General features: G+C 65.6%; 49 protein-coding genes (1 of these 49 only partly in view). 32 read left to right on the top strand and 17 right to left on the bottom strand.

All coding sequences use genetic code 11. The features are described from left to right. Positions 1–928: the 5' portion of a wax ester/triacylglycerol synthase family O-acyltransferase gene (locus tag JY500_RS14500; RefSeq protein WP_206253506.1), read on the bottom strand. Its footprint begins 617 nt before the window's first position; 928 of the gene's 1,545 nt are visible here — the first part of the coding sequence; it begins with the start codon at positions 926–928; the stop codon falls past the left edge of the window. A gap of 22 nt (positions 929–950) precedes the next feature. Between JY500_RS14500 and JY500_RS14495 the strand changes: the two genes are divergently transcribed. Then, positions 951–1,208, top strand: a complete 258-nt coding sequence (locus JY500_RS14495) for an acyl-CoA-binding protein (RefSeq protein ID WP_172198077.1) — start codon at positions 951–953, stop codon at positions 1,206–1,208. A 35-nt stretch (positions 1,209–1,243) separates the two neighbouring features. Here the strand turns inward: JY500_RS14495 and JY500_RS14490 are convergent, their stop codons facing one another. Further along, a complete protein-coding gene (locus tag JY500_RS14490; RefSeq protein ID WP_206253504.1) occupies positions 1,244–1,525 on the bottom strand; it encodes a polyhydroxyalkanoic acid system family protein in 282 nt (93 codons plus the stop codon). Positions 1,526–1,611: 86 nt separating this feature from the next. On the opposite strand from JY500_RS14490, the gene JY500_RS14485 reads away from it, so the two are divergent. Continuing rightward, complete coding sequence (locus tag JY500_RS14485; RefSeq protein WP_206253502.1) at positions 1,612–3,291, top strand: AMP-binding protein; 1,680 nt, start codon at positions 1,612–1,614, stop codon at positions 3,289–3,291. A gap of 141 nt (positions 3,292–3,432) precedes the next feature. Then, a complete protein-coding gene (locus tag JY500_RS14480; RefSeq protein ID WP_206253500.1) occupies positions 3,433–4,782 on the top strand; it encodes a sodium-dependent transporter in 1,350 nt (449 codons plus the stop codon). 33 nt (positions 4,783–4,815) lie between these two features. Here the strand turns inward: JY500_RS14480 and JY500_RS14475 are convergent, their stop codons facing one another. Together JY500_RS14475 and JY500_RS14470 are read right to left on the bottom strand one after the other, a co-directional pair. Beyond that, a complete protein-coding gene (locus JY500_RS14475; protein WP_172198090.1) occupies positions 4,816–5,688 on the bottom strand; it encodes an HDOD domain-containing protein in 873 nt (290 codons plus the stop codon). Beyond that, complete coding sequence (locus JY500_RS14470) at positions 5,685–6,986, bottom strand: putative bifunctional diguanylate cyclase/phosphodiesterase (RefSeq protein WP_206253499.1); 1,302 nt, start codon at positions 6,984–6,986, stop codon at positions 5,685–5,687. The genes JY500_RS14475 and JY500_RS14470 overlap by 4 nt, the downstream gene beginning before the upstream one ends. Positions 6,987–7,318: 332 nt before the next feature. Here JY500_RS14470 and JY500_RS14465 point away from each other — a divergent pair, with 332 nt between their 5' ends. Both JY500_RS14465 and JY500_RS14460 read left to right on the top strand, forming a co-directional pair. Then, the gene (locus JY500_RS14465; protein WP_206253497.1) at positions 7,319–9,709 is read left to right on the top strand and encodes a penicillin acylase family protein; all 2,391 of its coding nucleotides are present in this window, start codon (positions 7,319–7,321) and stop codon (positions 9,707–9,709) included. A 193-nt stretch (positions 9,710–9,902) separates the two neighbouring features. Then, the gene (locus tag JY500_RS14460; protein ID WP_206253491.1) at positions 9,903–11,843 is read left to right on the top strand and encodes a methyl-accepting chemotaxis protein; all 1,941 of its coding nucleotides are present in this window, start codon (positions 9,903–9,905) and stop codon (positions 11,841–11,843) included. Positions 11,844–11,858: 15 nt separating this feature from the next. On the opposite strand, the gene JY500_RS14455 is transcribed toward JY500_RS14460, so the two are convergent. From JY500_RS14455 to JY500_RS14425, 7 genes are all read right to left on the bottom strand, one after another. Further along, positions 11,859–12,980, bottom strand: a complete 1,122-nt coding sequence (locus tag JY500_RS14455) for a GNAT family N-acetyltransferase (RefSeq protein ID WP_206253489.1) — start codon at positions 12,978–12,980, stop codon at positions 11,859–11,861. 72 nt (positions 12,981–13,052) lie between these two features. Then, positions 13,053–13,448: a D-ribose pyranase gene (gene rbsD, locus JY500_RS14450; RefSeq protein WP_172198103.1), complete on the bottom strand. Its 396-nt coding sequence runs from the start codon at positions 13,446–13,448 to the stop codon at positions 13,053–13,055. Continuing rightward, positions 13,445–14,392: a ribokinase gene (gene rbsK / locus JY500_RS14445; protein WP_206253488.1), complete on the bottom strand. Its 948-nt coding sequence runs from the start codon at positions 14,390–14,392 to the stop codon at positions 13,445–13,447. The genes rbsD and rbsK overlap by 4 nt, the downstream gene beginning before the upstream one ends. A gap of 10 nt (positions 14,393–14,402) precedes the next feature. Further along, positions 14,403–15,413 carry a LacI family DNA-binding transcriptional regulator gene (locus JY500_RS14440; RefSeq protein ID WP_172198107.1) on the bottom strand — a complete coding sequence of 337 codons (1,011 nt, stop codon included), beginning with the start codon at positions 15,411–15,413 and terminating at the stop codon, positions 14,403–14,405. Positions 15,414–15,431: 18 nt separating this feature from the next. Further along, a complete protein-coding gene (locus JY500_RS14435; protein WP_246479635.1) occupies positions 15,432–16,406 on the bottom strand; it encodes an ABC transporter permease in 975 nt (324 codons plus the stop codon). 16 nt (positions 16,407–16,422) lie between these two features. Continuing rightward, on the bottom strand, positions 16,423–17,982 hold the full coding sequence (locus tag JY500_RS14430; RefSeq protein ID WP_246479634.1) for a sugar ABC transporter ATP-binding protein: 1,560 nt from the start codon (positions 17,980–17,982) through the stop codon (positions 16,423–16,425). 48 nt (positions 17,983–18,030) lie between these two features. Beyond that, positions 18,031–18,978 (bottom strand): sugar ABC transporter substrate-binding protein, encoded by a 948-nt coding sequence (locus JY500_RS14425; RefSeq protein WP_172198113.1) that lies wholly within the window; start codon positions 18,976–18,978, stop codon positions 18,031–18,033. A gap of 230 nt (positions 18,979–19,208) precedes the next feature. Between JY500_RS14425 and JY500_RS14420 the strand changes: the two genes are divergently transcribed. Then, positions 19,209–19,745 carry a DUF2062 domain-containing protein gene (locus JY500_RS14420; protein ID WP_172198115.1) on the top strand — a complete coding sequence of 179 codons (537 nt, stop codon included), beginning with the start codon at positions 19,209–19,211 and terminating at the stop codon, positions 19,743–19,745. Here JY500_RS14420 and JY500_RS14415 read toward each other — a convergent pair whose 3' ends face one another. Next, positions 19,746–20,231: an Lrp/AsnC family transcriptional regulator gene (locus tag JY500_RS14415; RefSeq protein WP_172198117.1), complete on the bottom strand. Its 486-nt coding sequence runs from the start codon at positions 20,229–20,231 to the stop codon at positions 19,746–19,748. Between the two features lie 152 nt (positions 20,232–20,383). Here JY500_RS14415 and hppD point away from each other — a divergent pair, with 152 nt between their 5' ends. The 19 genes from hppD (at position 20,384) to JY500_RS14320 (ending at position 46,403) form a co-directional block, all read left to right on the top strand. Next, positions 20,384–21,487, top strand: coding sequence for a 4-hydroxyphenylpyruvate dioxygenase (hppD, locus tag JY500_RS14410; RefSeq protein ID WP_172198120.1), 1,104 nt, complete (start codon positions 20,384–20,386; stop codon positions 21,485–21,487). Positions 21,488–21,596: 109 nt separating this feature from the next. Continuing rightward, positions 21,597–22,460 (top strand): phenylalanine 4-monooxygenase, encoded by an 864-nt coding sequence (phhA, locus tag JY500_RS14405; protein ID WP_172198123.1) that lies wholly within the window; start codon positions 21,597–21,599, stop codon positions 22,458–22,460. Then, positions 22,457–23,596: a homogentisate 1,2-dioxygenase gene (locus JY500_RS14400; protein WP_206253482.1), complete on the top strand. Its 1,140-nt coding sequence runs from the start codon at positions 22,457–22,459 to the stop codon at positions 23,594–23,596. Before phhA ends, JY500_RS14400 begins: the two co-directional genes overlap by 4 nt. 24 nt (positions 23,597–23,620) lie before the next feature. After that, on the top strand, positions 23,621–24,607 hold the full coding sequence (locus JY500_RS14395) for a fumarylacetoacetate hydrolase family protein (RefSeq protein ID WP_206253481.1): 987 nt from the start codon (positions 23,621–23,623) through the stop codon (positions 24,605–24,607). Positions 24,608–24,755: 148 nt separating this feature from the next. Beyond that, positions 24,756–26,375 (top strand): methyl-accepting chemotaxis protein, encoded by a 1,620-nt coding sequence (locus JY500_RS14390; protein ID WP_206253479.1) that lies wholly within the window; start codon positions 24,756–24,758, stop codon positions 26,373–26,375. Between the two features lie 17 nt (positions 26,376–26,392). Beyond that, entirely contained in the window at positions 26,393–27,037 is a 645-nt protein-coding gene (maiA, locus tag JY500_RS14385) for a maleylacetoacetate isomerase (RefSeq protein ID WP_206253472.1), read from the top strand. An 85-nt stretch (positions 27,038–27,122) separates the two neighbouring features. After that, positions 27,123–30,434, top strand: a complete 3,312-nt coding sequence (locus tag JY500_RS14380) for a PAS domain S-box protein (protein ID WP_206253471.1) — start codon at positions 27,123–27,125, stop codon at positions 30,432–30,434. Between the two features lie 105 nt (positions 30,435–30,539). After that, the gene (locus JY500_RS14375; RefSeq protein WP_172198138.1) at positions 30,540–31,520 is read left to right on the top strand and encodes a GlxA family transcriptional regulator; all 981 of its coding nucleotides are present in this window, start codon (positions 30,540–30,542) and stop codon (positions 31,518–31,520) included. Positions 31,521–31,645: 125 nt separating this feature from the next. After that, positions 31,646–32,857, top strand: a complete 1,212-nt coding sequence (locus JY500_RS14370) for an aspartate aminotransferase family protein (protein WP_172200682.1) — start codon at positions 31,646–31,648, stop codon at positions 32,855–32,857. A gap of 7 nt (positions 32,858–32,864) precedes the next feature. After that, complete coding sequence (locus JY500_RS14365) at positions 32,865–33,890, top strand: arginine N-succinyltransferase (protein WP_172198140.1); 1,026 nt, start codon at positions 32,865–32,867, stop codon at positions 33,888–33,890. A 14-nt stretch (positions 33,891–33,904) separates the two neighbouring features. Continuing rightward, a complete protein-coding gene (astA, locus tag JY500_RS14360; protein ID WP_172198142.1) occupies positions 33,905–34,924 on the top strand; it encodes an arginine N-succinyltransferase in 1,020 nt (339 codons plus the stop codon). Positions 34,925–34,933: 9 nt separating this feature from the next. After that, positions 34,934–36,403, top strand: coding sequence for a succinylglutamate-semialdehyde dehydrogenase (astD, locus tag JY500_RS14355; RefSeq protein WP_206253469.1), 1,470 nt, complete (start codon positions 34,934–34,936; stop codon positions 36,401–36,403). Between the two features lie 106 nt (positions 36,404–36,509). Next, on the top strand, positions 36,510–37,847 hold the full coding sequence (gene astB, locus JY500_RS14350) for an N-succinylarginine dihydrolase (protein ID WP_206253468.1): 1,338 nt from the start codon (positions 36,510–36,512) through the stop codon (positions 37,845–37,847). Position 37,848: 1 nt separating this feature from the next. Then, a complete protein-coding gene (locus tag JY500_RS14345; RefSeq protein ID WP_206253466.1) occupies positions 37,849–38,817 on the top strand; it encodes a succinylglutamate desuccinylase in 969 nt (322 codons plus the stop codon). A 70-nt stretch (positions 38,818–38,887) separates the two neighbouring features. After that, on the top strand, positions 38,888–40,429 hold the full coding sequence (locus tag JY500_RS14340; protein WP_206253465.1) for a DUF3369 domain-containing protein: 1,542 nt from the start codon (positions 38,888–38,890) through the stop codon (positions 40,427–40,429). A 113-nt stretch (positions 40,430–40,542) separates the two neighbouring features. After that, on the top strand, positions 40,543–42,267 hold the full coding sequence (locus tag JY500_RS14335; RefSeq protein ID WP_206253464.1) for an ATP-dependent nuclease: 1,725 nt from the start codon (positions 40,543–40,545) through the stop codon (positions 42,265–42,267). Positions 42,268–42,345: 78 nt separating this feature from the next. After that, a complete protein-coding gene (locus tag JY500_RS14330; protein ID WP_206253462.1) occupies positions 42,346–44,061 on the top strand; it encodes a sensor domain-containing diguanylate cyclase in 1,716 nt (571 codons plus the stop codon). After that, the gene (locus tag JY500_RS14325; RefSeq protein WP_206253461.1) at positions 44,054–44,932 is read left to right on the top strand and encodes a C40 family peptidase; all 879 of its coding nucleotides are present in this window, start codon (positions 44,054–44,056) and stop codon (positions 44,930–44,932) included. The genes JY500_RS14330 and JY500_RS14325 overlap by 8 nt, the downstream gene beginning before the upstream one ends. A 115-nt stretch (positions 44,933–45,047) precedes the next feature. Then, positions 45,048–46,403 carry an MBL fold metallo-hydrolase RNA specificity domain-containing protein gene (locus tag JY500_RS14320; RefSeq protein ID WP_206253459.1) on the top strand — a complete coding sequence of 452 codons (1,356 nt, stop codon included), beginning with the start codon at positions 45,048–45,050 and terminating at the stop codon, positions 46,401–46,403. On the opposite strand, the gene JY500_RS14315 is transcribed toward JY500_RS14320, so the two are convergent. Continuing rightward, complete coding sequence (locus tag JY500_RS14315) at positions 46,400–47,074, bottom strand: oxidoreductase (protein ID WP_206253458.1); 675 nt, start codon at positions 47,072–47,074, stop codon at positions 46,400–46,402. The genes JY500_RS14320 and JY500_RS14315 overlap by 4 nt on opposite strands. Before the next feature lie 129 nt (positions 47,075–47,203). Between JY500_RS14315 and feoB the strand changes: the two genes are divergently transcribed. Together feoB and JY500_RS14305 are read left to right on the top strand one after the other, a co-directional pair. Beyond that, entirely contained in the window at positions 47,204–49,207 is a 2,004-nt protein-coding gene (gene feoB, locus JY500_RS14310; RefSeq protein ID WP_206253456.1) for a ferrous iron transport protein B, read from the top strand. Between the two features lie 6 nt (positions 49,208–49,213). Beyond that, a complete protein-coding gene (locus JY500_RS14305) occupies positions 49,214–49,450 on the top strand; it encodes a FeoA family protein (protein ID WP_206253454.1) in 237 nt (78 codons plus the stop codon). 21 nt (positions 49,451–49,471) lie between these two features. Here the strand turns inward: JY500_RS14305 and JY500_RS14300 are convergent, their stop codons facing one another. Beyond that, complete coding sequence (locus JY500_RS14300; RefSeq protein WP_206253452.1) at positions 49,472–50,353, bottom strand: Dyp-type peroxidase; 882 nt, start codon at positions 50,351–50,353, stop codon at positions 49,472–49,474. A 214-nt stretch (positions 50,354–50,567) separates the two neighbouring features. Between JY500_RS14300 and JY500_RS14295 the strand changes: the two genes are divergently transcribed. The 4 genes from JY500_RS14295 to JY500_RS14280 all read left to right on the top strand — a co-directional run bounded on the left by JY500_RS14295 (position 50,568) and on the right by JY500_RS14280 (position 54,431). Further along, entirely contained in the window at positions 50,568–51,392 is an 825-nt protein-coding gene (locus JY500_RS14295; protein WP_206253451.1) for an intradiol ring-cleavage dioxygenase, read from the top strand. An 85-nt stretch (positions 51,393–51,477) separates the two neighbouring features. Continuing rightward, complete coding sequence (locus JY500_RS14290; RefSeq protein ID WP_206253449.1) at positions 51,478–52,983, top strand: AlkA N-terminal domain-containing protein; 1,506 nt, start codon at positions 51,478–51,480, stop codon at positions 52,981–52,983. Then, positions 52,980–53,483, top strand: a complete 504-nt coding sequence (locus JY500_RS14285) for a methylated-DNA--[protein]-cysteine S-methyltransferase (protein WP_206253447.1) — start codon at positions 52,980–52,982, stop codon at positions 53,481–53,483. Before JY500_RS14290 ends, JY500_RS14285 begins: the two co-directional genes overlap by 4 nt. A gap of 72 nt (positions 53,484–53,555) precedes the next feature. Next, a complete protein-coding gene (locus JY500_RS14280) occupies positions 53,556–54,431 on the top strand; it encodes a DMT family transporter (RefSeq protein WP_206253446.1) in 876 nt (291 codons plus the stop codon). A 9-nt stretch (positions 54,432–54,440) separates the two neighbouring features. Here the strand turns inward: JY500_RS14280 and JY500_RS14275 are convergent, their stop codons facing one another. The 3 genes from JY500_RS14275 to JY500_RS14265 all read right to left on the bottom strand — a co-directional run bounded on the left by JY500_RS14275 (position 54,441) and on the right by JY500_RS14265 (position 56,519). Continuing rightward, the gene (locus JY500_RS14275; RefSeq protein WP_206253444.1) at positions 54,441–55,022 is read right to left on the bottom strand and encodes a TMEM175 family protein; all 582 of its coding nucleotides are present in this window, start codon (positions 55,020–55,022) and stop codon (positions 54,441–54,443) included. A gap of 70 nt (positions 55,023–55,092) precedes the next feature. Then, positions 55,093–55,728, bottom strand: coding sequence for an NADPH-dependent F420 reductase (locus JY500_RS14270; protein WP_206253443.1), 636 nt, complete (start codon positions 55,726–55,728; stop codon positions 55,093–55,095). Positions 55,729–55,748: 20 nt separating this feature from the next. Further along, entirely contained in the window at positions 55,749–56,519 is a 771-nt protein-coding gene (locus JY500_RS14265; protein ID WP_206253442.1) for a type 1 glutamine amidotransferase domain-containing protein, read from the bottom strand. A 111-nt stretch (positions 56,520–56,630) separates the two neighbouring features. Here JY500_RS14265 and JY500_RS14260 point away from each other — a divergent pair, with 111 nt between their 5' ends. Further along, complete coding sequence (locus JY500_RS14260) at positions 56,631–57,527, top strand: LysR family transcriptional regulator (RefSeq protein ID WP_206253440.1); 897 nt, start codon at positions 56,631–56,633, stop codon at positions 57,525–57,527. Positions 57,528–57,671: the final 144 nt, after the last annotated feature.

Genomic DNA, 57,671 nt, shown 5'->3' with positions numbered 1-57,671 from the left:
GCGCGCCGGCCACCGATGCCAGCAGCAGGTCGTTGATCGAACAGCCGAGGACTTTGCCGACCGCCTTGATCGTGGGTAGCGGCAGCGGGTCTGACCATGCAACCGCTTTGGCGATGCCGGCCTTGCCCTTGAAGCGGGTGTGCGAGTCGTCCGGCATCATCGCGAGCTTGGCCAGCTCGCTGGCAAATGCGGCGCCCATGCGCGCGTGGCTGACCGCCTTGCCCGGGTTCATCAGCAGGTCGAGGTAGCCAAACCAGAGCTTGCTGCCGACCGCGAGTGAATTGAGCCACGCCTCGGTGGCCGGGCTGAAGACCTTCCACCAGAACTGGTCTTCATCCTCGGGCTCGATGTGCGCCTTCGGCTTCGGCGGATGTGGCAAGCCGATCGGTGCATCCGGGTGTTCGTCGGTCAGCGACAGGATCACGCCGATCAGCGCGATGCCGTCGGCGATGCAGTGGTGGATGCGCACCGCCATCGCATTGACGCCGCTGGGCGTCGAGATGACCTGCATTTCCCACAGCGGGCGATTCGGGTTGAGTGGCTCGCTCGCCAGATCGGCGACGTGCGCCTTGAGCGCTTCAAGGTCACCGATGCCCGGCAAGGCAACCGGGCGCACGTGGTTGCGGATGTCGAACTCCGCGTCGTCTTCCCAGTAGGTGGAGGTGAGGGACGACGTGACGCGTTGGCGGAAGCGGGGGTAGCGATCGACCATGCGGATCTGCAGGGTCTTGCGCAGGCGCTCCAGATCGAGAGGCTTGTCGAAAACCATCACGCCCAGGATCTGCATCAGGTTGCTCGGCCGGTCCATCCGCAGCCACGCCGTGTCGATACTCGACATCTTCTCGCGCGCCATCGATTCCTCCTTGGTGTATTTGGGCGCAATAATACGGCTGCGGCGCGCTGGCGTCGCCCGGTATTGATCACGCATCCGACAATTCAAGGAGACCGCAATGAGCGACCTGAAGGCGCTATTCGAAGCAGCCGTGGCCGATTCCAAGACGCTCACGGAGCGCCCGGACAACGCGACGCTGCTCAAGCTCTATTCGCTCTTCAAGCAGGCGAGCGAAGGGGACTGCGAGGGGAAGCGCCCTGGTTTTACCGATCCGGTGGGGCGTGCAAAGTTCGATGCGTGGGCGGCGCTCAAGGGCACCGCCAGCGACGAGGCGATGAATCAGTACATCGCGCTGGTGAAGGCGCTGAAGGGCTGACAGTGGAACGGCGGCGGGGGCCGCCGTTTTCACGTTCAGGCGGAGCCGAACTCTTCGTCGAAGAACTTGTGGATCTCGGCCTCGAATGCGCCGCGGAACATCGCGAGCAAGAAGCCGAGCTTCATGCGGATCTCGACCGCATCGCCGTCGAGTTCGAGCTGGCCGGATACGCCGGAGCGCTCGAATACCAGGGTATCGCCCTGCCATTCGAAATCGAGTTGATGTTTATCCCTCAGGTCGGCCGCGACGCGTTCGGCCGCCGCCCGGGCTTGTTCGGGCGTGAGGGTATGGGTGCGCCGGATATGGATGTCGCTCATGGTGGGGCGGGAGTGTGCGCTAAACGGGGGCGCGCTGCCAAGCGGGCTCCCGAACAAAAAAGCAGACGCAAAAAGGAGGAGGGGATATGGAGCCGATCTGGCTGAAGAGCTATCCGGCGGGGGTGCCGGCACAGGTTGATCTCGATGCCTACGCATCGGTCGTCGAGGTCTTCGAACAGAGCGCCGTGCGCTTCGCCGACAAGATCGCCTACATCAACATGGGCGTGCGGATGAGCTACCGCGAACTCGATCTGCTAACGCGATCGTTCGCGGGCTACCTGCAAGGCGAACTGGGCCTGATGCCGGGGGACCGCGTTGCGGTGATGATGCCCAACTGCCTGCAGTATCCGGTGGCGGTATTCGGCACGCTGCGCGCGGGGGGCGTGGTCGTCAATTGCAACCCGCTCTACACCGTGCGGGAGCTGCACCACCAGTTGAAGGATTCCGGCGCACGCACGATCGTCGTGCTGGAGAATTTCGCGCACACGGTGCAGGAGGCGATTGCCGGTACCGCGGTCGAGAAGGTGATCGTGACAGGCTTGGGCGATCTCTTCCCGGGGCTCAAGGGTGGCATCGTCAACCTGGCGCTCAAGTATGTGAAGAAGATGGTGCCGCACTGGTTCATCCCCGGTGCGGTGCGGATCAAGCCGGCGCTGCGCCGCGGCATGGAGACGGGCTTCCAGCCGGTCTCCCGCACGCGCGACGACATCGCCTTCCTGCAATACACCGGCGGCACCACCGGGGTGTCGAAGGGGGCCATCCTCACGCACGGCAACATCGTGGCGAACCTGCAGCAGGCCTACACCTGGCTGGCGCCCTGGGTGAAGGAGGGCGAAGAACTGATCGTCACCGCGCTGCCGCTCTATCACATCTTCTCGCTGACGGCGAACTGCCTCACCTTCATGCGGATCGGCGCGGCCAACCTGCTGATCACCAATCCGCGGGACATTCCGGGCTTCGTGCAAGAACTGTCGCGCTATCGCTTCACCGCGATCACCGGGGTGAACACGCTCTTCAACGCGCTGCTGAATAACGACGACTTCCGCGATCTGGACTTCTCTTCGCTCAAGCTCACGCTGGGCGGCGGCATGGCGGTGCAGCGGGCGGTTGCCGAGCGCTGGCAGAAGCTGACGGGCAAGCCCTTGCTGGAGGCGTACGGGCTCACCGAGACGTCGCCCGCCGTCACGATCAACCCGCTTGATCTGCCGGCATACAACGGCACGATCGGCCTGCCGGTACCCTCGACCGAAGTCTCGATACGCGACGACGCGGGCCAGGAAGTGCCGCTCGGTCAGCCGGGCGAACTCTGTGTGCGCGGCCCGCAGGTGATGGCCGGCTACTGGCAGCGGCCGGAAGAAACCAGGAAGGTGATGACCTCCGATGGCTTCTTCTGTACCGGCGACGTGGCGGTCGCCGACGAGAAGGGCTTCTTCCGCATCGTCGACCGCAAGAAGGACATGATTCTGGTGTCCGGCTTCAACGTGTATCCGAACGAGATCGAGGATGTGGTTGCGGCCCACCCCGATGTGCTGGAGGTGGCCGCCGTTGGCGTGCCCGACGAGAAGTCTGGCGAGGCGGTGAAGATCTTCGTCGTGGCGCGGCATGGTGGTTTGACCGATCGCGCGCTGATCGCCTTCTGCCGCGAGCGGCTCACCGGCTACAAGGTGCCAAGCCAGGTCGAGTTCCGTGAGGAACTGCCGAAGACCAACGTCGGCAAGATCCTGCGTCGCAGCCTGCGCGACGAAGCGCGCGCCGCAGCGCGCTGAGGGCACGGCAAGGCCGCGCCGCCCGCTGCGGGCTGCGTGGCCTGCCGCCGCCGGATCCGCGCTGGATCAATCCGCCACCGGGCGTGCGGTGTTAGCCTGACTCGCTCTGCATTGCTACCGCCTTCCGGCGTTCAGCCTGACATGTCCTCTTCCCGTGACGGTTTCAGTTCCACCTTCGGCGTACTCGCCGCAACCCTTGGCTCGGCCGTCGGCCTCGGCAATATCTGGAAGTTCCCGTACCTGACCGGTGCCAACGGCGGCGCGGGTTTCCTGCTGGTCTACCTGCTCGCGACGCTGCTTGTCGGCTTGCCGGTGATGATTGCGGAGATTTCGATCGGCCGCGCAGCGCGCGGCGACGCGGTGAGCGCGTTTCAGCGTTTGCGGCCGACCCAGCACTGGGGCCTGATCGGTGTGCTCGGCGTGATCGCGGCGCTGTTGATCATGGCCTTCTACAGCGAAGTGGCCGGTTGGGTCTTCGCCTACGTGGCAAAGGCTGCAGCGGGCGGCTTGTTGAGCACCGATCCGGCCACATTGTCGGCGGCCTTCGGCGGGCTCGTCAGTGACCCGGCGAGCGCCTTGCTGTGGCAGTGGGCGGTGCTGGTACTGGTCGGCGTGATCATTTCGCTCGGGGTATCGCGCGGCATCGAGGCGGTGACGAAGCGGCTGATGCCGATCCTGTTCCTGCTGCTGGTGGTGATCGGCATTCGCGGGCTGATGCTGCCCGGCGCCAGCGAAGGGCTCGCGTTCCTATTCAAACCCGATTTCTCGAAGATCACGCCGGCAGTGGTGCTGGTGGCCGTGGGCCTCGCGTTCTTCAAGCTTTCGGTCGGCATGGGCACGATGGTTACGTATGGCAGCTACTTCCGCGCCGAGCAGAATGTGCCGCTGACCGCAGCCCGCGTGATGCTGGCCGACCTGACGGTATCGATGCTGGCCGGCATCGCGATCTTCCCGGCGGTATTCGCATTCGGTTTCAAGCCCGAGGCAGGGCCATCGCTGGTGTTCATTACGATCCCGGCGGTATTCGCAAGCATGCCGGGTGGCGCGTTCTTCATGCTGGCCTTCTTCGTGCTGACCGCGTTCGCAGCGCTTGGCGCAATGCTGTCATTGGTCGAGGTGCCGGTTGCGGTGCTGGCCGAGCGGTTCCGGCTGCGCCGCTGGCAAGCCACGCTGATCAGCATCGGCGCGATCGGTGTGCTCGGCTCGCTTGCCGCGCTGTCGGGCAGCCTGACGGCCGATTGGAAGCTGTTCGGTTTGAATGCCTTCGACCTGTTCGACTATGTGTCGTCGAACATCCTGCTGCCGCTTGGCGGCATTCTGATCGCACTGTTTGTCGGTACGTCCTGGGGCCGCGCGGAATGGCTGGCCGAATTGAGCAACCGTGGCGTGCTGGCGAACGGCGGTGTCGCGCGCGGGCTGTTCGTGCTGGTGCGATTCGTGTCGCCGCTGCTGATCGTACTGGTGATGCTGAAGGGGCTTGGCGTGTTCTGACCGAGCCGGGTAACGCGGGCGCGGCCGGCTTTTTCAGGCGTCCGCGTGCGCCAGCACCTCGCGCGTGCCGCTGGTCAGTGTGGCGAGGCCGTCCGGCGAAACATCCAGCAGCCGCAGGCAGGCGTCGCCGAGCTTGTCCCACTCGCGCGTGGCGCTGAGGCCGGTTGCGGTTTGGAACAGGAACTCCGCCAGCTGCACCATTGCGATCAAACGCTGTGCCGAGGCGGGCAGGCCGCCCTGATGGGCGGTCAGCGCGAAGGCATCGTGGTGATGCCGGATCGCGAGGCAGGTTTCTTCCGGCATCCACCAGCTTTGCGCAAGCAGGCAGCCGACCATCGCGTGGTTGGTCGGGTGGCGGGTGTCTTCGACGTCGGTGAAGCGTTGATCTGATGTTTCGTTGGCGATCTTCAGCGTTACACCGTAGTCGCTGAATTTGCGCATCAACACCGGGATGCCGCAGTCGCGGAACAGGCCGAAGGTGTAGGCCTCTTCGGCGCGGATGCCGTTGCGTGGGCCGAGTTCCTGCGCAAGCCAGCCGGATACCATGGCGATGCGTGCCGACGCGTCCCAGAAGCGTTCCAGCGCGGGCACCGATACGAAGACCTTGCGCAGGATCAGGCCCGCCACGGCGCGGCTCGATACATCGAGGCCCAGCATCATCAGCGCCTGCGACACGGTGCGGGCGCGGAACCGGAAACCGAAGTAGGGCGAGTTGGCCGTTTTCATCAGCCCCGCTGCGAGGCTGACGTCGCTCGAGATCAGGCTCGCGAGGCGATGGAAATCCGGCGTCTCCTTCAACATCTCGGCGCCGATGCTGTCGAGGATCATCGGGCGCGGCGGGATGCCGATGTCGCGAATTGCGTCGCCGAGTACGCCATCGATGGCTGCGGTCTGGTCCGGGGTCATTCCGCTGTCCTTTGTTGCAGCCAGGCGATGAGCGCCTCGCCGTCCATGGGCCGCGCATGCAGGAAGCCCTGGATCGCATCGACCCCGACATCCACCAACGCCGCCCGTTGCTCTTCCGTTTCCACGCCTTCGGCCACCACCGTCATGCCGAGTTCGCGCGCCATGTTGGTGATTGCCCGCACAATCGCAAGCGCCCGCAGGTCGTGGGGCAGCACCTTGATGAAGGCGCGGTCGATCTTGAGCTTGCTGGCCGGAATGTCCTTGAGATTGGCCAGGCACGAGTAGCCGGTGCCGAAATCGTCGATCGCCAGCGAGATGCCGGCCATCTTTGCCGCCATCAGGTTGCTCTGCACGACGTCCGAGACGTCCATGAACAGCGACTCGGTCAGCTCCAGCTCAATCAGCTCCGGCGGTGCGTCGCTGCATAGCAGCGCGGCGTGGAGCGCCTGCGAGAACTTCGGCGCGGTGAGCTGAGCACGGGATACGTTGATCGCGACCTTGGTGCTCAGCCCGAGTGCGGCAAGGCGGTGCGCGTACATCGCGCCGTGCAGCATGCTCCATTCGCCCAGCCGGACGACCAGCCCGGTTTTCTCAGCCACCGGGATGAAACGCACCGGTGACACCGATTCGCCTTCGGCGGTGCAGCGCATCAGCGCTTCAACCGCGTGGATCGTACCGTCGAGCGCGATGATCGGCTGGTAGTGCAGCGCCAGGCCACCGCTTTCCAGCGCCATGTGCAGCTTGTTTTCGACGGCCAGTTCTTCGCGTGCGAGCAACACGCCGAGCCGCCCTGCGACCCGCTCGTCGCCAGAAACGACGGTACGGTCGCCACCGAGGCGCTTGGCTTCCACCATCGCGCGGTCGGCACGCTCAAGCACGCTGACCGCGTCTTCGCCGCTTTCGAGTACCGCGATGCCGATGCTGCCGGTGGGGTAGAGGCGGATGTTGCCGACTTCCAGCGGCGTCTTCACGCAGCTCAACAGATCCGCGGCGATGCGTTGCGCCGCAGCGGCGTCGGTGCTTCGCGCGAGGAAGACAAATTCGTCTCCGCCCATGCGACAGGGTTCCGCTCGCCCGGCCAGGCGCTCGGCAAGCCGCCCGGCCATGCGTGCCAGCACCGCGTCGCCGCCGAGGTGGCCGAATGATTCATTGACCAGCTTGAAGCGATCCAGATCGAGCCAGATCACCGCCAGCGCGTTAGCCGAGCTCGGCTGGCTATCGACGATCGCCGTCACCGTGGCGATGCAACCCGCGCGGTCGAGAAAGCCGGTCAGCACATCGATGTGTTCCGGAGGCATGCGTCTGCGCGCTCTGTGGCCGTGATCGCCGATACGCGATCCTGAGAATATTTTCGGCCCTGGTGGGCCGGACTTGAGGGCGGGATCTGTCCGCGCAATCTACGCTGAGTCTGAGCGAGGGACCAATGCCGTATGTGGCGGATCGCGCTGCGCAACTCCGTATAAATGGGCGGATATCCCATTTGACGGGCCGCAGCATAACACCGCGCAGGCAGGTGTCGATGAACGCGCCGCAGGCCACTTGAGTGATCGCGGAAAGACAATCATGCGAAGTATGCGAATGGCATAATCGGTCGCCGGCGCCGGGTCGGGCACACACAGGAGGACACTCAATGCAAAGCAGGATGGCATGGCTGTGCGGTGGATTCGCGCAGAAGCTGTTGTTTGCCGGCGGTGCCATCGCCGCGCTCGCAGCATGTGGCTCGAAGGATTCGGCCCCGGTTACGGCGGAGCCGGCGCCGACCTATGCGGCCGAGATCCGCTACACCGCTTACGGCGTGCCACACGTCCGGGCCGTGGACTTCAAGGGTGCCGGCTATGGCTATGGTTTCGCCTTCGCAACCGACCATGCATGCCTGTTCGCGCAGGAGCTGGTCACGCTTCATGGCGAGCGGGCGCGCTACTTTGGTGAGCGTGATGCCAGTGGCAAGGCGATCACCTACCTCGGGCAATTGGGCGGGCTGGTCAGCAACCTGGAGTCGGACTTCTTCTACAAGTCCTACATGACGCCGGACATTGCGTCGCGGTTGAAGGCGGCCAGCAGCGCGGATGTGCGCGACCTGGTGGCAGGCTTCGTCGCAGGCTACAACCGATATCTGCGCGATACCAGCCCCGACGCGTTGCCGGCGGAGTGCCGCAACGCGGCCTGGGTGCAGCCGATCACAGAGTCGGACGCTTACTTGCGCATCCATCAGATTGCGCTGACCGGCAGCTCACTGGGGTTCATCAGCCAGATTGCCGGCGCGCAGCCACCGGCCTCGCCCCATGTGGCGCTGGCGCGCGCCACGACCACTCCGCAGCAGTCTGAAATGCTCGAAGCGCTGCGTGTATTCAAGGATGGCGGCATCGGGTCCAACGGCTACGGCTTGGGGCGCGAGGTCACCGCGTCGGGCCGTGGCATGGTGTTGGGCAACCCGCACTTTCCTTGGTGGGGTGTGCTGCGTCTGCACCAGTTGCACCTGACCGTTCCCGGGCAGTACGACGTGTACGGTGCAACCTTGCTCGGCGCGCCGCTGCCCCTGATCGGATTCAACAAGGATGTGGCCTGGACGCACACCTTCTCGACCGATCAGCGCTTCACGCTTTTCCGGCTCAAGCTGGATCCCGCGGACCCGAAACGCTACATGGTCGGCGAAGAATCGCGACCGATGACGGCCACGCCGTTGCAGGTGCAGGCCCTGCAGCCCGACGGCACGATCCAGACCCGCGAACGCACCCTGTACTCGACCGAATATGGGCCGCTCACGGTGGACAGCGTGTTTGCCTGGACGGCCTCAACTGCGTATGCGCTGAAGGACGCAAACCGGACGAACGATCACCTGCTCGATCAGGTGCTGCGCAACGGCAAGGCGACCAGCGCGGCGTCGTTGCGTGAGGCGCTGGCGTTCTACAGCGAGATGCCCTGGGTCAACACCATCGCGGCCGACAGGGACGGCAATGCGCTGTACGCCAACTATTCGGTGGCGGCCAACGTGACCGATACGCAGCTCGCCAGTTGTGTCTCGGCCGGGTTACCGCAAGTAGTTTTGGCGCAGCAAGGGGTGGTCGTGCTGAATGGGCAGGACCCCGCCTGCAACTGGAGCGGTCATCTGCCGAGCGCCCAGCGCCCCTATGTGTTGCGCACCGATTACGCGATGAACGCCAACGACAGCCATTGGTGGCCGAACCAGAACGTGCGCCTGTCAGGCTTCCCGAAGATCATCGCAACCGGGCCCGCCGCCGAGGGCGTAGAGCAAGGGGAACGCACGCGCGCCGGCATCGCGCAGATCGTCGATCGCGTTTCGGGTATTGATGGCCTGCCGGGCACGCTGTTCACGCTGGCTTCGCTGCAGGAGGTGTACAAGGCCGGGCGCTTCTACAAACCGGAACGTTGGCTGGGTGAGTTCGTGACCGCTTGCCTCGCCAGCGCGCGCAGCGATCTTGCGGCGGCCTGCACCGTGCTAGGCGACTGGAACCGCAAGGAACAGCTCGACGCCAAGGGCGCGCTGTTGTTCCGAGAGTTCTATGCGCGCATGGGCGAAATGAAGGACGCGTCGCTGTGGCGCGTGCCCTACGACCCGGCCGACCCGCTGAACACGCCGAGCGGATTCAACATCGCGAACACCACGGCCTACGACAAGCTTGCCGACACCGTGGCCTACTTCGGCACACTCGGCTTTGCCCTCGACGAAACGCCGGGTGCGCGTCAGATCGTCACGCGCAATGGCAAGCCGCTGGTCATTCCCGGTGGGCGCTACACCTTCAACAACTGGCGCGGCCAACCCGCCGGTGGCAAATACGGCGACCCGGCCTACGGCAACAGCTACATGCAGTTCGTGACCTTCGACGACAATGGCCCGGTGGCCGAGGGCATGCTGACCTATTCGCAGTCCACCCATGCGTCGTCCGATCACTATGCCGATCTGACCGAGCTTTACGCGCAGCGCTTGTGGGCCAAGCTGCCCTACACAGAAGCGCAGATCAGCGCCGACCCGTCCTTGCGCACCGTCAGGATTTCCGAATAGCGGCGCACCGACGTTAAATCACCCCCCGCGGCACGGCACCCGCGGGGGCCCTGGCCTTGATGCCCGCGCAGATGGCCAGCACGCCCCCCTCATGACAGACGCACGGTAAAGTTCGCCGCGAAATCGCCGATAGACCTCGGGCTGGGTTCATCTTTGCCTTTGCCAGACATGATCCATTTACCGGGGGGGCGTAATGAAGAACTGGTCTGTGCGACAGAAGATCCTCGTCAGTGTCGTGCTGACGCTGCTCGTTTCAATGCTGATCACGAGCCTGCTTTCGGCCCGTCTCTTCAAGGCGGCACTGACCGAACGCCTGGAAGAATATGAGCTTGTGCGAACGGTCGAGGCGATCCGCAACGATCTTGATCGCTCGGTTTCGGTACCGCTCGAGCAGACCCGCGTGCTCGCGGCAAACACCTTCATGCTTGACTGGATGGCCACTGGCGAGCCAGCCGAAGGCGTCGCCGCCTGGCAGCGTTTTGCTGCCAAGGTGAAGGATGCGACCGGCGCGGTCACGGTGTCCTGGGTGTCGGAAGCAACGCGCAACTACTATGACTCCGCCAAGGGCCTCTCACGCCAGATCGACCCCGACGGTGCCGACAGCTGGTTCAAGGCCTTCATGTCCAGCGGCAAGGCGGCCGAATTCAACCTGGGCGTGGAAGCGAGCAGCCCCAACGTTTTGATGTTCACCAACGTGCTGGCCGCCGATAGCGCCGGCCATCGCGCCAGCGTGAGCCTTGGTCTGGACGTAACCGCGATGGCTGATCGGGTGCGCAAGCTTGCCGTCGGCAAGAGCGGCCAGGTGTTTGTGGTCGACGCGCGTGGCCAGATCCAGATCCACCGCAATCCCGAACTCGTGAAGGTCAATGACAAGGTCAAGCTGAACAGCTTGCCCGGGCTTGCGACCGATGCCGAAAAGCTGCTCGTGAAGAACAACTTCAATCTCGTCCATGTCAGCGGCCCGAACGGACCCTCGATCATGGTGTCGAGCTACCTCCCGATCGCCGACTGGTTCGTGGTCGTCGAAATTCCGGAGGCCGAAATCTACGCGCCGATCAATCGTGGCCTGACGCTGCTTGCAATTGCCGACGTCGTTGTGCTGGCCCTCGCTTTGATGCTTGTGCTCTGGATCGCCAATTCGCTGACCCGCCCGCTGGCGCGCTTGCGCGACGCGATGCGTGGCCTGGCCTCGGGCAGCGGCGATCTCACGCAACGGCTGCATGTCGATAGCGGCGACGAGATCGGCGCCATCGCGGGCAGCTTCAACCTCTTCATGGAACAGCTCCGCAGCATGTTCCAGCGTGTGCGTGAGCAGACGGATCTGCTCGGCGCCAGTGTCGAGCAACTTGGCGCAATGACGCAGCAGCTGTCCTCCGGTTCACGCCACTCCGCCGACCTGACGACGCAGACGGCGGCAACCATCGAGGAGATCACCGTCAGCATCGCGCATACCGCGAGCCACGCGCAGGACGTCGCCCACTCGGCCGAACAGGCGGGTCAGATGTCGAGCACCAACGCAGCGGCGGTCAGCTCGGTGGCCAGTGAAATCGACACGATCTCGAAGTCCATGGACGTGCTGAGCGAAGCGATGAAGGATCTCGAAGCGCGCTCGGCGCAGATCGGATCGGTCGCCAACGTGATCAAGGAAATCGCCGATCAGACCAACCTGCTGGCCCTCAACGCAGCGATCGAGGCCGCGCGTGCCGGCGAGCAAGGGCGCGGCTTCGCAGTCGTCGCTGACGAAGTGCGCAAGCTCGCTGAGCGAACCGGAAAGGCCACGGTCGAGATCGACCAGATGGTCGGTGGCATGCGGACGAATGCGGCGAACGCCATGCTGCGTGTGGGCGAAACCCACGCCGCGGTGCAGACCGGTGTCGGCCAAGTCGCCACCGTGCTGGCGCAAATCGATTCGATTCGCGAGGCCATGAAGGGCGTCGTTGACTCGATTGCCGAGATCCGCGACGCAACGACCGAACAATCGCGTGCGACCGAGGCGATGGCGCAGACCGCCGAGCGCATGTCGGCCACCGCATTGGAGGGCGACGCCGAGATCCAGCGGACATCAGCGGTCATCACCCAGCTCGAGGTCATGGCCGGCGAGCTCAGGCAGATCGTCGGCAACTTCCGCGTTTAGCGATTGCGTCGGTCGTCAGTCGCGAAACGGTCGGTGCTCGGCCAGCTCATCGACATACTGCGAGATGCCCTCGCGCTCGCGCGCGAGGTATCGGCCGACCGCGGCATCCAGCCGCGGATCGGCCAGCCAGTGCACTGACGTGGTCTGCACCGGGTCCATGCCGCGGGCAAGCTTGTGCTCACCTTGCGCGCCGCCCTCGAAGCGTTTGAGCCTGCGGGCGATGGCATATTCGATGCCCTGGTGGTAGCAGGCTTCGAAGTGCAGGCAGGGTATGTATTCGAGCGCGCCCCAGTAGCGGCCGTAAAGCGCTTCGTCGTCGCGCAGCATCAGGCTGGCGGCGATCGGGTTGCCGGCCCGTTCGGCGATCACCAGCACGCAGGCTTCCGGCAAGCGTTCGCCAAGTTGCTGGAAGAAGTCGAGCGTGAGGTAGGGCGTCGATCGATGCAGCGCGTAGGTGGTTTCGTAGCAGCGCACGAAGAAGGCCCAGTCGGCCTCGCCGATGTCGCGCCCCTCAAGCCAGCGCAGGCTGACACCGGCAGCGCTGACCTTGCGCCGCTCCTGCCGGATCTTCTTGCGCTTGTCGTGTGACATGCGGGCAAGGAAATCGTCAAAGTTCCGCTCGCCCGCGCTGTGCCAGTGGAACTGCACCGCATGGCGGCGGTGCATGCCGAGCGCGTCGCCGGCGGCGAGGGAGGCCTCGTCGGCGAACAGCACATGCAGGGAGCTGAGCCCGGCGTCGCGGCATGCGTCGATCACCGCCGCGAGCAGCGTTGCCCGGTGCGCATTGTCGCTCGCGAGGATGCGCAGGCCAGGTACCGGCGAGAACGGAATCGCGCCAAGCGCCTTCGGGTAGTAGCGGATGCCGGCGCGCTCCGAGGCCTCAGCCCAGGCCCAGTCGAACACAAATTCGCCGTAGGAGTGCGTCTTCACATACAGCGGCATCGCGGCGAGCAGCACGCCCGCGTCGTCGCGCAGTGCGGCGTGCATCGGCTGCCAACCGGTGCCCTCGCCAACGCAGCCGGTGGCCTCGAATGCATCGAGAAAGGCGTGGCGCAGGAAGGGCTGCGAGCCGGCGAGTGCGTCCCACCCGGCGGCGGGCAGATCAGCGATGCGGCGATGCAGGAGCAGGCGCGTCAAGGGTCGGGTCCGCGGTGATGCTGGAAGGCTGCATCATCGCCGATCCGGCCGGCCCTCAACAGCGGTGGTGTGTCAGAACACCACGCCTGCGCGCAGGATCACATTGGCGTAGGGCGAGAACTCGCCGGTCCGGACGATTGCGCGGGCGCGTGCGCTGAGCGCCTTGAAGTCTTCATGCGACATGCGCGCCACCGGTGTGCTGCCAAGCAACTGCAACGTTGCCGCATTGACGGCGGGGTTGCGCGCGACGATCTCGTCGGCCAGCACGGCCGATTCGACCTGCATTTCGCTCAGCACGGCCTTGAGCACGTCGATGAAGGGCGGCAGGTTCGCGCTCACCGCCAGGTCGATGCGGCGCGGGCCGTCGGGAATCGGCAGTCCGGCGTCGCCAATCACCAGCATGTCGCCGTGGCCAAGTCGTGCAATCACTTCCGACAATTCGGCGTGCAGCAGCGTGGTGCGTTTCATGAGCGGGCCCTTTCAGTCGGTGTCAGTTCGGATCGCCACGGGATCGAGGGCTGCGCGCCGATTCGCGTGACGCAGATGGCACTCGCGGCCTGGCCGAGCGCTGCGGCGTCGTCGAGGCTCATGCCTTCGGTGAGGCCGACAGCGAGGCCGCCGACGAAGGTGTCGCCGGCTGCGGTGGTGTCGACCGCTTTGACCTTCTGAGCCGGCAGGCGCCGCACGCCTTGCGCATCGCAGATCAGAACGCCTTGCGCGCCGAGCGTGATGAGCACTGTGCGAACGCCGCGTGCGCGCAGCACGGCGGCCGCTTCGGCGGCGCTGGCGGTGTCCTTCACGTCGACGCCGCTGAGCAGTGTGGCTTCACTTTCGTTGGGCACGAGCAGGTCGACCATGGGCCACAGCGTGTCGGGCAAGGCGGCGGCGGGGGCGGGGTTCAGCAGCACGGGCACGCCGGCCGCGTGTGCGTGCTTGATTGCGGCAAGCACCGCGGGCAGCGGCACTTCGAGTTGCACAACCAGCATCGCCGCCTGTTCGATCTGCGCAGCCACGCCGTCGATGTCCCCTGCGGTGACCTGGCCATTGGCGCCGGCCGAAATCAGGATACGGTTCTGGCCGATGTCTTCGACCAGGATCATAGCTACGCCGCTGGTCACGCCGCCCGTCACGGTGATCTGGCTGACATGCACGCCATCACGGGCGAGCCCGCTCTTCAGAACCTGGCCGAAGTTGTCGTCGCCGATACGCCCCACCATCGCGACATGCCCGCCCAAACGCGCGCAGGCCAGCGCCTGGTTGGCGCCCTTGCCGCCCGGCAGCGTCGCGAAGTCGTGGCCAAACAGGGTTTCGCCACCCTGCGGCACGCGCGGGGTGCGCATCACCAGATCCATGTTGAGGCTGCCGATGACGAGAATCGGGCGGTTCGGGCTGTGCTGCGGATAGCTGGGCATGGCTTGGCTTTCAGGTACTGGGCCGATATCGCGTGGTGCTCTTGCGCACGCGCAACTCCGGCTGAAGGATCAGGCGCCGCGGTGCGCCGGTCTCGCCCGCGATGCGTTCGAGCAGCAGCTTCGCCGTGCCGGTGCCGATGGCTTGCTTGGGCTGCGCGACGGTGGTCAGCGGCGGGAAGGTGTAGGCGGCGAGTTCGATGTCGTCAAAGCCGACGACCGAGATGTCTTCCGGGACACGCAGGCCGGCTTCGTGGATTGCACACAGCGCGCCGATGGCCATCACGTCATTGCACACGAACACCGCGCTTGGCCGGGTCTTGCGTGCGATCAGGCCTTGCATCGCAAGATAGCCGCTGCGACTGGTGAAGTCGCCGCGCACCAAGTCGCCCTCGCGGCGTGCGACACCGGCTGCAGCGAGGGCGCGCTTCCAGCCGGCGCGCCGTTGCGAGCTGGGCGTGAGGCCGGCGGGGCCGCTGATGCAGACGACCTGCGGGTGACCGAGTTCGAGCAGGTGGCGGGTGGCGATCTCGCCGCCGGCGGTGTGATCGACTTCGACCAGATCGCAGTCCAGCCCCGGCACTTCGCGGTCCACGAGCACGACCGGCAGGGCCAGCGCCTGCAATTGTGCAGCGAGGCTGGGCGCGACACCGGAGGAAACCAGCACGAGGCCGTCGATGCGCTTTTCAGCCAGCACCCGCACGTAGCTCGCCTGCTTCTCGGGCTGATCGTCGGAGTTGCACAGGATCAGGTTGTAGCCGGCCTGGAAGCAGCAGTCTTCGACGCCGCGGATGATCTCGGCGAAGTAGGGGTTCGAGTTGTTGGGGATCAGCATGCCGAGCGTGCGGGTGGCGTTGTGCTTGAGGCTGCGGGCCACCGCGCTGGGCACATAGGCCAGCTCGCGCACCGCCGCTTCGACGCGCTCGCGCGCATCCTCGCTGACGAAGCGTGTGGCGTTGAGCACGTGCGATACCGTGGTGACCGACACCCCGGCACGCTGCGCGACATCCTTGATCGTTGCCATTCCCCTGGACCCTGTCTGTCAGGCGCTGCGGCGGTTGCGTCGTTCGCGCACCATGTCGAGCACCACGGCCGCGATGATGACGCAGCCGGTGATGATCCGCTTCGTGGGCTCGCTGGCGCCGACCTGTGCGAGGCCGGCTTCAAGCACCGAGATGATCAGCACGCCGAAGAAGGTGGCGATGACCGAACCGCGCCCGCCCATCAGGCTGGTGCCGCCGATCACGACCGAGGCGATCACCACCAGTTCGGCGCCGATGCCGGCGTTGGGGTCGGCGGCTTCGAGTCGCGAGGCCTGGAACATGCCGGCCAGGCCGGCGAGCGTGCCGACGATGGCGAACACCGCGATCTTCACCGGGCGGGGATCCACCCCTGCAAGGCGCATCGCTTCTTCGTTGGTGCCGATGCCGATCATGTAGCGGCCAAACACCGTGCGGGTGAGCACGATCTGCGCGGCGATCACGATCAGCACCGCAATGATGAAGGCCGGCGACACGCCACCGAACAGCGGTGCGCTGAGCCAGTCGATCGCGCTACCGATGTACTGCGTGCGCGAATTCGTCGCGATGTAGGCCGAACCGCGTGCCACTTCCAGCATGCCGAGCGTGACGATGAAGGAAGGCAGGCGCCAGCCGACCGATATCAGCCCGTTCGCCATGCCGGCGACGAGCCCCGTAAGCATGGCGACCAGCACCGCCGGGAACAGGCCCCAGTGCCATTGCAGCATCACCAAGCCGGCGGTGGCGCTGGCGAGCGCCATCACCGAGCCGACCGACAGGTCAATGCCGGCGATGATCAGCACGAAGGTCATGCCGACAGCGGTGACGGCAATCGCAGGGATGTCGTTGGCGATCGTGATGAAGGTGCTGACCGAGAAGAAGTACTCGGATAGCGAGCCAAACAGCGCGACCATCAGCACCAGTGCGACGACCAGGCCGAGGTAGTTGCCGAGGCTGCCGCGCAGCGACAGGGCGGGCGTGGATGCAGGGTTGGACATGGTTTTCTCAGGCATCTCAGTAGACATGTTCGGCGGCCGTAGGGGTTTCGGTCGTTGCGCTGGCATGGCCGGCGCTGTAACCGCTGAAGGCGGCTTCGAGCAGTGCGTGCTGCGACCACTCGCCGCGTTCGAACACGCGCACGAGGCGGCCGGCACTCATCACGGCGATGCGGTCGCACACCGACATCAGTTCGCGCAGATCGCTCGACACCATCACCAGCGCCTTGCCAGCGGCGGCGAGCCGATCCATCTGGGCGTAGATGTCTGCGCGTGCGCCGATATCGACGCCGCGCGTGGGTTCGTCGAGCAGCAGCACGTCGCTGTCGCGATGTAGCCAGCGCGCAAACACCACTTTCTGCTGATTGCCGCCGGAGAGTTCACCGACGGCTTGTTCAATCGAATTGCAGCGCACGCCCAGGGTTTCGCGCAGTTGCTCTACGGTGTTGCGTTCGCGGGCGCGGTCGAGCCAGCCGCGATGCGCGACATCTGCGATGCGCGCGAGCGTGGCGTTCACGCGGATCGGCAGCGGCAGCATCAGGCCCTGAGCCTTGCGGTCTTCGGTGACGAGGCCGATGCCGTGGCGCACCGCTTCCATGGGCGATCGCACCGGGCGCGGTTTTGCTTCGCCGTTGAGGCGGATCTCGCCTGCGTCGGCGCGGTCTGCGCCATAGATCAGGCGCAGTAGTTCGGTACGCCCGGCGCCGACCAGGCCAGCGATGCCGAGCACTTCGCCGTGGGCGACGTCGAAGCTCACATCCTTGACGAACTTGCCGCGCGAGAGGCCGCGCACTTCGAGCGCAATGCTGCCGGCAGGGCGGCGCGCGCGATCAAGTTCTTCACGCACATCGCGGCCGACCATGCGGCGCACGATGTCATCCTGCGTCATGCCGGCCATCGGCTGGGTGTCGATATGCTTGCCGTCGCGCAGCACCATCACGCGGTCTGCGATCTGCTGTACTTCGTCGAGCCGGTGCGAGATGTAGATGATGCCGACGCCGCGCGCCTTGAGCAGTGCGATCTGGCGAAAGAGATGTTCGATCTCGCGGCTGGTGAGCGTAGCGGTGGGTTCGTCGAGGATCAGGATGCGGCAATCGCCGACGAGGCTGCGGGCGATCTCCACCATCTGCTGATGGCCGACCCCCAGTTCGCCAACCGGCGTGCGCGGGTCGATCTCGGACAGCCCGATCGCCGCCATCTGTGCGGCGGCCTGCTGGTTGAGCGCATCGCGGCGGATGAAACCGGCACGGCGCGGCAGATGGTCGAGCAGTAGGTTCTCGGCAACCGTGAGCGTGGGCACCAGCCCGAGTTCTTGCAGCACCATGCGTACGCCCTGGCTTTCGGCGTCGCGTCGCGATTGCGGGCGGTAGGCCTGGCCCGCGAGTTCCAGCTGCCCTTCGCTGGGCGGAATCAGGCCGGCAATGATCTTGCTGAGCGTGCTCTTGCCGGCGCCGTTCTCGCCGGTCAGCGCCAGCACTTCGCCGGCATGGAGGGTGAAGCTCACATCGCTGAGCACCGGCGTTGCGTAACGCTTGCCGAGTCCGGTGCCGTGCAACAGGGGTGGGGTAGGGGGCATCATCGTGCGTCCTGCATGCGGCGCGCACGAGGCGCGCCGCATGGCCTGGATTTACTTGGTGATCAGCTTGACCGGCGTTTGCACGGTGCCGGGCAGATCCTTCTGCGGCGTCTTGGCGGCAATCGCCTTGAGCGCGGTTTCGATGCCGAATACCGCTTGCTGCGCGGCGAACTGGTCGGCAGTGGCGAGCACGCGGCCGTCGGCCAGCATCGGCTTGATCGCGGAGATATTGTCGTAACCGACCACCTTCACCTTGCCGGCTTTGCCCGCGGTTTTCACGGCCGCCACGGCGCCGAGCGCCATGTTGTCGTTGCCGCAGAGCAGGGCGGTCAGATCCGGGTGTTCACGCAGCATCGCGCTGGCGACCATGTTGCCCTTGTCCATTTCCCACTGGCCCGACTGCACGCCGACCACGTTGGCGCCAACGGCCTTCATTGCGTCCTGGAAGCCGGCGGTGCGCTGCTGCGCGTTGGTGGTGGTGGATACGCCCTCGAGGATGCCGACCTTGTCGCCGGCCTTCAGCTGCTTGGCGAGGTAATCACCGACCAGCTTGGCGCCAGCGCGGTTATCGGGGCCGACGAAGGGTACGACGATGCCTTTTTCCTTCAGCGCCGCGTCGTCGAGCTTGTTGTCGATGTTCACGACGATGATGCCCTTGTCGATCGCTTCCTTGACCACCGGCACCAGCGCCTTCGAGTCAGCCGGGGCGAGCACCAGCGCATCGACCTTCTCGACCATCATCTGCTGGATGATCTTGATCTGAGCCGCGGTGTCGGTCTCGTCCTTGATGCCGTTGGCGATCAGCGTGTATTGCGCGGCGTGCTGTTTCTGGTGCGCCTTGGCGCCGTCCTGCATGGTCTGGAAGAACTCGTTGGCGAGCGACTTCATGACCAGCGCGACTTTCGGCTTGGCATCCGCGGCGCTCGCACTGCCGAACGGCAGCGCAACGGCGACGGCGATCAGGGCGAGCGACTTCAGGGTGCTGCGACGTGTGTTCATCTGGGTCTCCTTCGGTGTTTTGCCTGTGCGGATGCGAGCTGCCGCCGCCAGCGCAGATGTAATAGCAAACGTTTGCGCAAACGTTTGCGTGAAGTGTAGTGAATCCGTTCCGTGAGGCAAGGACTTTCGATGCTGCAGTGCGGAAGCGGCTTTGTTGCGCGGCTTGTCGTTCGGGAACTTGTCGCCCCGCGCAGGGATCAGAAGAACACGCTGATTGCCCTGGACATACCGTGCCCGCCTGGTTTCGCCTCTCGCCGCTGCGCGTTTTGCGCTCCCGACTGTTGCGCCCCTTCGCGAACCGCTTGCTGGATCGAAGGCTGTGGCGCCCGGCGCCGCACACCGTCGGCCTGGGCGTGGCGATAGGGTTGTTCTTCGGAATTCTGTCGCCGGTGGCGCAGATTTTCTTTGCGGCGCTCGCCGCTGCGTTGCTGCGGGCCAACCTGATGGCTGCTGCGGTGGCGACCCTGGTGACGAATCCGCTTACGGCGCCGCCGATCTATCTCGCGGCCTATCGCCTGGGGGCTGAGGTCTTGCCCTGGCTGGTGCCCTCGTTCGACGCGGCACTGCTGCCGCGGCTCGAGGCGTTCAGTTTCGATGCCTTGCAGACGATGTGGCAGGGGATGTCGCTGGGGTGGGCCGGCTTGTCGTTTGTCACCGGCTTGGCGCTGATCGCTTGCGGCTCCGCCGCGATCGGCTACCTGGCGGGCTGGGGCGTGATGCGGGGCATTGCGCCCCGCCGTGCGGCGATGCCAGGCGAGGTGGCCTGATCAAACGATCAGTTCTTCGACCGGCAGTACGGTGGTGCGCTTGACCTCTTCGAGCGCGAAGCTGGACTTGACGTCCAGCACGCCGGGATGGCGCAGCAGCTTGTCCATCACGAAGCGCGAGAAGTGCTGCAGGTCGGTGACGAGCACGCGCAGCAGGTAGTCCATTTCGCCGGTCATCGCGTAGCACTCGGTCACTTCGGGCCAGCTCTGCACCGCAGCCTTGAAGCTGTCGGTGCCTTCGCCAGCACGTTTGTCGAGCGATACGTTAACGAAGGCGAGCAGCGTCAAACCCAGCTTGGTGGGGTTGAGGATCGCGGTGTAGTGATCGATCACCCCGTCTTCCTCCAGGCGCTGCAGGCGGCGCAGGCAGGGCGAGGGCGAGAGCGCAACGTTCTTCGCGAGTTCAACGTTGGGGATGCGACCGTTCTGCTGCAGAACTTCGAGGATCCGGCGGTCGGTGCGATCGAGTTTGACGGCGTCTGTCATGTTGTTGCTTGAATATCAAAAAGGCTATTCAAAAGTTGCTCAAATTCTAATTGTTTGAGCAATAAACGCAACGAAAATTCGGGCGCGTTTGACTATTCTTCTTTCTGCGAGGCGCTGCCGACAGAGCGGCCCCCAACAGAGGAGACACAATCATGCCGCTGAACCTTGTCCGGCCGCGGCCGGAACCGCGCGCCCTATGGGACAACCCCATGGGCACCGATGGATTCGAATTCGTCGAATACACCGCACCCGACCCGAAGCTGCTGGGTGCCTTATTTCAACAGCTCGGTTTCAAGGCTGTTGCGCGCCACCGCTCCAAAGACGTGACACTTTACCGCCAAGGCGAGATCAACTTCATCGTCAACGCGGAAAAAGACAGTTTCGCGCAATCCTTCGCCCGTGTACATGGCCCTAGCGCCTGTGCGATGGCATTTCGTGTCCGTGACGCCAAGGCCGCCTACGAACGTGCGCTGTCACTCGGCGCCGAACCCCATGCCCAGCAGTACGGACTGATGGAGTTGCAGATTCCGGCGATCAAGGGCATCGGCGGTTGCCCGGTGTATCTGGTGGATCGCTACGGCGGCCCCTCGATCTACGACGTCGATTTCGTGCCGCTCTGCGACGACGTGGAGCACAAGGGCTACGGCCTGACCTACATCGACCATCTGACGCACAACGTGCACCGCGGCCGCATGAAGGTGTGGTCCAGCTACTACGAGAAGCTGTTCAACTTTCGCGAGATCCGCTACTTCGACATCGAAGGCAAGCTCACCGGCCTGAAGAGCCAGGCGATGACCAGCCCCTGCGGGCAGATCCGCATCCCGATCAACGAATCCTCGGACGACAAGAGCCAGATCGAGGAATTCCTGCATGCCTACAACGGCGAAGGCATCCAGCACATCGCGCTGGGCACCGACGACATCATCGCCACTGTCGAGGGTATGCGGGCCAACGGCATCAAGTTCCTCGACACGCCGGACACCTACTACGACGCGGTGGATACGCGGGTGAAAGGCCATGCGGAGGATGTCGCGCGGCTGCGCGCCAACCGCATCCTGATCGACGGGGCGCCGAGCGAAGGGCAGGGCTACCTGCTGCAGATCTTCACCGAGACGGTGATCGGGCCGATCTTCTTCGAGATCATCCAGCGCAAGGGTAACGAGGGCTTTGGCGAGGGCAACTTCAAGGCGCTGTTCGACTCGATCGAGCTCGACCAGATCCGCCGTGGCGTGCTGAGCGACCCGGCTGCCGCCTGAGTTACCGACCCCGCGGAACGCGCGGCGCAGCGGTCACTCTCAGTACATATGAGGGTGCGACGAGCGCCACGCGGGCCGCGGCCCGCCTCATCCGTCAGGAGGGTTCGCAATGCTGAAACCCGAAAACCCGCTGCGCGGCGATTACTCGCAGATGCGCGCGGACTACACCGTTGATCAGGACTGGGCGGCCTACACGCCCGAGGAACATGCACTCTACCGCCGCCTCGTCGAGCGGCAGAGCCGCAAGCTGCCGGGCTACGCCTGCGACGAGTTCATCGAGCATGTGAATGAACTGCTCACCGATGGCATCCCGCGTTTTGAGGTGGCCAACGCCATTCTCGGTCGCGCCACCGGCTGGCAGATCGTCGGCGTGCCGGGCCTGATCCCGGACGATGTGTTCTTCACCCATCTAGCCAACCGCCGCTTCCCGGTAACGGTGTGGCTGCGCAAGCCCGAAGAATTCGACTACATCGTCGAGCCCGACGTATTCCACGATTTCTTCGGCCATGTGCCGCTGCTGATGAACCCGGTGTTCGCCGATTACCTGCAGGAATACGGGCGCGGTGGCATGAAGGCAGCGGCGCTGGGCGGCCTGGGCTATCTCGCGCGGCTGTACTGGTACACGGTGGAGTTCGGCCTCATCGACACCCCGCAGGGCCTGCGCACCTACGGGGCGGGCATTCTGTCTTCCGGCGGCGAGATCCTGCACTGCATCGATTCGCCCGCGCCGCACCGGGTGCGCTTCGACCTGATGCGGGTGATGCAGACTGAGTACCGCATCGACCGCTTCCAGGACACCTATTTCGTGATCGACAGCTACCAGCAGCTCTTTCGCGAGACGGCGCAGGACTTTGCGCCGCTCTACGCGCGACTGCAGGGCTTGCCGACGATTGATCCATCCGTCACCGTGGCGGGCGATGCGCTGGTGCCATCCGTACGCCACGACGACCTCAACCGGAGATCCGCAGCATGAAACGCTGGATCAGCTACCCGAAAGCCGAGGGTGAATTCTCCCGTCAGGCGCACTGCGACCTGCCGGAAGGCACCTTCGAGCGCGAGATGGGCAAGGAGGGCTTCTTCGGCCCGGCCTGCCACTTCCACCACAAGCACGCACCAACCGGCTGGACCGAATTCGACGGCCCGCTGCGGCCACACGCCTTCGACCTGAATCGACTCGAAGTACGTGCCGCCAGCCCGTTCCAGGCCTATCCGCTGCTTTCCAACGCCGATGCGCGCATCCGCTGGTGGCTGCTCGATGCGCCGATGCCAGCACTCGCCCGCAATGCCGACGGTGACGAACTGCTCTTCATCCACGAAGGCGAAGGGGCACTGTTCTGCGATTGGGGGCATCTGGACTACCGCGACGGCGATTACATCGTGCTGCCGCGCGGCGCCATGTGGCGGCTCGAACCCCGCCAGCCGACGCGGGTGATGCTGGTGGAGGCGAGTGGCAGCAGCTACCAGCTGCCGGAGAAGGGGCTGGTCGGCCCGCATGCGATCTTTGACGCGACTGCGCTCGATACGCCCAGGCTCGATGATGCCTTTGCCGCGCAACGCGACGGCGAAGCCGGCAGCCGCCCCTGGGCGGTGCAGGTCAAGCACCAGGGCAAGCTCACAACGATCCACTATCCGTTCAACCCGCTCGACGCGGTGGGCTGGCATGGCGATTTGGCGGCTTGCCGGGTGAACTGGCGCGACATCCGGCCACTGATGAGCCACCGCTATCACCTGCCGCCCTCGGCGCACACCACCTTCGTGGCGCGCAACTTCGTCGTCTGCACCTTCGTGCCGCGGCCGATCGAATCCGACCCCGGTGCGCTGAAGGTGCCGTTCTATCACTCGAACGACGACTACGACGAGTTCATCCTCTACCACCGCGGCAGCTTCTTTTCGCGCGACAACATCCGCCCCGGCATGACGACGCTGCACCCTTGCGGCTTCACCCACGGGCCGCATCCGAAAGCCTTTGCCGCCGGACTTAAGGCCGAACGCAAGGAGACGGACGAGGTCGCGGTGATGATCGACACCCGCTTCCCGCTCGAAGTGAACGAGCCGGCGCGGGCGGTTGAACTGCATGAATACGCCGATTCCTGGAAACCCAAGGCCTGAGGGCCGCGAACACACCGAGGCAACATGAAACTCGCCACCCTCAAGACCGGCGGCCGCGACGGTACGCTGGTCGTCGTTTCCCGCGACCTGACGCGCTGCCAGCCGGTGCCGGAGATCGCCCGCACGCTGCAGGCGGCGCTCGACGACTGGGATCGCTGCGCACCCCAGCTCGCCGAGCTGTCGCTGGCGCTCAACAACGGCCATGCGCGCCACGCCCAGCCCTTCGACCCTGCCGCCTGCCATTCACCCTTGCCGCGTGCCTACCAGTGGGCGGATGGCTCGGCTTACGTGAACCACGTGGAGCTCGTGCGCAAGGCGCGCGGCGCCGAGATGCCGCCCGAGTTCTGGAGCGACCCGCTGATGTACCAGGGCGGCTCCGACAGTTTCATCGGCCCGCGCGACCCGATTGCGGTGCGCGACACCGCCTGGGGCGTTGATCTTGAAGGCGAGGTCGCGGTGATCACCGGCGACGTGGCGATGGGCGCCACGCCCGAGCAGTGCGCCGGCGCGATCCGGCTGCTGATGCTGGTGAACGACGTGACGCTGCGTAACCTGATTCCGGCCGAACTCGCGAAGGGCTTCGGCTTCTTCCAGAGCAAGCCGGCGACGGCCTTCTCGCCGGTGGCGGTGACGCCGGACGAACTGGGCGAAGCCTGGGACGGCGCGCGGGTGCATCGCCCGCTGGAGGTCACCGTTCGCGGGGAGCACTTCGGCCGGCCGGAGTGCGGCATCGACATGGTGTTCGGCTTCCCGCAGCTGATCGCGCATGTCGCCCGGACCCGCGAGCTGGAAGCCGGTTCGATCATCGGCAGCGGCACCATCTCGAACGTCGATCGCTCGCGCGGTTCGGCCTGCATCGTCGAACGCCGGATGCTCGAGACCCTGGCGGAGGGCAAGCCGGTCACGCCTTATCTCGGCTACGGCGAGCGCGTCACGATCGAAATGTTCGGTGCCGACGGGCTGTCGATCTTCGGCGCCATTGATCAGATCGTATCCCCTTACGACAGTTGAACCGGAAGGCCGCACCGGCAGATCAAACTCCGTGCGGTCTGCCCGTGAAGTCCTCTCCCTTGCGTGCTATGACACCCCTGAGGGCCGCGTCGGATGGCGCGTGCCGTGCATGCCTTGTAGCGGTGTCCAGTAATGAATCGGGGGAGTCATGAAACTGACGATTGCGGGCAGGTTGTGGTTGATGGTCGGCGTGGCCGTGCTGGCCTTGCTGGTGGTGGGCCTGAACGGGGTGCGGGTGGCGTCGCAGCTGAGTGCAGCGCTCGACGATGTGAACGACAACATCCTGCCAAGCTATTCGGTGTTGCAGGAGGCAACCAACGCGACCCTGCGGCTGCGTTTGCGGACCTTGCAGCACATCATCGCGCCTGATCAGCAGAAGCGCGACGAAATGGGCAAGCTCGTTGACCAGTCGCTTGCCGAGGTCGACAAACAGCTCAAGGCCTACGAAAAGCTGATCTCCGACGCGACCGACAAGCAGTTGCTGGCGGCCGATGCAGAAGCTTTCGCCGGGTATGCGACGGCGGTGAAAGAGGTCGTTGCCGTGTCGAACAAGGGCGATGCTGCGGCTGCGACGAATCTTGCGCTCACGTCGGCCCGCGATGCGGGCAACAAGCTCGTGGCGGCGCTCGCCAAGCATGTCGACTACAACACCAAGCTCGCGGCTGACGGGCGTGCCGCTGCTGCCTCGATGCAGAAGACCGGGCTCGCGATTGCGTGGGGGCTTGCGATCGGTTGCAGCATCATCGTGGCGCTGCTGGGTGCGGCGCTGGTTCGCCGGATCGGCCGCGCCTTGTCCGGCGTCGAGCACACCGTGACGCAGATCGACCGCGACCTCGACTTTACGCTGCGTGTTCCGGGCGCTGGCCAAGACGAGGTGGGGCGCACCGCGGTGGCGGTGAATCGTCTGCTTGAGAAGCTGCAATCGAGCCTCGCTTCGATCAGCCAATCGGCGTCGGCGGTTGCGAGTTCGGCGAGCGAGATGGCAATCACCTCCGACCAGGTGGCTACCGCCGCTGCGGCGGAGAGCGAATCCGCTGCGAGCATGGCTGCCGCGGTAGAAGAACTCACCGTCAGCATCAACCACGTTGGCGAACGCGCTGGGGATGCGAGCGCGCATTCGGCTGAATCGGGCCGGCTTGCGGCCGATGGGGTGCAGATCATCGCGCAGACGGTGGGTGACATCGACGAGATTGCCCGCAAGGTCGATGAGGCTGCCACGCGCATCAACACGCTGGAGAGCCAGAGCCACGACATCACGAAGATCGTGCTTGTGATCAAGGAAGTGGCCGACCAGACCAACTTGCTGGCACTCAACGCGGCGATCGAGGCCGCCCGCGCGGGCGAGCAGGGGCGCGGATTCGCGGTGGTGGCCGACGAGGTGAGAAAGCTCGCCGAGCGCACGGCGCAATCGACGCAGGAGATCACACGCACGGTTGATGCGATGCGCGAGGGGGCGCGCGAGGCCGCCGGTTCGATGGCGGGGGCGGTCGATACGGTGGCGGCGAGTGTCGAGCGGGCGCGTGTTGCCAGCGCCGCGATCGAACAAATCGGTACGTCGAGCGGCCAGGCGGTGGCAATGGTGCAGGAGATTTCGAGCGCGATTCGCGAGCAGAGCACGGCCAGCACCAGCATCGCGCAGTCGGTCGAGCGGGTCGCCCAGATGGCTGACGAGAGCGCCGCGGCGGCCGCGGGCAGTGCCGATACCGCACGTAACCTGGATACGATCGCACGTTCGATGCAGGAGACGGTGGCGCGCTACCGCGTCTGAACCATGGAGGCCGACGCATGAAGCTCTACACCTACTTTCGTTCGTCGGCCGCCTATCGCGTCCGTATTGCCCTGAACCTGAAAGGCATCGTGGCGGAGCAGCTGCCGGTGCATCTCGTGCGCAACGGCGGCGAGCAGAAGCTGCCGGCCTATCGCGCTTTGAATCCGCAGGGGCTGGTGCCGGCGCTTGAAGACGAGGGGGCGCTGCTTACGCAGTCGCTCGCGATCATGGAATACCTTGAGGAAACGCACCCGACGCCCGCGCTCTTGCCGGCCGATGCGGTGGGCCGTGCGCGGGTGCGCGCGATCGCCCAGAGCATTGCGTGCGAGATACATCCGCTCAACAACCTGCGCGTGCTCGGTTACCTCGGCGGCGAGCTCGGTTTGAGCGACGAGCAGAAGCGCACTTGGTATCAGCATTGGGTTTGCCTTGGCTTCGAAGCGCTGGAACAGCAGCTTGCCCGCGACGCTGCGACGGGCCGTTTCTGCCACGGCGACACGCCCACGTTCGCCGACTGCTGCCTCGTGCCGCAAGTCTTCAACGCACGCCGCTTTGACATCGATCTTTCGCCCTATCCGACGCTGCAACGGATCGACGCCCACTGCGCCACGCTGGAAGCCTTTGCCGCGGCGGCGCCCGCCCGGCAAGCCGATGCGGCCTGACGCGGCGCAGCGCTCAAGCAATCCTGCTCGCCAGCCGTAACTGAGGCATCGCCCGCGTTTTTGCGGGAATGTACGGAGACGATGCATGAGCGCTGCGGTGCGCCGCGTGCTGCCTTGGGGGGTCGGGACGCTGGGCGCACTGCTGCTGGCGTTCGTGTGGTTTTCCTTCGCCCAACAGCAAGCCCTGCTGACGCAGCGATCACTCGAAGCCGAGGCGGAGTCGCTCGCGCGTGCCGGCGAAACGGTGATGAACGACCGGATTCGCTCGCTCGCCCGCATGGGGCTGCGTTGGGAGGCCGGCGACGGTACGCCGGAGGCGCTCTGGCGCCGCGATGCCCGCGCCTATGTCGATGACCTGCCTGGTACAGCCGCCGTAGAGTGGGCCGACGAAAGCGGCGCGATTCGCTGGATCGAGCCGCTCGCGGGCAACGAAAAGGTCCTCGGCCAGAACCTCAACCGCAGCGGTGTCCGCCGCGAGCGGCTGGCGCGCGCCCATGAAACCGGCAAGGCCGTGGCGACGCCGGTATTCGAGCTTGCGCAGGGCGGGCGAGGGTTCCTGGTGTTCGTGCCGGTGCAGCGCCGGGGCAAACACGATGGCACCCTCGTGATGGTCTTCCGCGTCGAGGCGTTTGCCCCCTTCCTGTTTCCGGACCACGCCCGCGAGCAACTTGGCCTGGTGCTTCAGGAAGGCGCGCAGCCGGTTGCCAGCGTGGGGCTCCAGTTACCGCCGGAACGCATTGCCGCGCGCGCGTATGCGCCCATCCGCTTTGCCGGCGGTGAATGGCGGCTCGAGGTGCAGGCGCCGCGCGGCTACGGCGCCGCAATCCTTGGTGGAACGAGCGAAATCGTCATCGCGGCCGGCGCGCTGATCGTGCTGCTGCTGGCCTTGCTGACCCGGCTGATGCTGCGCATGGGCGACAAGAATCGGGCGCTCGCAAGCGCCAATCATTCGATGGAGCAAAGCCTGGCTGAACAGTCGCGGGTGTCGGCCGAGCTGGCGTTCCGGCAGTTTGCGCTCGACCAGTCCGCGATCGTGGCGATTACCGATGCGGCGGGTGTGATCGAGTCGGTGAACGAGCGCTTCTGCCAGATCAGCGGTTACACGCGCGAAGAGTTGATTGGTGCCAACCACCGCCTGATCAATTCCGGCTACCACCCGCCCGAATTCTTCGCCGCGCTCTGGGCCACGGTTTCATCCGGCCGGGTCTGGCACGGCACGATCCGCAACCGCGCCAAGGACGGTTCGTTCTACTGGGTGGATGCCACCATCACGCCGCAGCTGGACCCGAGCGGCAAGCCGCGCCGCTACATTGCCGTGCGCTTCGACATCACGCGTCAGAAGCAGGCCGAAGAGGCGCTCCGCGCAACCACCACCCTGCAGAGTGCGATTCTCGACAGTGCCGGCTCGGCGATCATGGCGACCGATGCCGATGGACTGGTCACCCGCTTCAACCCGACCGCCGAGAAGATGCTCGGCTACCGGGCGGATGAAGTCGTCGGGCAGCAAACACCGGCGCTGTGGCACCTGCCGGAAGAAGTCGTCGCGCGCGCCGCTCAGCTGACCGAGCAACTGGGTGAGCCCGTCGAGGCGGGGTTCGAGACCTTCGTTGCGCTGTCGCGACGCGGTCTGCCCAACGAGTTCGAGTGGACCTTTGTCCGGCGCGACGGGGGGCATGTGCCAGTGCTGCTGGCGGTGACTGCGCTGCGCGAACGGGGCGGGCAGATCACCGGCTGGCTTGGTGTGGCACTTGATCTTACGCAGCGCCGGCAAACCGAAGCCGCGCTGCGCGAGGCCAATGCCCTCATGGCGGCGGCGGGCCGAATCGCGCGAATCGGCAGCTGGGAGGTCGATCTGCGGTCTGGCGCAGTGAGGCTCTCGGATGTCTGCTACGAAATCTTCGGTCTGCCGCAAGGCGCCACCGTGACGATGCCTGAGTTGCTCAACATGTACGTCGAATCGGCGCGACCCCAGATCGCAGCGGCGATCGAGCACGCGATTGCCGACGGCCAACCGTGGGAGCTTGAAGTGATCCTCAACGCGGCCGATGGCCGCAGCCGCTGGGTCCGGGCGCGTGGCGAACCGGTCTCCGATGCCGATGGCTCGGTGCGGCTGCGCGGCGTGCTGCAGGATATCGACGAGGAACGGCGCGCACAGAATGCGCTGCGTGATCGCGAGGCGATGCTCAAGGCGATCATTGAAAACGTCCCCGGCGGCGTATCGCTGATCGATTCCAACCTTGAACTTGTCGCCTGCAACGAACTGTTCAAGCGACTGCTCGGTTTCCCGGCCGAGATGTTCGCGCAGGCCATGCCTTCGCTCGAAACGATCTTCCGTTTCAACGCGGAGCGTGGCGAGTACGGTCCGGGCGATGTGAATACGCAGGTCAGCGAGCGGCTTGAATTGACGCGCATGATGAGAGCGCACCGGTTCGAGCGCGTGCGCCCGGATGGCACGGTGCTCGAAATCTCGGGCACGCCCTTGCCGTCCGGCGGTTTCGTCACCTTCTATCTCGATATCACCGAGCGCCGGCGGCAGGAGCAGGAGCTCCTGCGTCACCGCGATCACTTGCAGGATCTCGTTGCCGAGCAAACGGCCGATCTGCTGGCGGCCAAGCGCAGCGCAGAAGCAGCCAACGCCGCAAAGTCGGAATTCCTCGCCAACATGTCGCACGAGCTGCGCACGCCGATGCATGCGATTCTGTCCTTCGCGCGGCTGGGGCGTGACCGCGCACATAGCGCAACGCCCGAGAAGCTGGCGGCCTACTTCGAGCGCGTGTGCGTATCGGCGGATCGGCTGATGATGTTGATCAACGACCTGCTCGACCTTTCCAAGCTCGAGGCAGGGCGCATGGTGCTCGACTGGGCCGTCGTGGACCTCGCCGGTGTGGCACGCGAGGTGGCGCATGATCTGGAACCGCTGGCGCACGCGCGGCAGCTGACAGTCGAGATCGAGGTGCTGACGGAGGACACACGCGCCGCGTCCGATGCCCTGCGCGTATCCCAGGTCTTGCGCAACCTGCTTTCCAACGCGATCAAGTTCACACCGATTGGTCAGCGCGTGCATGTGACGCTGCGCGACGCGCTGCTCGCGCGGGGTGGCGAGGATGTCCCGGCCGTCGAGATCCTGGTCGAAGACGAAGGGGTTGGCATCCCTGAAGCAGAACTCGACGCGGTATTCGACAAGTTCGTGCAGAGCAGCAAGACCCGCACCGGTGCCGGCGGCACCGGGCTTGGCCTGTCGATCTGCCGCGAGATCATGCATGCCCATCGCGGCAGCATCCGCGCCTACAACCGGGCGGGCGGCGGCACTGCGTTCGAAGTGCGCTTTGCCCGCACCGCAGTCATGCGCGCCGACGGGGCTGCAGTTGAAGGGGAGGTCATGGGCGGCTGGCTGTAACCTGGGTGACCGAGCACGTCGCCGTACGGAACAGTAGGGGGAGTTGAGGCTGAATCGACTAAACTCGCGGGCTTCCCGCTTTGCTGGCGGACTATCCTGAATTCCATGCTGCGTGTCGGACTCCTACTCCTGCCGGGTTACCCGCTTGCCGAGCCTGCGCTGGTTCGCAGCCTGCTGGCCGACAGCGACGCTGCCGGCGGTGCGCCGCTCGCCACGCTCACGCTGTGCGCGACCGATGCGGTCATGCCGCGCGAGGGCGGCGACCTTGTTCGCGGCGACTTGAACCTGTCCGATGCGCCTGCCTGCGATCTGCTGATCGTGTTTGGCGGCGAACCGGTGTCGCGCGGTGGCGACGGCGCTCGCGCACCGCTGGTGCAGGCCCTGACCGGGGCCGGCGAAGTGATGGTCGTCGGCAACGCCCACTACGGGTTGGCTCGCCACGGCCTGCTGGCCGGGCTGACGCTCGCCTTGCCCTGGCATGGTGCGCAGCGCTACCTCACGATGAACCCCGATCACCGCTATACCGACCGCCTGTTCGCGCGAACCGGCAAGTGGTGGAGTGTCGCGGGCGGACTCGCGCTGGCTGACGCGATTCTTGCCTGGATCGCCGAACGCAGCGGAAACGAAGTGGCCAACGCACTCGCTGCGCGCTGGATGTTGCCGCGCGGTCGCGCGAGCGAAGAGCGCCAGCCGGTGCCGCTTGGCGCGGGCGCCGGCCCGGCGGTGGACCCGAAGGTTGCCCGTACGGTTGCGCTGATGGAAGCCAATCTCGAAGAGCCGCTCACGACAGACCAGATCGCCGAACGCATCGGCGTGTCGCGCCGCCAGCTCGAACGCCTGTTCAAGCGACACCTCGAAGCCGTGCCCTCACAGTACTACCTGGAGCTGCGCCTGCAGCGGGCACGGCAGTTGCTGCGATCCACCCGCCAGTCGATCGTGCAGATCGGTCTGGCCTGCGGTTTTGCGTCGGGCCCGCACTTTTCCAGTGCCTACCGAAACCGTTTCGGGATGACCCCGCGCGAGGATCGCCTCAAGGGTGATACGGATCCTGCCCAGACAGGGGCCGCCGAGCGAGGCGAGGACTAGCGCACTACAGCCGGGTTTGGCGCGCGACCGCGCCACCCACACAAGGAAAACGCTGTCGCGTTCTTGTAAGGCGGTACTCGCGACGCTTCCTACAATCCCTCACGATCGAAGAGTAAGGACAGATGATGAACGCTGCATTCACCCGCGCCGATTTCGACCGCGTCATGGTGCCCAACTACGCCCCGCAGGCTTTCCTGCCGGTGCGTGGCGAAGGTTCCCGCGTGTGGGATCAGGACGGGCGTGACTACATCGATTTCGGCGGCGGCATTGCGGTCACCAGCTTGGGACATTGCCATCCGCGCTTGGTTGCAGCGCTGACCGAACAGGCCGGCAAGCTGTGGCATCTGTCCAACGTCTACACGAACGAACCCGCGCTGCGCCTGGGCGACCGCCTGGTGCGCCGTACCTTTGCGGATCGCGTCTTCTTCGCCAACTCGGGCGCCGAGGCCAACGAAGCGGCGCTGAAGCTCGCGCGCAAGGTGGCCATCGATCGTTTCGGGCCGGACAAGATCGACATCATCGCCTTCAACGGTTCGTTCCACGGCCGTACCTTCTTCACCGTGTCGTGTGGCGGGCAGGCGAAGTATTCGTCCGGCTTCGGGCCGAATCCGGCTGGCATCATCCATGTCGACTTCAATGATCTCGACGCGGTGCGCAAGGTCATCTCGAAGAACACTTGCGCGGTGATCGTCGAACCGATCATCGGCGAGGGCGGCATCATCCCGGCCACACCGGAGTTCCTGCAGGGCTTGCGCGACCTGACGCGCGAGAACGACGCACTGCTGATCTTCGACGAAGTGCAGTCCGGCGTTGGCCGCACCGGCAAGCTCTACGCCTACGAACTCTACGGTATCGAGCCGGACATCCTGACCACCGCCAAGGGTATCGGTGGCGGCTTCCCGATCGGCGCGATGCTGACCAAGGACGAGTGGGCCAAGCACTTCCAGGTCGGCACCCATGGCACCACCTACGGCGGTAACCCGCTCGCCTGCGCGGTGGCCGACGCGGTGCTCGAACTGGTCGATACGCCGGAAGTGCTGAGCGGTGTGAGCGCCAAGGCAGACCGCATTGCCAAGCGGCTGCAAGAGATCGGCGAACGCAGTGGTGCCTTTGCCGAGCTGCGCTACCGTGGCCTGTGGTTCGGCTGGGAGCTGAAGCCGGAATACGCCGGTCGCGCCAAGGATGTGCTGGCTGCCGCGACGCGCGAGGGTGTGATGGTCCTCATGGCAGGGCCGGACATCGTGCGCATGGCGCCATCGCTGGTGATTTCCGATGCCGAAATCGACGAGGGCCTCGCGCGCCTCGAGCGCGCGGTAACTGCAGCTTTCGCTGCCTGAGGCCTGAATGGACCGACTTGTTCTGCGGCCTGCCGCGTACTCCGACCTGCCTGCGGTCGAACGAATCGCTGGCGCGAGCCCGGTGGGCGTCACTTCGCTGCCGCGCAGCCGTGACAAGCTGTTCGACAAGATCGCCTCGTCGCAGGCGTCGCTCGCGGCTGATGTGTCGGGCTGCGGCGAGGAAAGCTACTTCTTCGTGCTCGAACGCGAGCACGATCGCGAAGTGGTCGGCACGGCGGCAATCGTTGCGTCGGCGGGTTTCTCGGAGCCGTTCTACAACTACCGCAACGAAACGGTGACGCATGCCAGTCGCGAACTGGGCGTGCATCACCGGGTGCATGTGCTGACGCTGTGCCACGACCTCACCGGCGCCACCTTGCTGACGTCGTTCGTGCTGGATCCGGCGTACAAGCACGGCGACTATCCGGATCTGTTGTCGCGTGCGCGCATGCTGTTCATTGCGGCGCACCGCCAGCGTTTCGCCGACCATGTCGTGTCTGAAATGCTTGGCCTGTGTGACGACGACGGTCATGCGCCGTTCTGGGATTCGGTCGGGCGTCACTTTTTCGGTATCGACTACCCGCTCGCCGAGTTCTACTGCGGCGTGAAGGGTCGCTCGTTCATCGCGGAGCTGTTGCCGCAGCACCCGATTTATGTGCCGCTGCTGCCGCGCGAGGCGCAGGAAGCGATCGGGCAGATTCATCCCTTCTCGCGTTTGCCGTGCGAGATCCTGCTGCGAGAGGGCTTCGAAACCGAACGCTACGTGGACATCTTCGACGCCGGCGCCGTGGTGCAGGCGCGGACCGAAGAGATCCGTACCGTCGCCACGCATGCGCGCGCCACGGTCGTCGGTCATCCGCCGGGTGCCGATGGCACCCGTTACCTGGTCGCCAATCTCGACCTTCCGGGCTTCCGCGCGATCCTCACCGACGCTGCCTTCGACTCCGAGCGGGGCGAGGTGTGGCTGGCCGAGGCCGATCTGAAGTCGCTCAACGTGACCGCCGGCGGCAGCGTCGTGCTCGCGCCGCTCTGACAAGACAACTCATCATGCGACTTCGTCCCATCGCCCACGGTGATCACGCTGCGCTGATCGATCTCGCGCGTGGCGCCGGCATCGGCGTAACCACCCTGCAGCCGAACGAGGAGCGCCTCGGTCGCCGGATCGAGATCTCGGTCGACTCGTTCAGCGGCCGCCTCGAAAAGGCCCAGGCCAACTACCTCTTCGTGCTGGAGGACGTGCTTTCGGGCCATCTCGTCGGTACCAGCGGCATCGCGGCCGCGGTCGGCTTGGATGAGCCCTGGTACAACTATCGCGTTGGCACTGCGGTGTATTGCTCGCGCGAAATCGGCGTGTATCGGCAACTGCAGACGCTGTTCCTGACCAACGATCTGACCGGTACGACCGAGCTCTGCTCGCTCTTCCTGCATCCGGAACATCGCCATGGCGGCAATGGTGGCCTGCTCTCGAAGGCCCGCCTGTTGTACCTCGCGGAATTCCCCGAGCGGTTCTCGGCCAAGGTGATTGCCGAGTTGCGCGGCGTGTCGGACGAGCAGGGGCGCTCACCCTTCTGGGATAGCCTGGGTCGCCATTTCTTCCGCATGGACTTCTCGCGCGCCGACTACCTCTCGGGCGTTGGCAACAAGAGCTTCATCGCGGAGCTGATGCCGCAGCATCCGGTCTACACCGCCTTCCTGTCCGAAGCCGCACGCCAGGCGATCGGCGAGGTGCACAGTTCGACGCGCCCGGCGCGCGCCATGCTCGAAGCCGAGGGTTTCAACTACCAGGGCTACGTCGATATTTTCGATGCTGGCCCGGCCGTTGAATGTGCGCTCGAAGCCATTCGTGCCGTGCGTGACAGCGTGGTGTGCGAATCGGTGGCGGGCGAACAGGTCGAGGGTTCGCTCTGCCTGGTATCCAACCGTCGGCTGCAGGAATTCCGCGTCGTGCTGGCGCGCGGCGGTGTTGACGATTCGGGCCGCTTCGCGCTCGATGCCGCGCAACTCGATGCGCTTGAAATCTCTGCGGGCGATAGCGTCCGGATCGCGCCGCTGCAACCGATTCGCTGAGGTTCCAACATGCAGGATCATCTGATCGGCCCCGGCTGGGTACGTGGGGGAGGCGCGCCGTTGCAGAGCCGCAACCCGGTTTCGGGTGAGCTTGTTTGGGATGGATGCGCGGCCGACGCGGATCAGGTTGATGCCGCCGTGCTCGCCGCGCGGTCCGCGTTTGCCGCGTGGCGCGATCTGGGTTTCGACGCGCGCCTGGCCATCGTGCGCCGCTTCGGCGAATGCCTTGCGGCCAACGCCGCCGAACTGGCTGCGGTGATCGGCCGCGAGACCGGCAAACCGCGCTGGGAAGCGGCGACCGAAGTGCAGACGATGATCGGCAAGATCGACATCTCGGTACGCGCGTATCAGGAGCGAACCGGTTCTCGCGAGAGCGAGTCGGCCGGCACCCGGGCCGTCCTGCGCCATCGCCCGCATGGCGTGGTTGCAGTCTTCGGCCCCTACAACTTTCCGGGTCATCTGCCGAACGGCCACATCGTGCCGGCGTTGCTGGCCGGCAATACGGTGGTCTTCAAGCCTTCCGAACTGGCGCCGGCGGTGGCGCAGCGCACGGCCACGCTGTGGCGGGAGGCTGGCCTGCCCGACGGGGTGATCAATTTGCTGCAGGGCGGCCGCGACACCGGTGTTGCGCTCGCTGCGCATCCTCAGCTCGACGGGCTGTTCTTCACCGGTAGCCATGCAACCGGTGCGGCCCTGCATCGCCAGTTCGCGGGCCAGCCAGAAAAGATTCTCGCGCTCGAAATGGGCGGCAATAACCCGCTGGTCGTGCAGGATGTGGCCGACCTCGACGCTGCGATCTTCACCATCGTTCAGTCCGCGTTCATTTCGGCAGGGCAGCGCTGCACCTGTGCGCGCCGTTTGCTGGTGCCGCAGGGCGAGTGGGGCGATGCGCTGCTGGCGCGCCTGGTGCGCGTGGCGGCTGCCTTGCGGGCCGGCGCCTGGGACGCAGAGCCCGCGCCCTTCATGGGGGCCGTGATTACGCCTGCCGCGGCCGAACGCCTGCTTGCTGCGCAGGCTTCGCTTGTCGTGCAAGGTGCGGTGCCGCTGCTGGCAATGCGCAGCCTTACCGCAGGCAGCGGCTTGCTGTCGCCCGGCATTCTGGACGTGACGCCGATTGCCGCGCTGGCTGATGAAGAGCATTTCGGCCCGTTGCTGATGGTGCAGCGCTATCGCGATTTCGACGAAGCCATGCGGCTTGCCAACGCCACGCGCTTCGGACTGGCAGCTGGTCTGATCTCCGACGACGCCGGCCTGTTCGAGCGCTTCTGGCGCGACGCGCGCGCAGGCATCGTCAACTGGAACAAACCGCTCACCGGGGCATCCAGCGCGGCGCCGTTCGGGGGCGTTGGCCATTCGGGCAATCACCGGCCGAGCGCGTACTACGCCGCCGACTATTGCGCCTATCCGGTGGCCGGCATGGAAACCGCGGCGCCGGAGCGACCCGCGCAGTTGCCGCCCGGCCTCGATCTGGTGGCCTGACCAGTGAATCCCGCGCCGTGATTCGGTCCGGCGTGGGGCGCTTCAATCCGATCCATGTTCGGCTGCGCGCCGCGCGGCACAGTTGCAATCAGGGGTGGTGATTTCCATGAAGGCGTTCGAAGCCAATTTCGATGGCCTGGTCGGGCCGACCCACAACTACGGCGGGCTTTCGTTCGGCAACGTTGCATCGCAGAACAACACCGGCGATGTGTCCAACCCGCGCGAGGCGGCGCTGCAGGGCCTGGCCAAAATGAAGGCGCTGGCCGATCGCGGATTCCGCCAGGGTGTGCTGCCGCCGCACGAGCGCCCGGATCTGGCAACGTTGCGCCGGCTCGGTTTCGCAGGGAGCGATGCCGACGTGCTGCAAGCGGTTGCGCGCACCGCCCCAGCCTTGCTGCCGCAAGTGAGCTCCGCCTCCTGCATGTGGACAGCGAATGCTGCGACGGTGAGCCCCTCGGCTGACACTGCGGACCGCCGCACTCATTTCACGCCGGCCAACCTCAACAACAAGTTCCATCGCGCGATCGAGCACCCGACCACCGGTCGCGTGCTGCGCGCAGTGTTTGCCGATGCGCGGCACTTTGCGCACCACCCGGCCTTGCCCGACTGCGCGCAGTTTGGCGACGAGGGCGCAGCCAATCACACCCGGCTGTGCGGCGAGTACGGTGAGCCCGGCGTCGAACTGTTCATCTATGGTCGCGCCGCCTTCGGCAACGAGCCCGCGCCCGTTCGTTACCCGGCACGCCATACGCGCGAGGCGTGCGAGGCGATCGCTCGGCTGCATGGCCTGGATGCCGCACGCACCGTGATTGCGTTGCAGAACCCCGCCGTGATTGACGCCGGCGTGTTCCATAACGACGTGATCGCGGTCGGCAACTGCAATGTGCTGTTCTTCCACGAACATGCGTTCCACGACAAGGCGCGCTTGCTGGCCGACGTTCAGCGTGGCCTTGGCGACGTGGCGCTGCAGGCGATCGAGGTTCCTAACGCTGCAGTGGGTGTGGCCGATGCGGTGTCGACCTACCTGTTCAACAGCCAGCTGTTGTCGCGCCCCGATGGCCGCATGCTGCTGGTGGTGCCGGACGAATGCCGCCGCAACGAGCGGGTGTGGGCATACCTCGAAGGTCTGCTTGCCGCGAATGGGCCGATTGCCGAAGTCGCGGTGTTCGATCTCAAGCAATCGATGAAGAATGGCGGCGGCCCCGCCTGCCTGCGCCTGCGCGTGGTGCTCAACGAATCGGAACACGCCGCCGTGACGCCCGGCGTGTGGATGAACGACGCCCTTTACTCGCGCTTGTCCGACTGGGTCGTGCGCCATTACCGCGATCGCCTGGCTGTGGCAGACCTCGCGGACCCGCAACTGCTGGCCGAGTGCCGAACCGCGCTGGACGAGCTGACGCGCATTCTCGGGATCGGCTCGGTCTACCCGTTCCAGCTTGCCTGACATGGACCTGCTTGCCGAGCTGCTCGCCAGCGACGACGCACAATTGCCCGCGCGTTTGCCCGGAGGGGCAACCGTAGAGCGCCTGGCGCCTGCTGTCTGGCAGGTGACGCCGGCGAACGCATGGCCCGGCAGGCCGTTAATTGTGTCGGCCGGCATCCATGGGGACGAAACAGCGCCGGTCGAAGTGCTGTGCGGCATCGTGTCTGCGCTGTGCGCCGGGGCGTTGGCGCCGCGGATACCGCTGCTGCTGGTGTTCGGCAACCTGCAGGCCTTGCGCGCCGCACGCCGCTATATCGATGATGATCTCAATCGGCTGTTTGGCGGCGCCACCGTGTCGGCGTCGTGTGAGGCGCCGCGCGCCGCAGCGCTGATTGCGGCCATCGACAGGTTCTGTGCGCGGAACCCTGCGGCCGTGCACCTCGATTTGCATAGCGCGATCCGGGATTCGCGCTATGCCTGCTTTGCGATCGCCCCGCGCGAGAGCGAAGGTCCGCTCGGGCATGAACCGCGCACGCTGCTTGCAGCCTGTGGCATTGAAGCAGTATTGCTGACTGGGGTAAAGGCGCCGACCTTCAGCGCGCGCAGCGCCAGGGTGCATGGCTGCGAGGCCTACACCTTCGAGCTTGGCCGCGTGCGGCGCCTGGGCGGTGGCGTATCCGGCGAGTTCGCGGCCGTCGATCGTGCGTTGCGCGCACTGATCGCGGCCGACCCGTTGCCGCCTAGCGAAACCGCACCGCATGTGTTTCGTGTCAGCCGCGAGCTGATCAAACAGAGCGATGCCTTTCAGATGATGCTGCCGCCTGATGCGGCCAACTTCACCGGCTTTGCCGCTGGCGCATTGATAGCCGAAGACGGCTCGCAGCAATGGCACGCCGAACCCGGCGAGCTGATCGTGTTCCCCAACCCCGCCGTGAAACCCGGCCTGCGTGCCGGCCTCCTGATCATCGCCGACGCGACTTCAGACACCTGAATCTTTGCCGTAATAGGTAGGAGGTGCCGTTGCGTTTGCGCGCGGCACGGACCGACCGGAGCCCCCCGCAATGGAATTACTGTTCGCCGACGATGAGCCGCCGCTGCCTGGCAGCGATGTGCCTTCGCCATCGATACCGCCCTGGAAGATGCTGGTCGTCGATGACGACCCTGAGGTCATCGCGGTCACCCGGCTTGCGCTGACCGGTTTCGAGTTCCTTGGCCGGCGCGTGCAGATCCTGTCGGCACACAGCGGTGAGGCGGGGCGCGAGATTTTCGAGCGCGAACCGGATATCGCCGTCGCCCTGATCGACGTGGTGATGGAGACCGAAGACGCCGGCCTGCGGCTGGTGGAGTTCATTCGATCCGGTTGCGACAACCACACGACGCGCGTCTACCTGCGCACCGGCCAGCCGGGCCATGCGCCGGTGGATCGCGTGATCCGCGATTACGACATCGACGATTACAAGGAAAAGACCGAACTCACGGCACAGAAGCTGCGCACGCTGCTGTACTCCGGTCTGCGCGCCTATCGCGACATCACTGCACTCCAGCGCCAGCGCGATGGCATGCGGCGCGTGATTCTTGCGACGTCGGACATCCTGCGTACAGGCAGCCTGCGCGAATTTGCGTCTGCCGTGCTCGGCCAGCTGACCGAACTACTCGGCCTGCGGGATACCGCCATCTACTGCCTCGTCCTGCCGGCGCAGGCGGCAGGTGGCCGCTCGGCCCGCACGCTGGCGGCGAGTGGGTCTCTGGTGCAGTTCGCCGATCAGGGGGCGCTCGATTCGCTGCCACCGGCGATTGCGGCGCGCTTCCAGGAAGCCTTGACCCGAAAGGAAAGCCTCCACGGCGACAAGGATTACGTGCTGTACCACCGCAGCTTCAGCGGCCAAGAGAATTTGCTCTACGTCGAGCTGACTCATCCGATCGCGTCGCATGAGCGCGAGTTGCTTGAGCTCTACGCGATCAACGTGTCGCTGACCTTCGAGAACCTGTCGGTGATGGAGGAGATGCAGGCCACGCAAGGCGAGGTGGTAGGCATGCTTGGCGACGCGGTTGAGCAGCTCGGTACCTCGTCCGCAGCGCATGTGCAGCGTGTTGCCCGTGTCAGCCAGGCGCTCGCGCGCGCAGCCGGCGTCGATGAGGCCACGGCACGATTGATCCTGCTTGCCGCGCCGCTGCACGATGTTGGCAAGGTGGCGGTGGCTGACAGCATTCTGTTGAAGGCCGGTGCGCTGGATCCCGACGAATGGGCGGCGATGAAGGCGCATACAGAACTCGGCGCCGAGTTGCTTGCCCGCTCGCGCCGCGAAGTCATGCAGATCGCGGCCACGATCGCGCGCGGGCACCACGAGCACTGGGACGGCAGCGGCTACCCGTCCGGCCTTGCAGGTGATGCAATTCCGCTGGTTGCGCGTGTCGTGTCGCTGGCCGATGCCTTTGACTCGCTCGCAAGCGATCGCCCGTATCGCGTCCGCTGGTCCGACGAGCAGATCCGCACCTACTTGCAGGAACAGGCCGGCAAACGTTTCGACCCGCAGCTTGTGGCGCTGCTGCTGGGCGATTTTGCGCGTTATGTGGCTCTGCGCGCCGAGGTGCGGGAGGCCTGAGCGCCACTTGCCGCGCTGCTGGACGCGCACTGACGCGCGGTTCAGGATAGCGACGGGCGGCGCAGGGGCGCCTGCATCTGCAGCGTCGGCACTGCTGGCGTGGAGATCGGCACATGTGGCTCAGCGAGATCCGGATCGAGAACTTCCGCGTGATCGGGCGGGTGCGCATAGCCCTTAACGCAAGCACAGTCCTGATCGGCGAGAACGACGTCGGCAAGACGGCAATCCTTGATGCCCTTGCCGCGGTACTCGGGCCCTGGCCGGATGGCGCCCCGGTCTTCCGCGACAGCGACATTCACCAAACCCCTTCCCGCGAGGCGGCCCACCCGGCCGCAATCGCCATCGATCTGCAGTTTGCCGAGCGCGAACCCGGCGAGTGGGAGTCAGCCTCCTGCGCGCCACTGCGGGACGCGGCCGGCTGGGTGTCGCGCACCTGCCGCGGCTTTTCGCTGGGTTTGCGGGTTCACGCAGTGACACTGCGGCAACACTGGGTCGTGCGCTCGCCGCAAGGTGCCGAGCGGGCGGCGGATGCCGGATTGGTCAGTGCCGTGCGTCGCCTGTGTCCGCTGATCCAGGCCCGCAGCAGCCGCATGCTGGGGGTTGGGGCGGCGCTGGCGGCGCGCGCCAACGGATCGAACGAGCTGGACCGGCTTGCGCTGGCGGTCAGTCATTACTGGGCAGCGCTGGAGGCGGGCGCCTCGGCGGCGTCGGAACATGACCTCAACGCCGGCTATCAGGCAGCACGTCAGTTGCTGCTGCGCAGCGTGCCAGGCCTTGGCGTGGAGGAGGGGCCTTCGCGCGAACATCTGGCCGCGGTGATCGGGGATTTGCCCCCGGGCGAGGCGCCGATGCGTAGCGTGCCAGTGGCCGGTACCGCATCACGCAAGATTGCCATGCTGCTGATCGCGGCGGCGCTGGTGCGCGAGGGCGCCGGTACCTTCGCGCCGGATTCCCGCCCCTTGCTGGTGATCGAAGACCCGGAAGCCCATCTGCACCCGATGACGCTCGCTGCGCTATGGAGCCTGCTTGAACCGATCCGCCTGCAGAAAGTCGTGACGACCCAGTCGGGCGAGCTGCTTGCGGCGGCCCCGCTGGGCGCACAGCGGCGCCTTGTGCGACACGGAGGCGAGGTCGGTGCCTTCCAGGTCGACACCAGCCGCTTCAAGCCGGAAGAGCTGCGCAAGTTCGGCTACCACTTGCGGGTGCGCAACGGGGTGGCCAGTTTCGCGCGCTGCTGGTTGCTCGTCGAAGGCGAAACCGAGTTCTGGGTGTTATCGGAACTGGCGCGCTTCTTGGGCTACGACTTCGCGCAAGAGGGCATCGCCTGTGTCGAATTCGCGCAATGCGGCCTCGACCCGTTGATCAAGATGGCGCAGGCGCTTCGTATTCAGTGGCATGTGCTCGCTGATGGCGACCGCTCCGGGTTGGCCTACGGCGAAGCGGCGCGCCGCCACCTCGGCAGCGATCCGCTCGCCGAGCGGCTGACCTTGCTGCATGAGAAGGACATCGAGCACTGCTTCTGGAGCCACGGCTTTGACTCGGTTTACCGCCACGCCGCGGGCGCTCCGCCGACTGCGTCTGGCACACCGCACAAGGTGATTGATCGCGCGATCGGCCGGCACTCCAAGCCGGGCCTCGCCTTCGCGATTCTCGCGGAAGTTGCAATCCGCGGCCCCGCCAGCATTCCGCCGCCACTTGCGGGTGTCATCGCCACCTGCGTGCGACTTGCTCGCGAATCGCCGCGTCGCGCGCTGGTGGGCGAGCGCCATGCAGAGCCGGCACGTCATCCGAACAAAGCCGGCAAGCGGCATCTTCATCACCGGGGCCCCGAAGCCTGAGGATCTTTTGCGCCAACAGGGGTGTGGACACCTTGCGCTCGCCTAGACTTTGGCGTTGGTCTATCCGGTGTCTCAGCAATGTCGTGCCTGTTCCGCCTGCTGTGCTTGGTGTGCTGGTTGTGCCCCATGATTGCCGATGCGGCAGGTTTGGCATTTCGCCTTGAACGTTTGCCGCCGGACCTGGCTGCGTCAGAAGCAACGATACGTGCCGGCAAGCTCGACGATCGCTTTGCCTTGGCCGATACCACCGCGTTGCGAGATCTCGATCGACCAACCTGGTTCCGCGTTGTGCCAATGCAGGATTGGCCGACCGATGCGTCGCCAGCGCTCGTTGTTCGACAGACGCGCTTTCAGGTGCTGACGGTCTTTCCTGGCGACGGTTCCGCCGCCACTAAGCTGGGGGCACTGCGAGCTGATTACCCCGCGCACCTGACGCGCGGTCTGATGATCTTTCCTCTCGTGGCTCCGCGCGTGGGTGTGCCGATCTACTTGCTGGCGGAGCCTGGCGGCGAGCCGACCCAGATGCGCCCGGTCCTTTCGATCGAGACGCGTGACGCAGCCGAGGCCGCATCGCTGACCCATGTGCGGCTGGCGATCGGTACCTTCGGTGCCTTGCTGACGCTTGCGCTGTGTGGTGTTTGTGTGTGGCTGATGCTGCGCGAATCCCTCTTCCTGCTGTTCTCGTCGGTGGTCGCATGCCAGGGCTTCTACGTTGCAATGGTCTTTGGCGAAGGTCTGTCGCTGCCTGGCATGGATGCATTGCTGCCGATTGGTGGCCGGCTCGTCAATCTGTTCGCAGGGCTCGGTGCGCTCTGCGCATCGATGTTCGCGCGCCGGATGGTGGATATCGGGCGCATCGCGCCAAGGCTTGATCGCAGCTTCGCCGCGCTGCAGTGGGCTTACGTCCTGTTGTTGATCGCCGTGCCACTGGTGCCACCTTCGGGCATGGTCGTGCTGGTGGCGCTGGGTAACCTGACGGTCATGGCCGGGACTGCGATGGTGTTGGCGGCGGGCTTCCTCGGCTGGCGTAGCGGCAGTCGTGCGGCGGCCTTCTTCCTGCTCGCCTGGATGATGATGCAGGGCTTCACCTTTGCCCGCACAGCAAGCTTCCTGCTGGGTACCGAGACGGGGCCGCTGCTGTACTACGGGTTCCCGCTCTCAATGGTGGTGGCTGGCGTGATGCTCGCGTTGGGGCTAGCCGACCGCGTTCGCGAGATGCGGCACGCCTTGCGTGAAGCGCAGCGACGAGCCCAGATCGACGCGCTGACCGGCGCATTGAACCGGCGTTCGATTCTCGAACGGCTTGACGCTGCCCGCATTGCGTTTCGCGAGACAGGCGAGCCCGTGTCGGTGCTGTTCATCGATCTGGACCATTTCAAGCGGATCAACGATACCCACGGACACCTGGCCGGTGACGCATGCCTGCGCGAAGCGTGCAAACGCGTTGGCAGCGTGCTGCGTCGTACGGATGCCCTGGGGCGATACGGTGGCGAGGAGTTCCTCGTCGTGCTGCAAGGCGCTGCTGCGCCCGTTGCCGGCACGATCGCCGAGCAGATCCGAGCTGCGGTGGCCGCTGAACCGGTCTGCGCGTGGCAGCAAACGATTGCGATGAGCTGCAGCGTCGGCGTTGCCAGCAGCAGCAGCGACGCATTGTCCGCCGAGGACCTGATTGCGCGGGCCGATGCGGCGCTCTATGCCGCAAAGCGCGACGGCCGCAATCGTGTCGCCTTGGCGCCGCTTTCCCCACTTGTTGCGCCACCAATGCTGGCTGCTGAAGGAGAGTCCCTTGCCTGACCCGATCGAACTAACTGCCGTTCGCCCCGGCGATGTGCTGCTTCACATGGGGCGCGGCGAAATCTCCAAACTGATCGCATGGGCGAGCGATTCAGGCTACAGCCACGCCGCATTGGTGTTTGACGTGCAGACGGTGGCTGAAGCAGTGTCGGTGGGGGTGCGCAAGACCGGGCTCGCCGACCGTGCAGTGGACAGCACGGATTTCTCCGTGATCGATGTGCTGCGCTTCGGTGGCCGCAATGCAAGTCTGGACCCGGCGGCGCTGAGCGCGCTGCAGGCGAAGGTCGACGGTTTCATTGGCGCGCCGTACCCGCTCGACGAGTTGTTCGAACTGGGCGTTGTGTGTGCGCTGCGCAGCAAGCTTGATTGGCCCGAGCCGGCGAAGTGGCTTCTGCGTGTCGCGCTGGATCATGTCATCCAAACGGATCCGGGGCGCATGGTGTGCAGCGAGTTCGTCTACCGCAGCTTTGCGGAAGCGGCCACGGTGCCTGCCGGGCGCCTGCGGCCGCAGATCGAGGTGGTCGACCAACCGCCTGTTCCGTTCCCGCATATCGACTGGCTCGCTTTGTTGAAGGAGTACGAAGAGGCGCGTCATCACTCGCCGAACCGGGCATTGCCACCGGCGCCCACGGCCGGCGAAGGGCAGGGGCTGCAGACGCGCGCAATGGCGCCCGCTGCAGGGAAGCGGGATGCCGACATTGCGGCGCAGGCCGAACGGATCCGCCACCTTCGGGCGCCGAGTGCAACGCGCGCGCTGACCAGCCGCGCGGCGATCGAGGATCCATGGCCCAATCCTGCGACGGTGACGCCGGGGGATTTGGCCAATAGCCCGAGTTTCGGCTGCGTGGGGCGATTGCTCCTGTCGGCTTGAGTCGTGCCTCTGGCGGGCGGACAATTCGGCATGCAGGCGCCCAGCGCTGAGGCTGGGGCGCGAGCCGGGGGGCAGTGCGATGGTCAGCGTACGGTTTTGCGGTGCAGTCGGTGAGGTGACTGGTTCGGGGTACTGGCTTGAGACCGAACAGGCGCGGGTGCTGGTCGATTTCGGCATGTTCCAGGGCGGACGTGACATCGAAGGCCGCAACCGCGTGATCGAGCCGGTGGAACCCAAGCGACTGGTCGCGGGCGTGCTGACGCATGCCCATGTCGACCACTCCGGCCGCCTGCCATTGCTCACTGCGCACGGCTCGCGGGCGCCGCTCTACGGCACGCCGGCCACGCTCGAACTGGCTGAGGTGCTGCTGCTTGACTCGGCCAAGATCGCCGAGGAAGACACCAGTCGCGCCAACCGCAAGCTGCGGCGTGCCGGGCGGCGCGAGCAAAGCCCGCTCTACACGGTGGACGACGTCGAGAGCCTGGTCCGCCGATTCGTTGCGTTGCCCTACGGCGAACAGCGGGAAATCGCGCCGGGCGTGGCGATCCGCTTCTTCGACGCCGGTCACATCCTTGGCTCATCCAGCGTTGAGATGCAGATCGCGCGGGAAGGCAAGCCGCCGCTGACGGTGGTGTTCTCCGGCGATCTTGGCACGCGCGATGCGCCGATTCTGCGTGACCCCGAAACGCCGCCGCGAGCCGATGTCGTGTTCCTCGAATCCACCTACGGCGACCGCAGCCGGCCGCCGCGTGCCGATACGCTGGCGAGCTTCCACGCACTATTGCGCCGGGCCGTGGCCGAGCACCGGCGCATGATCGTGCCGGCCTTCGCGGTAGGGCGCACCCAGGTACTGCTGTACGAGCTGGCGCACGCGTTCCGTGATGGCATCGTGCCGGCGTTCCCGGTGTTCCTCGACAGCCCGATGGCTGCGCGTGCCGGCGCGATCTACGCCCGCCACGGCGAACTGCATGATCTGGAGGCCAAACGGCTCGGACGTCGAGGCCAGTTGCCGGACACGCTGCGGGTCGTTGATTCGTCGGCCGAATCGCGCTTGCTGAATGTCAGCGGCGAGTTCTGCATGATCATGAGCGCGGCGGGCATGTGCGAAGGGGGCCGCGTGCTGCACCACCTGCGCCATAACCTGTGGCGCGAGGATGTCCTCGTGATCCTGCCCGGCTACATGGCGCCCGGCACCCTCGGCCGACAACTCGCTGAAGGCGCGCGCGAGGTCGAGATCTTCGGCGAGACGATCGCGGTGCGTGCTGAAGTGGTACAGCTCGAAGGCTTCTCTGCCCACGCTGACCGCGAAGGCCTGCTCGACTGGCTGGCCCCGCTGGCCGCCGGGCATCCGCGCGTGGTGCTGACGCACGGAGAGGACCCGGCGCGCGCCGGCTTGGCTGCGGCCGTCCATGCGCGCTATGGCATCACTGCGGAGACGCCGGTGGCCGGCGCGGTGTTGACGCTGGACTAGGCTTCACCCAGACGCGCGATCTCTTCCGATTCCACCGCGCCCGGCGCCGGCCCCTCGCCGAGCGCGCAGCGCAGCATTGCGCGCGCAACAGCCACGGTGCTGATGGGGCGATAGCGCCGTAGCGGCCCCAGCATCAAAGGCGCGACGGCGCGACCGAATACCAGCGCCACTCGTTCACCCGGGCGGGATTCGGCGCGATGGCCATCAAGCAGGGACGGCCGCATGCACCACAACGCAGGCAGGCGAAGGTTCGCGAGATCGCGCTCCGTCTCGCCCTTGGTTCGGTTGTAGAACACTTTGGACGCCGCATCGGCGCCAAGCGCCGATATCAGCAGGAAGTGCTGCGCCCCCATTTTTCTTGCGAGTAGGCCGAGTGCGAGCGGATAGTCGTGATCGACGGCGCGAAAGGCGGCCTGCGAGCCGGCTACGCGGATCGTTGTACCGAGACAACAGAAAACGTCGTCCGCCCGCAGGTCTGGCGTATCCGACGGCAGGGCAGAAAAATCGACGATCTGCTCGTGCAACTTCGCATGCTGCAAGCCGGTGGGGCGCCGCACCAGCGCGACCACGCGGCCATATTCGGGCGATGCGAGCAGCATTGCGAGCAGCTCGCGGCCAACCAGGCCCGTCGCTCCGGCGATCAGTGCAGTACGTGTTTGTGGTGTTGGCATCGGCAAGTGCTTGATACAAAACAATCCTGCATGTGGGTGCAGGCGATATATAATTGATAACGATTCGCGTTGGCGTTCTACTCCGAAACGCCGCCACGGCTGATCCACCCGATTCTGCAGGTAGCGTACATGACACATTGCACCAACGACACGGCCACGCTGGACCGTCAGGCCGCCTCGGCGGCAGACGGCGCCACACCAGGGGTCTTCGCCCTTGTTGGCAACCCGAACGTCGGCAAGTCGGTGGTGTTCCACCGGTTGACCGGCACTTATGTGAACGTGTCGAACTACCCGGGGACGACGGTCGATGTGTCACGCGCCTCGGCCCGTTTCGAACGTGGCGCCGAAGTGCTGGATACGCCCGGGGTCCTGGCCCTGCCGGCCCGCTCGGACGACGAGCACGCGACGATGCGCGCGTTGCTGCACGAAAATCTGCGTGCGCTGGTGCAGGTGGGTGACGCGAAGAACCTGCGCCGCACGCTGGCGCTGTCGCTCGTTTTTGCCGACCTGGGCTTGCCCTGGGTGTTGGCGCTCAACATGGCGGACGAGGCGCGGGCGCGCGGCGTTGGCGTCGATTTGCAGGGCCTCTCGAAAGCGATTGGCGCGCCGGTGATTGAAACGGTTGCCACCAGCGGCGAAGGCCTGCAGCGCCTGCCGGAAGCGCTCAAGCATGCGTACGCCAGCCAAGGGCCGGCGCATCGCTTCCGCTACCCGGATGCGGTGGAAGCGGTCGTGATGCAGGCGGCGGACTGGATCACCGCCCGGCTACCGAAGACCCCGCTGGCGCCACGTGGCCTCGCGGTGCTGTTCCTCGGCCGTGATGCCGAAGTCGAACGCTGGCTCGCCGCACATCTGGGGGCCGAGGCGCAACAGTTGATCGCTTTGCGCGAGGCCGCCGAATCGGCCAGTCCCGAACCCCTGTCCACCGCTTTGGCGCAGGCTCGCGCGGCGGAGGCTGATCGCCTTGCTGGCGCTTATCTGCGGAAGGAAGTGCCGAAAGCCAAGCTGCTCTCGACGCGGCTCGGGCGGCTTGCGGTGCATCGCATCTGGGGCTTGCCGATTCTGTTGCTGGTGCTGTTCGCGGTGTATGAGTTCGTGGGCGTGTTCGGCGCGAGCTTCCTGGTCGGTCTGACCGAGAAGAATCTGTTCGGTGAAATCCTGAACCCGGCGATGGAAGGTTTCGTTCGGGCGCATGTGCCGTGGCAATGGGTTGCCGACCTGATGGTCGGGCAGTACGGGCTGTGGACCATGGGCATGACTTACGCGCTCGCCTTGATCCTGCCGATCGTGACAACCTTCTTCCTGGCCTTCGGGGTGCTGGAAGATTCGGGTTACTTCTCGCGCCTGTCGGTGCTGGCGAACCGCGCGTTCTCGCTGATCGGCCTGAATGGCCGCGCGGTGCTGCCGATGGTGCTGGGGCTTGGCTGCGTGACGATGGCGACGCTTACGACGCGCATCCTGCACACCAAACGCGAGCGCGTGATCTCGACCTTCCTGCTCGCGCTGGCGATTCCGTGCTCGGCACAACTGGGCGTGGTGATGGGCATGCTGTCGGGCATTTCCTTCTCGGCCACGCTGATCTGGCTCAGCTCGGTCGTGCTGATTCTGCTGACCTCCGGCTGGCTCGCGGCGAAGCTGATCCCGGGCCGCCGCATTCCGCTGGTCACCGAGATGCCGCCGATGCGCTTGCCGGTGATCGGCAACGTGATGAAGAAGACCGCGGGCCGCCTGAAGTGGTATCTCGTTGAAGTGATCCCGCTCTTCCTGTTCGGCACGCTGCTGATGTTCGTGCTGGATCGCGTGGGCGCGCTGCCGTGGATCATCGAGAAGGGCGAGCCGCTGGTGACCGGCTGGCTCGGCTTGCCGAAGGAGGCGAGCGCGGCGTTCGTGATGGGCTTCCTGCGGCGCGACTTCGGCGCCACCGGCCTGTTCGCGCTTGGCCACCAGTTGTCGCCGCTGCAGACGGTGGTCGGCATGATCACGATCACCCTCTTCGTACCGTGCATTGCCAGCGTGATGATCGTCATCAAGGAGCAGGGCGGCAAGATCGCCGCCGCGATGCTGGGCCTGATCATGCCGACAGCCTTCCTGGTCGGCGGCATCTTCAACATGATCCTGAAGCACTTCTGGTAAGCCGCGATGAGCCCCAACGAAATGCGTCTAGCCGACGCCACCCCCGGTGCCACCGTCCGATTCCGTGGCTTCGATGCCACGCTGGATACCCTGCTGCAGGACCAGTTCCTCGCCTATGGCATTGCCGTCGGACAGGCGCTCAGCGTGTTGCAGCAACGTCCGCTGACGATCATTCAGTGCGACCACACCGAGCTGGCCGTAGAGTCGGTCGTCGCCCGCGCGATGGTGGTTGCGCCGGCCTGAGCCGGCGCAGGGGTCAAGGCGTTAGACGCCCAGCAGGCGGAGGTCCGGTGCGCCGGCCCGCATGGGCGGGCACCAGAAGTAGGCGCCGGTGAGAGGGCGGGTAAAGCGGAACAGGCCGTCGACGATGCCGTCCTCGGCGCCGCACATGCGCCTGAGCTGCGCCTCAAAAGCCGCAAACGAAGCGCCGAAGGCGACGAACTGCAAACCGCCGCGATCGCCCTCAATCCACGCCATCGAGCGCCGAAGCACGAAGGCCTCCGGTGAGAAGCTCTCCTGCGCGGTGCGCTTCACATGCGCGCAATCCGGTGCGTCGTCGAGTTCTTCATTCGATTCACGTTCCCGCCCGATCACGTTGTCCTGCATCGATTTCGGCATTGCTTCGAAGCGCTTGAAATCGTGCAGCCACTGCTGGACCGCGACGAAGGATGAGCCGGCGAGTGTCGGCACATCTTCCGCGACGATGGCAGCGGCGACAGCAGCGTCGCCTTGCGGGTTTTCGGTGCCATCCTCATAGCCGGTCAGATCACGCCCGCCACCGTGGACGAAAGCCTCCAGCGAATGTTCAAGCACGAAGGTGTCTGCCAGCAGGGCTGTGATGTGACGCTCGCGCTGCAGCAGTGCGGCCCGGTCTTCGCCGCGCAGCCAGAGCCAGAGTGCGGCGGGCGTGGCGGGGAGTTCGACACCCGCCGCAGAGAAGTTCGGGAATGTTGTCAGCCCTTCGATATGGCGGCCCAGGGCGTTCGCCAGAGTTGCGCCGATACCCAGCACACAACGCTCCCCGTCGACTTCGGCCGCCAGGCGACGCAGCGCGGCACGCGCGTCGGTGCCCTGCAGTAAGGAAAAACTCAGGTAACGGGCCGCTGGGGGCAGTGGGGCGAGGATTCCGCTCTGGGGGCCGCTCATGGGGCAATCTCCTGCATGGTTCACGAGGCGTGTGGAGGCGCAATGATCGCGCGTTGGCCCGGTATGTGCCAACCGGCGCACGGTTTGCATTTGATTCACATCGGGAAACATCCACGCATGGTCGGGTCACGGCGGCGGTGCCGTGCGCTGGTTAGGCTGAGCCTTGCCGGCGCGACAAGCGCGCAGGGCGAACTGACCATAGGGGGAGAGCGTGATGATGGACAGCAAGAATACCGACGAGCCTGCAACGGTGTCGGAACGGCGCCGATTGCTCGGCGCGATCGGCTCGCTGGGGGCGGCGGTGGTGTGGGGGTGTGGCGGGTCGGAGACGGGCACAACAGCGACGTCGAGTACGGTCAGCACAGGCGCCACCGATACGACCAGCACGACAACTACGACGGGCTCCGCCGGCGCCGCTGGCAGCGCCGGTAGCGCGGGCGCTTGCGCGATCATTCCGCAGGAAACGCAGGGCCTGTATCCCTTGCTGGCAATCCTGAGCAACGCGGCGATGGTTCGGCAAGACATCACCGAAGGCAAGACTGGTGTACCCCTGACGCTTCGGCTGAAACTGGTGAACGTCAATGGCAGCTGCGCACCGATCGCCAACGCAGCGGTGTACGTCTGGCATTGCGACAAGGACGGCGTGTATTCCGGCTACAGCACGAGCACGAACGGCAATACGCTGGGGCAGACGTTCCTGCGTGGCATCCAGGTGTCGGACACCAATGGCGAAGTCACGTTCACGACGATCTACCCGGGTTGGTATGCCGGGCGAATCACGCATGTGCATTTCCAGATCTATCTGGCCGACAACTTGCAGGTGACGGCAACGGCCACCTCGCAGATTGCCTTCCCCCTGGCGGATACGACGGCGGTGTACAACTCCACGCTGTATGTCTCGCGTGGCCAGAACACTTCGGTGACGAGCTTTGCTGCCGACAACGTCTTCAGCGATGGCACGACGTACCAGATGGCCGCGCTGACCGGCGATGCTGCGAACGGTTACACCGCCACATTGACCGTAGGTATCGCCGCATGACCTGAGTGTTGCATGCCGCGACCGGCCGGAATATCAGGTCCGAAAACGGCGAGCAGTGGGCGGCGAGGGGCGGATAATCCGCCCCATGAACCGCAGCTCTTACATCGACGGCCAAGTCGGCGACGACAACACCGGCAGCCACAACGCCCACTATGCGGCCCTCGTCGCGCGGGACAGTCGTTTCGACGGCCGTTTCTACGTTGGCGTGACGTCCACCGGTGTCTACTGCCGGCCCGTGTGCCGCGTACGAACGCCGAAGGCCGCCAATTGCCTGTTCTTTGCGAACCCGGCGGCGGCCGAAGCGGCCGGCTTCCGCCCCTGCTTGCGCTGCCGCCCGGAACTGGCGCCGGGGCAAGCCGGTATTGATTCGGCGTCGCGCCTGGCGTGGGCTGCGGCGCAGCGGATTGAGGCCGGGCAGTTGGACGATCAGGGGATCGAAGGGCTGGCGGCCCGGCTCGGGATCACGGACCGGCACTTGCGTCGCATCTTTGCCGACACGTTCGGCGTTACGCCGGTCGCGTACGCGCAGACTCAACGCTTGCTGATGGCCAAGCGTTTGCTGGCGGACACCGCACTCCCGATCACTGAAGTTGCATTGGCCGCGGGATTTGGCAGCTTGCGCCGCTTCAACACCTTGTTCCAAAGCCACTACGGCCTGACGCCATCGGATCTGCGACGGGCAAGCGGGGCGCCGGTGTCCGGTGAAGGCCTGCGCTTTGAACTGGCGTTCCGTCCCCCGTTTGATTGGCCCAGGCTGTTGGGCTTTCTCGCCGGCCGCTGTGTTGCTGGGGTCGAGGAGGTCGAGGACAGCATCTACCGTCGCAGTGTCCGCATCGAACAAGGCGGCATCGTTCACCTCGGATGGTTATCGCTGACTCTGGCTGACGGCCGCAATGCCGTCGCGGCCACGGTTTCCCCCAGCCTGGTGCGTGTGTTGCAGGCAGTGCTGGCAGGCGTGCGCCGCCTGTGTGACCTGGCTTGCGAGCCGGATGCAGTTGCCCGCGTGCTTGGGCCGCTGGCCGCCGATGCGCCCGGCTTGCGGGTGCCCGGGGCTTTCGATGGTTTCGAGATGTCGGTGCGGGCCGTGCTGGGCCAGCAAGTCACGGTGAAGGCGGCGCACACCATCGCGGGCCGCTTTGTCGCAGCGTTCGGCGATGAGGTGGCCACGCCATTTGCCGGCATCCGGCGCGTATTCCCGGCGCCGCAGCGGATTGCGCAAGCGAGCGTGGAGGAAATTGCGTCCCTCGGCATCGTGCGTCAGCGGACGCACGCGATTCTCGCGCTGGCGAATGAAATCGCCAGCGGCCGGCTTGATCTTGGGCCGGCCGCCGATGTGGCGGCGACGCTGGCCAAGCTTGAAGCCTTGCCGGGTATCGGTCGCTGGACTGCGCAATACATCGCGCTGCGCGCGCTCGGTTGGCCTGATGCATGGCCGAGCGGCGACGTTGCGTTGATCAAGTCGCTCGGTGTCGCCAGCGTGCGCGAAGCGGATGCCGCAGCCGAGGTCTGGCGCCCGTGGCGCGGCTACGCCACCTTGCATCTTTGGCGGCGCTTGTCGGAACCCGCGCCTACGAAAAGGGAAAACCCATGAGCATGATCTGGATGCCGCACGCTACCCCCATCGGAGCCATGATCCTGGCGGGCGGGCCTGCTGGCCTGGCCGGCGCCTGGCTCGTCGGGCAAGCCCATTTCGATGGCGTCCAGCCAGACTGGCGTGAGGACGCGACGGCGAGTCTGCTGTGTGATGCTGCGGCGCAATTGGACGAATGGTTTGCCGGTCGGCGCCGGGATTTCGATCTGCCGCTGGCGCCTCGCGGTACGGATTTCCAGAAAGCCGTGTGGCATGAGATTGCCCGTGTTCCGTTTGGCGAAACCCGCAACTACGGCAGCGTGGCGCAGGCGCTTGGCAAACCCTCGGCGGCACGCGCCGTGGGGGCGGCCGCTGGCCGCAATCCGCTGACCATCATCGTGCCGTGCCATCGCCTTGTAGGGTGTGGTGGGGCGCTGACCGGTTATGCCGGTGGTCTGCCGCGCAAACAGACGTTGCTTGCTTTCGAAGCTGAAGGCACGCCGTGCGCAATGGCGGCCTGACGTCCGCGTCGAATTGATTCAATACACTCAAAAAGCGGGCGCTCACGAGGCGACCCGGGAAAGAGGACTGCAGTGAAACCCCAACACTTGTTCGAACTCGTTCTGCTGGCCGCGCTCTGGGGCGGCTCGTTTCTGTTCATGCGTTATGCGGCCCCGGCCTTTGGCGCTGTGGCCCTGATCTGGCTGCGGGTAGCGATTGCGTCGCTCTGCCTTGCGCCTTTGTTGTTGCTGCGAGGCCAAGGGGCCGTCTTGCGAGAGCATGCTGGCGCGATCGCGGTGATGGGCGTTTTCAACTCTGCGTTGCCGTTCGTGCTGATCGCGTGGGCGACCTTGTCGATCACTGCGGGGCTGGCTTCCATTCTGAACGCCACCGTGCCGATCTTTGCCGCACTGATCGGGGCGCTTTGGTTGGGTGACAGGCTGGGCGCCTCACGCATGCTGGGGCTGGCGGTGGGGTTCACGGGCGTCTTGATGCTGGCGGCGGACAAGGCGGACTTCAAACCCGGCGGTTCGGGTTGGGCGATTGTTGCGATGCTGGTCGCCACGTTTTCGTACGGTTTCGCGGCAAACCTGACGAAGCGCCAACTCGGCGGCGTGCCGGCGCTGGTGAATGCCGCTGGTTCGCAGATCATTTCCGCCATTGTGCTGGCGCCGCTGGCTTACTGGTTCTGGCCGGCGCAGATGCCGGGCGGTTTGGCTTGGCTGGCCGTCTTGGCGCTCGGTGTCGGCTGTACCGCGCTCGCCTATTTGTTGTTCTTCCGGCTGGTCACGCACGTGGGCGCATCGCGGACGGTCACAGTAACCTTCCTGATCCCGCTCTTCGGCGTGCTGTGGGGCAGTGTGTTCCTTGGCGAAGCGCTCAAGGCCGGCATGCTCGTTGGTGGCGCCGTCGTCGTGTTGGGCACTGCTCTGGCGACTGGGGTGCTCAAGGCGCCGGGGCGCCGTTGAACGCCCGCATCAATCGGCGTCGTTGAGATGTCGTTCGATACGGGTGTCCGGCACCAGCCACATCAGGGCGACGACCACATACAAGGTTTGCGCGAACCACTCCTGAACGAAGGCGAGCGGCATCGCGATCGCGTAGATCACGACAGAGAGTGCGCCCTTGCGATCCTTGCCGATGGCGCGCGCCAGAAGTGACTCCGGCCCGTCTCCAGCGACCAGGCAGTGAGCGAGGATCCAGTACGCGGTGCCGGCCATCAGCAGCACGCCGCCGTACAGTGCAGTCGGCAGCGGCGCGAAGTGGTTCTCGCCCATCCAGCCGGTGACAAAGGGCAACAGCGAGAGCCAGAACAGCAGGTGCAGGTTCGCCCACAAGGCACCGCCGGAGACCCGCTTCACCGCGTGCAGCATGTGGTGATGGTTGTTCCAGTAGATGCCGATGTAGATGAAGCTCAGCACATAGCTGAGGAAGGCCGGCAGCAGCGGGAGCAGGGCGTCGAGCCGGTCGCCATGTGGCACCTTGAGCTCCAGCACCATGATCGTGAGGATGATGGCGAGTACGCCATCGCTGAAGGCTTCGAGTCGGTTCTTGCCCATCGTTGTGCCCGCTGCGAGGTTTGCGAACAGGCCGGCAGTGTTGCTGCCGGCTCTGCCGATGTCCAGCGTGTCAGCGTTTGAGCTGCGCCCAGACCATGTTGGGCGAATGCCCTTCAACGCGGACCATGCGCACCCACAGCAGCGTCATGTGCTCCAGATGCAGTGCTTGCTCCAGCCCACCGACGTCGAGCGGATCCCAGCCCAGCGCTGCGATCAAGTCGCCGACGATGCGCTTCGCGCCCGCGTCTGCCCCGCAGTACATCATCATCGGTTTGACGTTGTAGGCGGGGTAGGCGTTGTTCTCGAAGTTCTCGAAGCCGTAGATCGTGAAGGCTTTGACGACATGGGCGCCCGGCACCCGCGCCTGGATCATCTCGCTGCCAGACCGCTCGCTGCCCAGGCCATGGCGCAGGCCGGGGCCGACCGGGTTGGTGCAGTCGACCAGCACCTTGCCGGCAAGCGCCGGCGCCACGGCGGCAAGGGCGGCTTCGTTTGCCTGGAACGGCGTGGCGAGGAACACCACCTCCGCCGCCGATACCGCGGCGACTGGCTCGGCAACCTTCAGCGCCGGGTTGCGTTCGAGCGCCTTGCGCACGTTGTCCGAAGCTGGGTCCTTGGCGGCCAGCGTGACTTCGTGGCCGAGGCGCTGCAGGTGGTCGGCGAGCGGTGCGCCGACATTGCCGTATCCGATGAATGCGATTTTCATGGCGATCTCCTTCCTGGTTCTTAGCGACCGAGCGCTTCGATGACGAGGCGTGCTGTTTCGGCGCCGGAGAAGTTCTGCTGGCCGGTGATGAGGTTGCCGTCGCGCACCGCAAAGCTGCGCCACAGGCCGGCCTGCACATAGTTCGCACCGAGGTCTCGCAACGCGTCCTCGATCCGCCAGGGCATCACATGCGTGCCGCGGGGCAGAAGGCCGTACTGCCACACCGCGTTGTCCGCGAAGTCCTCTTCGACATTGGCAAAGCCGGTGACCGTCTTGCCGCGCACAAGTGGCGTGCCGTCGGGCAGCTGGGCGTACTTCAGGATCGCGGTGCCATGGCACAGTGCCGCCGCGACTTTGCCTGCCGTGTAGAAGGCGACGAACTTCTCCCGCAGCGCGCTCGCGGAGACGAAGTTGAACATCGGCGCCTGGCCGCCGGCGACGACGATCGCGTCGAACGCCGCCAAGCCGATTTCGCTGACCGGCCTGGTGTTCGCCACCAAGGCCACCAGTTCGGGTGTATGCAGGAAGCCCTGCGTGATCAGGTCCGTCTTCGAATAGCCGCTGGCGTCATTCGGGTCGCTCATGCCGTCGGCGACGCAGGCGCCGCCCGCCGGGCTGAAGATCTCGACTTCATAGCCGGCTTCGGTAAAGGCGAGGTAGGGGTGGGTCAGTTCGCTCCACCAGAAGCCGACCGGCCAGCCGGTGGTGGTGGAGACGGCCGGGTTCGCGATGACGATTGCGACGCGCTTGCGGGCTTCGGGGTTCAGCGGGTTGGTGTTCATCAGGCTCATGGCGGGGCTCCAGTGGTCTTGCACGCCGTGGAGTATTCGCTTGAAGCAGCCGGTGAAAAATGCGGCGTAATGAGAAATACTGTTGCCGTTCTCGGCAACAAAGGCGCTGCGATGGAACTCAATGAACTGGCTGCCTTCGTCAAAGTGGTGCAATCGGGCAGCTTCACCCGCGCAGCGGACTTGCTCGGGACACAGAAGGCGCATCTCTCGCGCGTGGTGACCGGCCTGGAACGCAAACTGGGTGTGCGTTTGATCGAACGCACCACGCGCTCCCTGTCGCTCACCGAAGTCGGGCGCGAAATCTTCGAGCGTGCGATTGGAATCCTCGCGGCGGTGGAGGACACCGAGCGTGTCGCGCAACAGATGCTCGGCGAGCCGCGTGGCGTCTTGCGGCTGACCTGCGGTGTCGAGTTCGGCATGTTGGCGGTCAGCCGTTGGGTGATTGGCTACCTGCAGCGCTTTCCCGATGTGCGGGTCGAGGCCGATTACACAGGGCGCCTTGTCGACCTGGTGCACGAGGGTTTTGACCTCGCCATCCGCGTCGGCGAGTTGCCGGATTCACGGCTGGCGGCACGGCGACTGGGGGAGCTGCGCTACGGGCTGTTCGCGAGCCCGGACTATCTCGCTCGTACTGCGATGCCGGAGACACCCCAGGAACTTGCCAGTCATGCGCTGCTTGCCTTCGCCGGGGGAAACCAGCGCCAAGGCTGGCGCCTCGAACGCGGCGGCGAGGTGGTTACCGTTGAAGCGGAACCACGGTTGCGGGTGGATAACAGCTTTTCGGTGGTGGATGCTGCGAAGGCGGGCTTGGGCATCGCGCAATTGCCGCTGATGGTGGCCCATGATGCGCTGGCAGCCGGTACGCTTCGCCGCGTGCTGCCGGGCTGGGCGCGCGCGCCGGTGCCCGTTAGCGCGCTATTTCCCAGCGCGCGCTACCTCACGCCCAAGGTCCGCGCCTTCATCGACCATGCTGCGGCGCAGTTCGATGCGCTGCGCACCACCGATTGATGCGTTGGCAATGGCGACTCGAAGCGCGCATGCTTGACCGGACTTGCCGTTTGCAGCAATGGCTGTTCGTTCAGGTCAAGACGTTGTCACCCGATCTGCGGCAAACTTGATAGGTTTTCACCTGCATTCCCCGAGGATAAGAAG

Origin of the sequence: Niveibacterium microcysteis (genome assembly GCF_017161445.1) — a bacterium.
GTDB lineage: Bacteria > Pseudomonadota > Gammaproteobacteria > Burkholderiales > Rhodocyclaceae > Niveibacterium > Niveibacterium microcysteis.
The sequence above is the reverse complement of the archived record's forward strand: the minus strand, read 5'-3'. Positions and strand labels throughout refer to the sequence as shown.

Excerpts from the sequence above, each read along its gene's own strand:
- JY500_RS14300 (WP_206253452.1), bottom strand. The coding sequence starts at position 50,353 with ATGAGCGGCCCCCAGAGCGGAATCCTCGCCCCACTGCCCCCAGCGGCC.
- JY500_RS14365 (WP_172198140.1), top strand. The coding sequence starts at position 32,865 with ATGGACCGACTTGTTCTGCGGCCTGCCGCGTACTCCGACCTGCCTGCG.
- JY500_RS14430 (WP_246479634.1), bottom strand. The coding sequence starts at position 17,982 with ATGATGCCCCCTACCCCACCCCTGTTGCACGGCACCGGACTCGGCAAG.
- maiA (WP_206253472.1), top strand. The coding sequence starts at position 26,393 with ATGAAGCTCTACACCTACTTTCGTTCGTCGGCCGCCTATCGCGTCCGT.
- JY500_RS14260 (WP_206253440.1), top strand. The coding sequence starts at position 56,631 with ATGGAACTCAATGAACTGGCTGCCTTCGTCAAAGTGGTGCAATCGGGC.
- JY500_RS14315 (WP_206253458.1), bottom strand. The coding sequence starts at position 47,074 with ATGCCAACACCACAAACACGTACTGCACTGATCGCCGGAGCGACGGGC.
- hppD (WP_172198120.1), top strand. The coding sequence starts at position 20,384 with ATGCCGCTGAACCTTGTCCGGCCGCGGCCGGAACCGCGCGCCCTATGG.
- JY500_RS14470 (WP_206253499.1), bottom strand. The coding sequence starts at position 6,986 with ATGCCTCCGGAACACATCGATGTGCTGACCGGCTTTCTCGACCGCGCG.
- JY500_RS14400 (WP_206253482.1), top strand. The coding sequence starts at position 22,457 with ATGAAACGCTGGATCAGCTACCCGAAAGCCGAGGGTGAATTCTCCCGT.
- JY500_RS14440 (WP_172198107.1), bottom strand. The coding sequence starts at position 15,413 with ATGGCAACGATCAAGGATGTCGCGCAGCGTGCCGGGGTGTCGGTCACC.
- JY500_RS14425 (WP_172198113.1), bottom strand. The coding sequence starts at position 18,978 with ATGAACACACGTCGCAGCACCCTGAAGTCGCTCGCCCTGATCGCCGTC.
- JY500_RS14380 (WP_206253471.1), top strand. The coding sequence starts at position 27,123 with ATGAGCGCTGCGGTGCGCCGCGTGCTGCCTTGGGGGGTCGGGACGCTG.
- JY500_RS14465 (WP_206253497.1), top strand. The coding sequence starts at position 7,319 with ATGCAAAGCAGGATGGCATGGCTGTGCGGTGGATTCGCGCAGAAGCTG.
- JY500_RS14390 (WP_206253479.1), top strand. The coding sequence starts at position 24,756 with ATGAAACTGACGATTGCGGGCAGGTTGTGGTTGATGGTCGGCGTGGCC.
- JY500_RS14270 (WP_206253443.1), bottom strand. The coding sequence starts at position 55,728 with ATGAAAATCGCATTCATCGGATACGGCAATGTCGGCGCACCGCTCGCC.
- JY500_RS14290 (WP_206253449.1), top strand. The coding sequence starts at position 51,478 with ATGAACCGCAGCTCTTACATCGACGGCCAAGTCGGCGACGACAACACC.
- JY500_RS14285 (WP_206253447.1), top strand. The coding sequence starts at position 52,980 with ATGAGCATGATCTGGATGCCGCACGCTACCCCCATCGGAGCCATGATC.
- JY500_RS14495 (WP_172198077.1), top strand. The coding sequence starts at position 951 with ATGAGCGACCTGAAGGCGCTATTCGAAGCAGCCGTGGCCGATTCCAAG.
- JY500_RS14485 (WP_206253502.1), top strand. The coding sequence starts at position 1,612 with ATGGAGCCGATCTGGCTGAAGAGCTATCCGGCGGGGGTGCCGGCACAG.
- JY500_RS14375 (WP_172198138.1), top strand. The coding sequence starts at position 30,540 with ATGCTGCGTGTCGGACTCCTACTCCTGCCGGGTTACCCGCTTGCCGAG.
- JY500_RS14305 (WP_206253454.1), top strand. The coding sequence starts at position 49,214 with ATGAGCCCCAACGAAATGCGTCTAGCCGACGCCACCCCCGGTGCCACC.
- JY500_RS14480 (WP_206253500.1), top strand. The coding sequence starts at position 3,433 with ATGTCCTCTTCCCGTGACGGTTTCAGTTCCACCTTCGGCGTACTCGCC.
- phhA (WP_172198123.1), top strand. The coding sequence starts at position 21,597 with ATGCTGAAACCCGAAAACCCGCTGCGCGGCGATTACTCGCAGATGCGC.
- JY500_RS14345 (WP_206253466.1), top strand. The coding sequence starts at position 37,849 with ATGGACCTGCTTGCCGAGCTGCTCGCCAGCGACGACGCACAATTGCCC.
- JY500_RS14330 (WP_206253462.1), top strand. The coding sequence starts at position 42,346 with ATGTCGTGCCTGTTCCGCCTGCTGTGCTTGGTGTGCTGGTTGTGCCCC.
- JY500_RS14370 (WP_172200682.1), top strand. The coding sequence starts at position 31,646 with ATGAACGCTGCATTCACCCGCGCCGATTTCGACCGCGTCATGGTGCCC.
- JY500_RS14340 (WP_206253465.1), top strand. The coding sequence starts at position 38,888 with ATGGAATTACTGTTCGCCGACGATGAGCCGCCGCTGCCTGGCAGCGAT.
- JY500_RS14395 (WP_206253481.1), top strand. The coding sequence starts at position 23,621 with ATGAAACTCGCCACCCTCAAGACCGGCGGCCGCGACGGTACGCTGGTC.
- astD (WP_206253469.1), top strand. The coding sequence starts at position 34,934 with ATGCAGGATCATCTGATCGGCCCCGGCTGGGTACGTGGGGGAGGCGCG.
- rbsK (WP_206253488.1), bottom strand. The coding sequence starts at position 14,392 with ATGCCCAGCTATCCGCAGCACAGCCCGAACCGCCCGATTCTCGTCATC.
- astB (WP_206253468.1), top strand. The coding sequence starts at position 36,510 with ATGAAGGCGTTCGAAGCCAATTTCGATGGCCTGGTCGGGCCGACCCAC.
- JY500_RS14265 (WP_206253442.1), bottom strand. The coding sequence starts at position 56,519 with ATGAGCCTGATGAACACCAACCCGCTGAACCCCGAAGCCCGCAAGCGC.
- rbsD (WP_172198103.1), bottom strand. The coding sequence starts at position 13,448 with ATGAAACGCACCACGCTGCTGCACGCCGAATTGTCGGAAGTGATTGCA.
- JY500_RS14435 (WP_246479635.1), bottom strand. The coding sequence starts at position 16,406 with ATGTCCAACCCTGCATCCACGCCCGCCCTGTCGCTGCGCGGCAGCCTC.
- JY500_RS14295 (WP_206253451.1), top strand. The coding sequence starts at position 50,568 with ATGATGGACAGCAAGAATACCGACGAGCCTGCAACGGTGTCGGAACGG.
- JY500_RS14460 (WP_206253491.1), top strand. The coding sequence starts at position 9,903 with ATGAAGAACTGGTCTGTGCGACAGAAGATCCTCGTCAGTGTCGTGCTG.
- astA (WP_172198142.1), top strand. The coding sequence starts at position 33,905 with ATGCGACTTCGTCCCATCGCCCACGGTGATCACGCTGCGCTGATCGAT.
- JY500_RS14490 (WP_206253504.1), bottom strand. The coding sequence starts at position 1,525 with ATGAGCGACATCCATATCCGGCGCACCCATACCCTCACGCCCGAACAA.
- JY500_RS14415 (WP_172198117.1), bottom strand. The coding sequence starts at position 20,231 with ATGACAGACGCCGTCAAACTCGATCGCACCGACCGCCGGATCCTCGAA.
- JY500_RS14335 (WP_206253464.1), top strand. The coding sequence starts at position 40,543 with ATGTGGCTCAGCGAGATCCGGATCGAGAACTTCCGCGTGATCGGGCGG.
- JY500_RS14275 (WP_206253444.1), bottom strand. The coding sequence starts at position 55,022 with ATGGGCAAGAACCGACTCGAAGCCTTCAGCGATGGCGTACTCGCCATC.
- JY500_RS14475 (WP_172198090.1), bottom strand. The coding sequence starts at position 5,688 with ATGACCCCGGACCAGACCGCAGCCATCGATGGCGTACTCGGCGACGCA.
- feoB (WP_206253456.1), top strand. The coding sequence starts at position 47,204 with ATGACACATTGCACCAACGACACGGCCACGCTGGACCGTCAGGCCGCC.